The 57671-nt window shown below is 45.7% G+C and carries 42 protein-coding genes, 1 tRNA gene and 2 pseudogenes (1 of these 45 running past the window's edge); 19 read left to right on the top strand and 26 right to left on the bottom strand.

Annotated elements, in window-relative coordinates; all coding sequences use genetic code 11:
• Positions 1-450 carry the beginning of a RagB/SusD family nutrient uptake outer membrane protein gene (locus tag B5F25_RS10280; protein ID WP_087249404.1) on the bottom strand. 1170 nt of this gene lie to the left of the window's left edge, so the window shows 450 of its 1620 coding nt (coding positions 1-450); the start codon lies at positions 448-450; its stop codon lies off the left edge, out of view.
• A gap of 19 nt (positions 451-469) precedes the next feature.
• Positions 470-3430, bottom strand: a pseudogene (locus B5F25_RS10275) (TonB-dependent receptor); the annotation flags it as partial.
• Between the two features lie 192 nt (positions 3431-3622).
• Here B5F25_RS10275 and B5F25_RS10270 point away from each other — a divergent pair.
• The 4 genes from B5F25_RS10270 to B5F25_RS21700 all read left to right on the top strand — a co-directional run bounded on the left by B5F25_RS10270 (position 3623) and on the right by B5F25_RS21700 (position 4797).
• Positions 3623-3841 (top strand): DUF3791 domain-containing protein, encoded by a 219-nt coding sequence (locus B5F25_RS10270; protein ID WP_022039204.1) that lies wholly within the window; start codon positions 3623-3625, stop codon positions 3839-3841.
• Complete coding sequence (locus B5F25_RS10265; protein ID WP_022039203.1) at positions 3838-4311, top strand: DUF3990 domain-containing protein; 474 nt, start codon at positions 3838-3840, stop codon at positions 4309-4311. The genes B5F25_RS10270 and B5F25_RS10265 overlap by 4 nt, the downstream gene beginning before the upstream one ends.
• On the top strand, positions 4308-4553 hold the full coding sequence (locus B5F25_RS10260) for a hypothetical protein (protein ID WP_022039202.1): 246 nt from the start codon (positions 4308-4310) through the stop codon (positions 4551-4553). The genes B5F25_RS10265 and B5F25_RS10260 overlap by 4 nt, the downstream gene beginning before the upstream one ends.
• A gap of 103 nt (positions 4554-4656) precedes the next feature.
• A complete protein-coding gene (locus tag B5F25_RS21700) occupies positions 4657-4797 on the top strand; it encodes a hypothetical protein (RefSeq protein ID WP_158098052.1) in 141 nt (46 codons plus the stop codon).
• A 36-nt stretch (positions 4798-4833) separates the two neighbouring features.
• Here the strand turns inward: B5F25_RS21700 and B5F25_RS10255 are convergent, their stop codons facing one another.
• Together B5F25_RS10255 and B5F25_RS10250 are read right to left on the bottom strand one after the other, a co-directional pair.
• On the bottom strand, positions 4834-6420 hold the full coding sequence (locus B5F25_RS10255) for a RagB/SusD family nutrient uptake outer membrane protein (RefSeq protein ID WP_087249400.1): 1587 nt from the start codon (positions 6418-6420) through the stop codon (positions 4834-4836).
• A 21-nt stretch (positions 6421-6441) separates the two neighbouring features.
• Positions 6442-9441 (bottom strand): TonB-dependent receptor, encoded by a 3000-nt coding sequence (locus B5F25_RS10250; RefSeq protein WP_262483269.1) that lies wholly within the window; start codon positions 9439-9441, stop codon positions 6442-6444.
• 171 nt (positions 9442-9612) lie between these two features.
• Here B5F25_RS10250 and B5F25_RS10245 point away from each other — a divergent pair, with 171 nt between their 5' ends.
• Positions 9613-10686, top strand: coding sequence for an ATP-binding protein (locus B5F25_RS10245; protein ID WP_087249396.1), 1074 nt, complete (start codon positions 9613-9615; stop codon positions 10684-10686).
• Positions 10687-10745: 59 nt separating this feature from the next.
• On the opposite strand, the gene B5F25_RS10240 is transcribed toward B5F25_RS10245, so the two are convergent.
• The 3 genes from B5F25_RS10240 to B5F25_RS10230 form a co-directional block, all read right to left on the bottom strand.
• Positions 10746-12362 carry a RagB/SusD family nutrient uptake outer membrane protein gene (locus B5F25_RS10240; protein WP_164496642.1) on the bottom strand — a complete coding sequence of 539 codons (1617 nt, stop codon included), beginning with the start codon at positions 12360-12362 and terminating at the stop codon, positions 10746-10748.
• A gap of 31 nt (positions 12363-12393) precedes the next feature.
• Complete coding sequence (locus B5F25_RS10235) at positions 12394-15399, bottom strand: TonB-dependent receptor (protein ID WP_206423542.1); 3006 nt, start codon at positions 15397-15399, stop codon at positions 12394-12396.
• A gap of 670 nt (positions 15400-16069) precedes the next feature.
• Complete coding sequence (locus B5F25_RS10230) at positions 16070-17227, bottom strand: site-specific integrase (RefSeq protein WP_087249392.1); 1158 nt, start codon at positions 17225-17227, stop codon at positions 16070-16072.
• 283 nt (positions 17228-17510) lie between these two features.
• On the opposite strand from B5F25_RS10230, the gene B5F25_RS10225 reads away from it, so the two are divergent.
• Genes B5F25_RS10225 through B5F25_RS10215 form a run of 3 tightly spaced genes read left to right on the top strand, consistent with a single transcriptional unit; the run spans position 17511 to position 23039 of the window.
• A complete protein-coding gene (locus tag B5F25_RS10225) occupies positions 17511-20669 on the top strand; it encodes a TonB-dependent receptor (RefSeq protein ID WP_241148394.1) in 3159 nt (1052 codons plus the stop codon).
• Between the two features lie 27 nt (positions 20670-20696).
• Positions 20697-22250: a RagB/SusD family nutrient uptake outer membrane protein gene (locus B5F25_RS10220; protein WP_087249390.1), complete on the top strand. Its 1554-nt coding sequence runs from the start codon at positions 20697-20699 to the stop codon at positions 22248-22250.
• Positions 22251-22268: 18 nt separating this feature from the next.
• Positions 22269-23039 carry a hypothetical protein gene (locus B5F25_RS10215; RefSeq protein WP_087249388.1) on the top strand — a complete coding sequence of 257 codons (771 nt, stop codon included), beginning with the start codon at positions 22269-22271 and terminating at the stop codon, positions 23037-23039.
• Between the two features lie 133 nt (positions 23040-23172).
• Here B5F25_RS10215 and B5F25_RS10210 read toward each other — a convergent pair whose 3' ends face one another.
• From B5F25_RS10210 to B5F25_RS10180, 7 genes are all read right to left on the bottom strand, one after another.
• Positions 23173-24915 (bottom strand): M64 family metallopeptidase, encoded by a 1743-nt coding sequence (locus B5F25_RS10210; protein ID WP_140406914.1) that lies wholly within the window; start codon positions 24913-24915, stop codon positions 23173-23175.
• A 57-nt stretch (positions 24916-24972) separates the two neighbouring features.
• Positions 24973-26241 (bottom strand): BACON domain-containing protein, encoded by a 1269-nt coding sequence (locus tag B5F25_RS10205; protein ID WP_087249384.1) that lies wholly within the window; start codon positions 26239-26241, stop codon positions 24973-24975.
• Positions 26242-26473: 232 nt separating this feature from the next.
• Positions 26474-26815, bottom strand: a complete 342-nt coding sequence (locus B5F25_RS10200; protein ID WP_087249382.1) for a hypothetical protein — start codon at positions 26813-26815, stop codon at positions 26474-26476.
• 18 nt (positions 26816-26833) lie between these two features.
• Positions 26834-27520 (bottom strand): hypothetical protein, encoded by a 687-nt coding sequence (locus B5F25_RS10195; RefSeq protein ID WP_087249380.1) that lies wholly within the window; start codon positions 27518-27520, stop codon positions 26834-26836.
• 659 nt (positions 27521-28179) lie between these two features.
• Positions 28180-28563, bottom strand: coding sequence for a hypothetical protein (locus B5F25_RS10190; RefSeq protein ID WP_140406913.1), 384 nt, complete (start codon positions 28561-28563; stop codon positions 28180-28182).
• A gap of 45 nt (positions 28564-28608) precedes the next feature.
• Positions 28609-28908 carry a hypothetical protein gene (locus tag B5F25_RS10185; protein ID WP_087249376.1) on the bottom strand — a complete coding sequence of 100 codons (300 nt, stop codon included), beginning with the start codon at positions 28906-28908 and terminating at the stop codon, positions 28609-28611.
• A gap of 1237 nt (positions 28909-30145) precedes the next feature.
• A complete protein-coding gene (locus tag B5F25_RS10180) occupies positions 30146-31270 on the bottom strand; it encodes an ATP-binding protein (protein ID WP_087249374.1) in 1125 nt (374 codons plus the stop codon).
• A 252-nt stretch (positions 31271-31522) separates the two neighbouring features.
• Here B5F25_RS10180 and B5F25_RS10175 point away from each other — a divergent pair, with 252 nt between their 5' ends.
• The 4 genes from B5F25_RS10175 (at position 31523) to pyrH (ending at position 37947) form a co-directional block, all read left to right on the top strand.
• Positions 31523-34537 carry a SusC/RagA family TonB-linked outer membrane protein gene (locus B5F25_RS10175; protein WP_343206230.1) on the top strand — a complete coding sequence of 1005 codons (3015 nt, stop codon included), beginning with the start codon at positions 31523-31525 and terminating at the stop codon, positions 34535-34537.
• 33 nt (positions 34538-34570) lie between these two features.
• Positions 34571-36202, top strand: coding sequence for a RagB/SusD family nutrient uptake outer membrane protein (locus B5F25_RS10170; protein WP_087249370.1), 1632 nt, complete (start codon positions 34571-34573; stop codon positions 36200-36202).
• Positions 36203-36461: 259 nt separating this feature from the next.
• The gene (locus B5F25_RS10165) at positions 36462-37109 is read left to right on the top strand and encodes a hypothetical protein (protein WP_087208737.1); all 648 of its coding nucleotides are present in this window, start codon (positions 36462-36464) and stop codon (positions 37107-37109) included.
• Between the two features lie 127 nt (positions 37110-37236).
• Complete coding sequence (gene pyrH, locus B5F25_RS10160; RefSeq protein WP_013617405.1) at positions 37237-37947, top strand: UMP kinase; 711 nt, start codon at positions 37237-37239, stop codon at positions 37945-37947.
• Positions 37948-38096: 149 nt separating this feature from the next.
• On the opposite strand, the gene B5F25_RS10155 is transcribed toward pyrH, so the two are convergent.
• The 5 genes from B5F25_RS10155 to B5F25_RS10135 all read right to left on the bottom strand — a co-directional run bounded on the left by B5F25_RS10155 (position 38097) and on the right by B5F25_RS10135 (position 43433).
• Entirely contained in the window at positions 38097-38618 is a 522-nt protein-coding gene (locus B5F25_RS10155) for a histidine phosphatase family protein (RefSeq protein ID WP_087249368.1), read from the bottom strand.
• Positions 38619-38854: 236 nt separating this feature from the next.
• Positions 38855-40543, bottom strand: a complete 1689-nt coding sequence (ettA, locus tag B5F25_RS10150; protein ID WP_087208733.1) for an energy-dependent translational throttle protein EttA — start codon at positions 40541-40543, stop codon at positions 38855-38857.
• A 13-nt stretch (positions 40544-40556) separates the two neighbouring features.
• Positions 40557-41681 (bottom strand): MFS transporter, encoded by a 1125-nt coding sequence (locus tag B5F25_RS10145; protein ID WP_087208731.1) that lies wholly within the window; start codon positions 41679-41681, stop codon positions 40557-40559.
• A gap of 78 nt (positions 41682-41759) precedes the next feature.
• Entirely contained in the window at positions 41760-42581 is an 822-nt protein-coding gene (gene panB / locus B5F25_RS10140) for a 3-methyl-2-oxobutanoate hydroxymethyltransferase (RefSeq protein ID WP_013617409.1), read from the bottom strand.
• Positions 42582-42773: 192 nt separating this feature from the next.
• Positions 42774-43433, bottom strand: coding sequence for an HAD family phosphatase (locus B5F25_RS10135; protein ID WP_022039833.1), 660 nt, complete (start codon positions 43431-43433; stop codon positions 42774-42776).
• 100 nt (positions 43434-43533) lie between these two features.
• Here B5F25_RS10135 and B5F25_RS10130 point away from each other — a divergent pair, with 100 nt between their 5' ends.
• Positions 43534-44883 carry an MATE family efflux transporter gene (locus tag B5F25_RS10130; RefSeq protein ID WP_013617412.1) on the top strand — a complete coding sequence of 450 codons (1350 nt, stop codon included), beginning with the start codon at positions 43534-43536 and terminating at the stop codon, positions 44881-44883.
• A gap of 82 nt (positions 44884-44965) precedes the next feature.
• The gene (locus tag B5F25_RS10125) at positions 44966-45175 is read left to right on the top strand and encodes a hypothetical protein (protein WP_158098051.1); all 210 of its coding nucleotides are present in this window, start codon (positions 44966-44968) and stop codon (positions 45173-45175) included.
• 83 nt (positions 45176-45258) lie between these two features.
• On the opposite strand, the gene B5F25_RS10120 is transcribed toward B5F25_RS10125, so the two are convergent.
• Together B5F25_RS10120 and B5F25_RS10115 are read right to left on the bottom strand one after the other, a co-directional pair.
• Positions 45259-46512 carry an Nramp family divalent metal transporter gene (locus B5F25_RS10120; protein WP_087249410.1) on the bottom strand — a complete coding sequence of 418 codons (1254 nt, stop codon included), beginning with the start codon at positions 46510-46512 and terminating at the stop codon, positions 45259-45261.
• Positions 46513-46638: 126 nt separating this feature from the next.
• Positions 46639-47901: a putative DNA modification/repair radical SAM protein gene (locus B5F25_RS10115; protein ID WP_087249366.1), complete on the bottom strand. Its 1263-nt coding sequence runs from the start codon at positions 47899-47901 to the stop codon at positions 46639-46641.
• A 227-nt stretch (positions 47902-48128) separates the two neighbouring features.
• Between B5F25_RS10115 and B5F25_RS21695 the strand changes: the two genes are divergently transcribed.
• Positions 48129-48308 (top strand): hypothetical protein, encoded by a 180-nt coding sequence (locus B5F25_RS21695; protein WP_162614394.1) that lies wholly within the window; start codon positions 48129-48131, stop codon positions 48306-48308.
• A gap of 68 nt (positions 48309-48376) precedes the next feature.
• On the opposite strand, the gene B5F25_RS10110 is transcribed toward B5F25_RS21695, so the two are convergent.
• Positions 48377-49774, bottom strand: coding sequence for an rRNA cytosine-C5-methyltransferase (locus tag B5F25_RS10110; RefSeq protein WP_087249408.1), 1398 nt, complete (start codon positions 49772-49774; stop codon positions 48377-48379).
• Between the two features lie 265 nt (positions 49775-50039).
• Between B5F25_RS10110 and B5F25_RS10105 the strand changes: the two genes are divergently transcribed.
• From B5F25_RS10105 to B5F25_RS10095, 3 genes and pseudogenes are all read left to right on the top strand, one after another.
• A complete protein-coding gene (locus B5F25_RS10105) occupies positions 50040-50834 on the top strand; it encodes a thymidylate synthase (RefSeq protein ID WP_013617267.1) in 795 nt (264 codons plus the stop codon).
• Positions 50835-50845: 11 nt separating this feature from the next.
• The gene (locus B5F25_RS10100; protein ID WP_087249364.1) at positions 50846-51331 is read left to right on the top strand and encodes a dihydrofolate reductase; all 486 of its coding nucleotides are present in this window, start codon (positions 50846-50848) and stop codon (positions 51329-51331) included.
• A 98-nt stretch (positions 51332-51429) separates the two neighbouring features.
• Positions 51430-52227 (top strand): annotated as a pseudogene (locus tag B5F25_RS10095) (mobilization protein); the annotation flags it as partial.
• A gap of 198 nt (positions 52228-52425) precedes the next feature.
• Here B5F25_RS10095 and B5F25_RS10090 read toward each other — a convergent pair.
• Positions 52426-53595, bottom strand: a complete 1170-nt coding sequence (locus B5F25_RS10090) for an iron-containing alcohol dehydrogenase (RefSeq protein ID WP_087249362.1) — start codon at positions 53593-53595, stop codon at positions 52426-52428.
• A gap of 274 nt (positions 53596-53869) precedes the next feature.
• Entirely contained in the window at positions 53870-54415 is a 546-nt protein-coding gene (locus tag B5F25_RS10085; RefSeq protein WP_087249360.1) for a DapH/DapD/GlmU-related protein, read from the bottom strand.
• A 203-nt stretch (positions 54416-54618) separates the two neighbouring features.
• Between B5F25_RS10085 and B5F25_RS10080 the strand changes: the two genes are divergently transcribed.
• Positions 54619-55524, top strand: coding sequence for a helix-turn-helix domain-containing protein (locus B5F25_RS10080; protein ID WP_087249358.1), 906 nt, complete (start codon positions 54619-54621; stop codon positions 55522-55524).
• A gap of 466 nt (positions 55525-55990) precedes the next feature.
• On the opposite strand, the gene B5F25_RS10075 is transcribed toward B5F25_RS10080, so the two are convergent.
• Both B5F25_RS10075 and B5F25_RS10070 read right to left on the bottom strand, forming a co-directional pair.
• On the bottom strand, positions 55991-57166 hold the full coding sequence (locus B5F25_RS10075; protein ID WP_087249356.1) for a site-specific integrase: 1176 nt from the start codon (positions 57164-57166) through the stop codon (positions 55991-55993).
• 214 nt (positions 57167-57380) lie between these two features.
• Positions 57381-57456: transfer RNA gene (locus tag B5F25_RS10070), tRNA-Lys, on the bottom strand.
• Positions 57457-57671: the final 215 nt, after the last annotated feature.

Raw genomic sequence — 57671 nt, 5'->3', positions numbered from 1 at the left:
AGCGATTTCCCCTACACGTTCCGATTCAGGATAAGCAGCATACAAGTTAGTCAGAATTGCATTGGCTGAACGGATGTGTTGATAGTGGAGTTTCCAAATCAGTTCATTGTCCGAAGAGGTCGGAATACGGTCACTGAAAGTCAACGCATTCTGAAACCAGTTGTATCCATGGCTTTCAGATACCATGTCTTGCCCGCCTTGGTCATAAATCAGGCAAATAGCCGGAAAGCCATAGTCTGTGTGGTAAGTCGAGGTAGAGGTGGAAATAGTTCCGTATTGGATTAGATTGTCCTTTAATGCATTCATGTCTCCTTTGAGTTTTTCTGCATCATCGGCAATCACCTCGTTTTTCTGTTCATCGGTCAGCATTCCTCCTTCGGGTAACTGATCCATTTCGCACGCTGTTAATAGGGCAGCCGAAGCGAAGACTGTAATATAGAATTTTTTCATATACAATTATCTCTTAAAATTAGAACGACAATGAGATACCGCCCGAAATAGAACGGATCGGTGAATAATTTGAGTTTTCAGAAGTCGAATAACTTTGTCTCGGGTCTAAACCCTTACGTGCGGAAATAACAGCCACATTGTCTACTGCCATGTACAGACGCAAGCCAGAAACTCCAAACTTCGTGGTCAGGCTCTTCGGCAGAGTATATCCGAACGTAATGTTATTGATGCTCAAATAGTCCGAACTGGTCAGGAAGCGGTCTGACAAATAGTTCGTATATTGGTCATTATAATTTAAACGTGGAATATCCGTGTTCTTGTTTTCCGGAGTCCATGCATTCAGGATGTCTTTGTGCCAGTTGTGTCCAGCATCGTTGCTTGTACCGCCGTGCATTAATGATGCATACGTATTGTCATAGATGCGTCCACCTAATTGGTAAGACAAGGCGATAGACAAATCAAAACCGTATGCGTTCAGTGTTGTGCCGAAACCACCGTATACTTTCGGCAAGATGTCACCTGTCGCATAACGGGTAGCGTTAGGAGCGTTGGTTGTCTTTTCCTGACCAGTGACATTACCCTTGTCATCTGTAACGTCCATCCAATAAAGTGCCTCACCGGTTTCAGGGTCTACACCGGCATATTTACGCAGATACATTTGGTAGCTTGATTCGCCTTCGCGGTAAATGTATGAACCGGAAATCATTTCTCCGTTCAAATCGGGATGTAGTTTCAATATCTTGTTCTTGAAATAAGTCAAGTTGAAGTTTGCACTCCAAGTTACATGTTTTGTGCGGATTATATCACCGTAAATATCCATTTCAAAGCCTCGGTTCATCATTGAGCCTACGTTCATCGGGATAGATGAATAACCGATAGAAGTAGCTACCGGACGGTTATACAGCATATCTGTAGTTTTGCGTTGGAAGTATTCTACCGTACCACCCAAACGCCCAGTAAAGAACTCAAAGTCAAAACCGGTGTTGAAACTGTGTGAAGTTTCCCATGTAATGTCGCGGTTTCCTTTGTAGCTCATAGATAAGGCGAAGTCACCTCCGGCATCAGCAATGTTGTAGTGGTCTGAATAATAATTGTAGTTGTGCGAACCTGACAAGTTCAGGTTATCATTACCTTGTACACCATAGCTGATCTTATATTTCAGTATGTCAATCCAATGGGCATCTTGTAAGAATGACTCTTTGTTCATCAGCCAGCCACCGCCTACCGACCAGAAGTTACCCCAACGATTTTCCGGTGCGAAACGTGAAGAAGCGTCACGACGGTAAGAAGCCGACAAGAAATACTTGTTTGCATAGTTGTATTGCAAACGGGCAAGGATACCTTGTGTCGCATAATTGTCTGTATACGAATTGACTTGGGGATTTGCAATCGCATTGTCTATTTCTGTCACATTGGGATTGTATAGATTTTCCTTGTTTCCACGCAAGTAATTGTATTTATACTTATAAGATTCAAAACCGGCTAAAACATCAATGTTATGCTCACCAAACGTATTTGCATACGTCAACAAATACTGTTGGTTGATACTGAATGTACGGGTAGCACCTACATAAATGATACCGCCTGTTGGAGCATACTGTCCGTAGTAGGCATTATACAGATTCGTAAAACGAGTATTATCCAAGTCCACGCCCCAGTTAGCCGTTGCTTTCAAACCTTTGTAAATGTCAATATTTACAAAAGCACGTCCGCTGAATACATCGTAATTGTATTCCTGCTTATCCAAAGCCAACATGGAAGCCGGATTCGAATTCCCCATAAACGGACGTCCTAAGCCCGGATATTCGCCTGCACCAAAATCGTAAACTGTAAATCCATGGCTGTCTGTCATGATGTTGCCCTGTGCGTCACGTACATAAAGTGGATAAATCGGAGCAATCATATTAGACACATAGAACATGTTTCCGACTGAAGCCCCTTCTTGGTCACGCGGAGTCTTGTTGACAGAATTGCTATAAGACAAGTTCGTACCCACTTTGATACGGTCGTTTACCTGATAGTCTGCATTAGTACGCAAAGTGAAACGTTGGAAACCTGAGTTCGGGATAATACCACTGTCGTCCAGATAACCGGCAGACAAGTAATAAGTAGATTTCTGCGAAGCGCCACTCACGCGCACATTGTATTCCTGACGCAAATTACCTTTGTCGAACAATTCATCATACCAATTGTCCGGTTTCAGATAATAATCATTATTATATACAGCACCCAATGTAGCATTCGGATTAATCTTTCCTTCTTCTGTAAACAGGTTTTGACCTTCAGGAACCGTATAAATCGGATAAGCAAGGAATTGCTGCACATAGTTTCCTACCGTAACAGCATCGCTTCCACCCAAAGCATTATTTACAGCCTGATAATATGTCTCATAATACATATTCGGATCAGTCATGACATTGTAATTCGGGATGGCACGACGGTTGGTACCCCATTTGGCATCCACGTCTACACGTGCTTTAGAGCCTACCTGCCCTTTTTTAGTAGTAATCAAGATAACGCCGTTTGCGCCACGTGCACCGTACAATGCGTTTGAAGCTGCATCTTTCAGTACGGTCATCGATTCAATATCTTGCGGATTAATGGTCTCGATACCACCGTCGAAAGGTACACCGTCTACTACATAAAGCGGTTCGTTGCTTGCCGACATAGACCCGATACCACGAATACGTACAGTAGCCTTCGAACCCGGTTCACCGTTTGAGCTAGTAATCTGAACACCGGCAACCTGACCTGACAAAGCATTTGTTACATTAGAAGTTTGTCTCGTGACAATCTTATCGGCCTTGATAGTAGATGCAGAACCCGTGAATTGAGATTTCTTTGCAGTACCGAAAGCAACCACCATTACCTCATCAAGTTCGTGTGCGTTAGACTGCATCATAATTTTCATAACAGGTTGAATCTTAACCTCTTGCGTCTGCAAGCCGATGAAAGAAACTACCAAAGTTCCCGCCGAACTTGATGATGCCTATAAATGACTGTTTATAAACGAATTACAGAATTTATAATTATGCTTTGTTCTTTCTCATGATTGGTTCATATAGAGTATAACAGGGTTTCGTCTGAAATTTTTCTACCCGAGATATATCTGAAAATGATGAGATAATAGAATTTTTGATTACCTTTGTGTGAAACTCAAACACCTTTAGTTATGGATGATAAGTATAAGATACCTTATATAAATGCATGCATACGTGCTTTTGCCAAGCGTTTCAGCCTTTCGGTCAAGAATGCTTTTTTATACCTATATCGGTTTAAAGGCGTGGATTTTCTGAATGACTTTTACGGCGTAGAGCATTTGCAATCCATTGATGATGCCGTGGATGACTTGATTGTCATCTGCAAAAAAAACGGAGGACAACTGATATGATACTTTATCATGGGACTAATGTTGATTTTCAGCAGATAGACATTCGAAAATCCAATCCGTACAAGGACTTTGGTCAAGGCTTTTATCTGACTGATATTCTTGTGCAGGCTGAAAATATGGCAGCCAAGAAAGCACGGATTCTTGGCGGAAGTCCGATTGTACAGAAATATCAATTTGATGAAACGTATCTCTCGGCTCCGTTTCTGAACGTCCTGCTTTTTGAAAAGCCAAGCAAAGAGTGGGCAGAATTCATTTACCGGAATAGAACAAGGAGTATCCCTGCCTTTTCACATCATTACGATATTGTGATGGGGCCGATAGCTGATGACGGGGTAGCTTACCTTTTAAGCCGTTACGAAGAAGGTTTCTGTACTCTGGAGGAATTGGCAAAGGAATTGGAATACAAACAATTGAACAGACAATTCTTTTTTGGAACTTTACGAAGTATTAATTTATTGAATAGAATATGATAAGACCAATTCAACAAGACTATTTGATTTCACACATAGTTGATAAAATAACAGGTTTTTTGATTGAGGATTTTCAATTAGACATACCTTCCGCATTGAATATAGTTTATACTTCTGATACGTTCAGAGCACTTTCTGACAAAGAAACAGACTTATATAGTCAAAGCCCTTCATATATATACGAATGGCTTAAAAGAGAATTTCTGACGGGTAAACTGGACGGTGCTGTCGACAAACACTGATAATTACCGAAGAGCAGGGGACCTATCAAGTGTATGACCGCTTTTTCAGTTTATGGTTAAAGGAACAAATGTAACGCTTCTTGCATTCAAACATTGTATATATGTGAAACATAATGAAGAGAGTGCACCCGAATACGAGATTGCCATAGACTACTACACCGATATAGCAGATGACCACCGTTTATATGGATTGGTTTATAACAGAATGTTCAGTCTGTACCATTTATATGTCATAATCAGTTAGGGGCACACCCTCTTCATTTCTATTTATACTAAAGATTTACAGCGTAGGACGCTCTGCTGCCGGGTTGTTATCTTCATCAGTGATTCCTTCGTTGGTTTCCATTTCACACTGCGGAATGCGATAAATCATAATTTGCGACTCCGGATCCAAATTGAATTGGACAGATGCCGGATAGTTTGTACCCTTTCTTACAATAGGTTTCTTCAATCGCAAAATGTCGAACAGGGCGAAACCTTCGCCCCATAGTTCCATTCTGCGCTGTAGCCAAACTTCATCCTGCAACTCTTCTGCAGAAGTGGCATGGCTTATAAATGAAGGATTACGGTAAGTTTGCACAAAACTTTCCAAAGTAGACTTTCCTGCTCCAAGATTTCCGGACATGGCTTCTGCTTCAGCTTTAATCAAATACATCTCTTCTACACGCATCAGAGGCCAGTCTGAAGAATTGGTTGTATTTCCAAACACACTCTGGTAAGCACCGAATTTGGTATTTACGTATGGAGTCAAACCAAAATATTCAATAACAGGAGTTCCGTTTACCGTTTCATTATCTACCAGCGTTGAAGTAGTGTCAGGAGAAATAAACCACTGCTTGCGGATGTCTGTATCAGGAATCTGTTCATAAAGAGACGAACTGACCGAACGGAATGTCCCGGTTAATGTCGTATAACCGTTTCCAGTAAAGGAGCATAGATGAGAAGGCCAATTGATGATGCCTGTGGTTACCACCTCATTATCCGGTGAAATCAATATCCCCCATAACCATGAACTGGCAGTAGCCGAATTAAAGGTCGGTGTGGAAACTTCCTGTAAAGATTGCGGAGTGCCACCTTGAATAGCTTTGTCTGCATCTTCTGCTGCGGCAGCCCAGTTTTGCATAAGCAGGTTGGCACGGGCACGCAAGCCATATACCACGGCTTCGTCTATTTGGTCTTTATTGCTACCTGCGTCAAAACCGGCTAATAGTTCTGCGGCTTGATTCAAATCGTTCATGATTTGTTCATAAACTTGTCCGACTGTAGCACGTGGATTATTTTGAAGTTCCTCGTCTGTTTTTGTTTCTGTGACAACAGGAACGGCCAATGCGCTTTCATGCCCTGCATAAGTAAACTGGAAACATTGTACCAAGTTTAAATAATCGTATGCACGTGCTGCCAAAGCCTGCCCCCGGTAGCGTTGCAAATCTGCATCTTCTGTATTCGCATTAATAAGTTTCAACAAATCATTGGCTGCCTTCATGTGATTATAGAAAATCTTCCAAATAAACTCAGCCCCGCTTGCATCGGCATAATCCCGGTCGGCATAATTCTGAGAACGACTAAACCAGTTATAGCCGCTTGTAGATGCCACAATGTCCTGACCTCCAGATTCCAGTTGTAAAGACACGGCAGGAACTCCATAGTCGCTATGGTATGTATTAAGGTCATCGGAAATCGTGCCAAAGAAATTCAGTCTGGCAGCCATGGCATTGGCTTCTGCCGTTATCAGATTCGGACGGCTTTCGATTATGTTTTCCTTTTGCTCGTCAGACACATACTGGCCTTCCGGGAACTTATCTAAGTCGCAAGACGCAAGTGCCAGTGTAATGCCTGCTATTATTATAAAATTGTTATTCAGTTTCATAATTTTCCTTTTATTTAAACGTTAGAAATCCAATGATATTCCGCCGGAAATAGTACGGATTGGAGAATATACATTATCAGTAGATACATATCCTTGCCGCGGGTCAAAACCTTTGCGTGCTGTCCACAAAGCCACGTTGTCTGCCACGAAGAAGAGGCGTACTCCTTCTATCTGTAACTTGCGCGTCCACTTCTTCGGCAAAGTATAACCGAAAGTGATGTTTTGCAGGCTCAGGTAGTTTGAGCTTGTCAACCATCTGTCTGATGTATAAGTAGTATACACGTTATTGGCGTTCATGCGTGGCACATCCGTGTTTCTGTTTTCCGGAGTCCAGGCATTCAGCATGTCTACGTGCAAGGCATGACCCATTGCTTCATCACTCATTAAATCAGCGTAAGTATTGTCTATCATGCGTCCGCCCAGTTGGTAGGCAAATGAAATGGAGAAGTCAAACCCGTAAACTTTAAGGCTGGTGCCGAAACCGCCATATACTTTCGGCAAGATATCGCCTGTAGCGAAACGGTTCTCCGAAGCCACGGCATAATCTGTTGTGACTGTATTTCCTTCCTCGTCTGGTTGAACCAACGCATATTGGGCTTCACCGGTATCCGGATTTACACCCAGATATCTAGGCAGGTATAGCTGGTACATAGACTCTCCTTCTCGATAGATACGTGAGCCGTCAATCATTTGTCCGTTCAGTTCGGGAGCCAGTTCCAGCACTTTGTTCTTAAAGTGGGTAAGGTTGAGATTGATGTCCCATGATATGTTTTTTGTATCGATTACAGTCGAGTACAAATCAAGTTCAATGCCACGGTTCACCATTGAACCCACGTTTTCCGGCATACGCGAATAACCCAATGACGAAGCCACTGGCTTGAAATAGAGCATGTCGGTGGTTTTGCGCGAGAAGTATTCCACACTACCGCTTAATTTCCCGTCCCAGAATGTGAAGTCAAATCCAGTATTGAAGCTGTGCGAAGTTTCCCATGTGATGTCTCTGTTTCCTTTATAATACAATGATGTAGAAAAATCACCATTGCTGTTTGCCAATGTGTATTGGTCCATATAGGGGTAATAGTTACGATAAAGCCCGCCTTCATACATCAGGTTATCATTACCTTGGGTACCGTAACTGATTTTAAACTTCAACATGTTAATCCAATGCTGGTTTTCCATGAATTTCTCGCGGTTGATAAGCCATCCTGCCCCTACCGACCAGAAATTACCCCAACGGTTTTCAGGAGCAAAGCAAGAAGAAGCGTCGTGACGGTAAGATACAGATGCGAAATATTTTCCGTCATAGTCATATTGTCCGCGGAATAGCCAACCTTCCGTTGCGTATTTTTGCGTATAGGATTCGTTGATTTGGTTGGAAATGGCATTATTCAGTTCGGGAATATTCGGATTGTATACTTTCTCCCGCTGGCCGTATAAATACTGGTATTTGTAGTTATAATTCTCATGTCCGGCAAGAATGTCTACATTATGTACATGATTGAACGTCCGGTTATAAGTCAGCAAATACTGTTGGTTCGTACTGAAAGTGCGCTGTGTGGCTACACTGACGATACCGCCTACACCGCTTGTTTCGGAATATTGTCCGTAAAACGGATTGACCATATTAGAATAATGCACATTGTTCGCATCCACGCCGATATTGATTCTTGCTTTGATGCCGCTCCAAATGTCGATGTCGGCACCCCATTTTCCACTGACAACATCACCGGAATATTCCATTTTGTCAAGCATATAGCTTGCCAATGGGTTAGCATTGGGAATTACGTTCGAGCGTGAGAAATTTGTGTCCGACCCATAGTCATAACGCTGGGAACCACGATTATCCACCATGATATTTCCCTCTGCATCACGTACATACATCGGATAAATAGCACCAATGATGTTCGCGGCATAAAAGGCATTGGCATTAGAAGTACCGCTTTCGGTATCCTGTTCCCGGCTGTCGTAATGGGTGAACGATACATTGCCGCTCATTTTCAGCCACGGTTTGACTTGATAATCCGCTTTCAAGCGGGCTGAATAACGCTGGAATCCGGAATTAGGGACAATTCCCTGATCGTCCAAATAACCGGCAGACATGTAATAGTTCAATTTTTCATTGGCACCACTGACACTCAAATTATATTCCTGACGCAAATTGTTTTGGAACAATTCGTCCGTCCAATCGTCAGGGAGATAAGTATATGTCCCGTCAGAATACCCTAGCTTCGCATTCGGATTCAGTTTTCCGTCCATTCCTATCAGCTGTTCACCATTCGGCACACTGAATACTTGGTATCCTAAATAAGCCGAAGACAACATAGCCTGATTGGCGTATGCATTAGCAGCAGCTAAGTCTCCGTTTGCCAGATAACCTTCCAAATCTGCATTGTAGATAGAAGCGTAATTCAATTCATAGAATTTGCCTGGATCTGTAATGCGTTCGTATGAAGCGATACCGCGCTTGTTCACACCCCATTTGGCATTAAAATTCACACGTGCTTCCCCATTAGCACCCCGCTTAGTAGTAATCAAAATGACACCGTTTGCACCGCGGGCACCATACAAAGCATTTGAAGCTGCGTCTTTCAATACGGTCATCGATTCGATATCAGTAGAGCTGATGGCAGACAATTCACCGTCATAAGGTACGCCGTCCACTACATAAAGAGGCCTGTTGCTGGCTGAGATAGATCCGATACCCCGAATGCGCACTTCCGCATCCTTTCCCGGTTGGCCAGTATTGCTTGTAGTTTGCACTCCGGCAACCTGTCCGGTCAAAGCATTCGTGATATTTGAAGTTTGCCGTGAAGCGATTTTGTCATTCTTGATTGTAGCTGCCGAACCGGTAAATGTCGACTTCTTTGCAGTACCATAAGCCACCACCATCACTTCGTCCAATACCTCAGCATCCGACTTCAGTACAACTTTCATAACCGGTCGGATGTCGAGCTCTTGCGTCTGCAAGCCGATGAAAGAAATCACCAAAGTTCCCGCCGAACTATCAGAAGCATGTAAAATGCTTAGTATTAACCGTTTATCAGATAAAGCTTAAAACCTTTGTCAAGAGATAATCAGCCAATAAAAGCCTGTAGAGGTGTTCTGGCAAGAACGGTTCTACCCAAAATGTAACCGATATACGAAATTTTTCTTTATCTTTGCGAAAAATGTCGCAACGAAAAAATTCGCAATATGAAGAATCCATTCAAATTCGGGACTATAGTAGACGGTGACTTCTTTACAGACAGGGAAAAGGAATTACAAGCTGTCGGACAGTTATTGGAAAGTGAAAACCATTTGGTGTTAATCAGTCCGCGAAGGTTTGGGAAAACCAGTCTGGTATGCAAGGCCTTGCAGCATACAGACAGGCCTGTCATTATGGTCAACCTGCAATCTGTCACTTCTGTAACCGAACTGGCTGCACTTTTATTAAAGCGTATTTTCAAGTTATACCCTTTTGAGAAAATCAAGCACGCCATGACTCACTTCCGGTTTATCCCTACTTTCTCGGTTAATCCGATGACCGATGGAGTGGACGTAGCTTTCCAACCCGGAAGCGACAACAATATCGTACTGGAAGATGTGCTGATGCTGATTGAGAAGTTAGGGGAAAAGAATAAGTTTGTCGTGGTGCTGGATGAATTTCAGGAAATAATCGATTTAGAGAAAGGGTTAGATAAATACCTCCGCTCCGTCATGCAGTTGCAACACCACGTGAACTATATCTTTTTAGGAAGTCAGGAATCCATGATGGAAGAGATATTCGAAAAGAAAAAGTCACCTTTCTACCATTTCGGCATCCTGATGCGTCTCTCTAAGATACCCTATGATGATTTTTCCCATTATCTTACAGAAAGGTTTATGCGCATAGACACCGCAAAAGCGGAACAAATGGCAGAGAGAATCCTTTCGTTCACCCAATGTCATCCGTATTACACCCAACAATTAGCCTTTCAAGTTTGGAATATACTGGAGCAAGAAAACAATGCCGGGAATATCGTAGACTGTGCCGTAGATGAATTGACCCAATTGCATGATTTCGACTATGAACGCATCTGGATGTCGATGAATAAAACCGACCGACATATATTGACGATTTTAGCACAAAACGCAACATCTCCGCTCGATTCGCGAAAAGGCATTCCTACTAGCACCGCATTCAGTGCATTAAAGCGTTTGTCCAAGCAGGGATATGTAATTAAGAACGGGAAATATGAAATAGATGACCCTTTCTTTGCACGTTGGATATTCAAACGGACGTTGTAAAAATTAAAGGGCTGCCCCATACGGAACAGCCCTCTATTTATCGGATTTCAATAAACGTTTTACTCAGTAATGTCCTGTACAGGAGTCGGAGCAGGAGCAGACGGATTATTATCATCCTCGGTCAAAGCCTGGTTCGAGTTGATTTCGTTTTGCGGAATGCGCCACAATAAAATAGCAGAACCCGGCTCGATGTTATAAACCGAAGCGGCTTGCGGGAAGCCTGCACCCCGGCGGTCTACACCTTTATTCAAGCGCATGATGTCAAACCAAATCAAGCCTTCACCCCAAAACTCAATACGGCGCTGGCGGTAGATTTCTTCCTGAATATCCGTTGCGGAAGCAGCGGTGCAGGTATATTCCGGATCACGGTAAGTCTGGATAAAACTTTCCAATGTAGCCCGACCTGTTCCGGCATTGCCTCCCATAGCCTGAGCTTCCGCCATAATCAAGTACATTTCCTCGATACGCATTAACGGTATGTCATTCGCATTGGTAGAAGTTTCCAATTCATTGTTATAAGGAGCGAACTTCACTTGCGTATAAGGACCGAAACCATATCCTTTCATCAAAGCTTGTTGGGCAGCCGTCAGATTAGCAGATACCGTATCAGCATTCAGCCACCAGCCTTTACGTGCATCGGTGTCCGGAATGGTATTGAACAGGGCACGGTTGATTTGCTTTCCGCCTGAATACCAAGCATAACCATAGTTAAACGAACCCATGTGTGAAGGCCAGTTTACGATACCAGAAGACACCACAGGGTCTGATTCTTCTACCAATACGCCCCACATCCAGTCTGGCTCGCTCACATCCCAGAAAGTCGGATGGTTCACCTCTTCTATTGTTGCCGGGCGAGCATCCGACAAAGAAATAGTGGTTTGTGCAGCTTCTTCGGCTGCAGCCCATTCCTGTTTGGTCAAAGCCACACGTGCACGGATACCGTATGCCACTGACTGGTCGATATAACGGCGGTCAGGACGGCTCTCACCTGCATCTTCCGCCGATTTCAAATAATTGATACCGGTTTCCAAATCGGCTTCAATCTGGTCATAAACAGCTTGGACTGTAGCACGGGGCGCACCGTTCGCGGCAGCATCTGCCGAGTTCTCGTTTGTAATCAAAGGCACACAAGGTTTATCCTGATTGCCTACATACGTAAACTGATACAGCTGAGCCAAGTTGAAATAACAAAAGGCGCGGGTAGCGTAAGCACGTCCCAAATACATTTGGAAAGTAGGGTTATCGGTTTCCGGATCGAAAGAAGAGATGGCGTTGTTGCATGAGAAAATGATGTTATACAAATCATTCCATACTATTTGAGCTTCGTATGAAGTATAATCTCTGTCATCAAAAGTCAAGCTGTTCCCTTGCCAGTTGTAACCGTTATTATCACTTACAACGTCCATACCGTTAGCATCCGTGCACAACATAATGGTCGGATATCCGATATCGTTATGGCGTTCTGTTCCCAACGCATTTGCATTCGGCGTACGTTGGTTAAACTGAGAATAAATAGCATTGATGGCAGCTTCTGCACGTTCCGGGTTCTGAATATAAACCTCCTCCTTTTGGTCGGTCGTAACAGTATCCCCTTCCGGTGCTGTATCCAAATCCTGACATCCCGTAAATGCCAGGGAAAGAAGCAGGCTCGAAGCGAAAATATATTTTGTTTTCATGTTCTTTCTCATTGTTTTTAAGTTATATTCATTAGAATGTCAAGTTGATACCTCCTGAGATGGTGCGGATCGGCGTATAAAGAGCAGTAGTAGCTGTTGTATAGCTTTGGCGCGGATCCAATCCCTTACGTGCCGAGATAAAGCCCAAGTTGTCTGCCGTGAAGTAGATACGCAATTTCTCAATCTGCATCTTCTGGGTCCAGCTCTTCGGCAAGGTATAACCTACGGTAATGTTGTTGATGTTCAGATAGTTCGAACTGGTCAGGAAACGGGTTGAAGCCGAATTAGTATAACGGTCTTCCGCATCCAGACGGGGCACATCGGTACGAGTATTGGTCGGAGTCCATGCATTCAAGATATCCTTGTTCCATGCTGTACCGCCACGTTGATAACCGCCGTGCATCGTAACTGCATAACCGGAGTCATAAATTTCTCCGCCCAACTGGTAAGAAAGCGAGATAGAAGCATCGAATCCGTATGCCGTTACACTGGTTCCGATACCGCCATATACCGTAGGCATCATGTCATCCGTTGCAATACGGTAATTTTGCGCATCCACATAATCAGTTGTTTTCTTACGTCCGATGATATTCCCCTTTTCGTCTTTATCAGCAGTCCAATATAATGCTTCACCGGTAGTTTCGTCTACACCTGCATATTCCACCAGATACATACGGTACATAGACTCGCCTTCTTCGTAAATACGAGTACCGTCAATCAGACGTCCGTTCAGGTTCTCATGCAATTCATTGATCTTGTTCTTGATGAAAGTCGCATTGAAGTTCACGTCCCAAGTCACATTCTTGTTCTGAATGATGTTGTAAGTGAAGTCCATTTCAAAACCTGAGTTAGTCATCGAACCTACATTCACCGGCATTGAAGTATAACCCAAGCTACCTGCGGTAGGCAAGTTATAAAGCATGTCAGAGGACTTACGTCCGAAATATTCCAATGTACCGGTCAGCTTGTTCTTGAACAACGAGAAGTCCACACCTATGTTATACGAAGTAGAAGTTTCCCAAGTCAGGTCCGGATTACCTTTATAATAAAGCACACCGTCCGAATAAACACCGTTCGCACCGCTGATGCTGTATTGGTCGATATACGGATAATAGTTCTTCGTTGTCAGGTCACCCATCAAGATGTCATCGTTACCTTGCTGACCGAACGAAGCTTTCAGCTTCAACTGGTTCACCCATTCCACGTCTTCCATGAAAGCTTCTTCCGAGATACGCCAAGCCACACTGGCTGCCCAGAAGTCACCCCAACGGTGATCGGGAGCAAAACGTGAAGAAGCGTCACGACGGTAAGACACATTACCGATGTATTTGTCATTGTACGAATAGTTGACACGGGCGAAAATACCGTGAGTGGCATACTCGTTCTTGACACCGCCCAACTGCCAATTATCAATCGTATTACCCAAATAATAGCTTTCCGGATTATACAAGTTTGTTCCGTATCCGTAGAAGTCAGTCATTTCCATGTTATAACCATCATAACCGGCAGTTAAGTCGATATGATGGACATCGTCAATAGAGAAGTTATAGTTGGCTACATACTGCTGATCGAATCCGAATGTACGCATGTGTTCCTGAGTTGCTGTACCGCCATAAGATGCAGTCTGGCCCATATATGCATTACCCAAGTCATTGTAACGGGTATTGTCAATATGCAGACCGTAACGTGCCGTCAAGGTCAATCCCTTAATCGGAGTGATTTGCGCATACCAGTTGGCATTGATAATATCCATCAGGTATTCGGTCTTATTGTAAATCAAGTCACCGGCAGGGTTTGAAATAGACATGAATGAACGGCTCTGGTTCGTACTCTGTCCGTCACCATAGTCATACACCTTGCGCCCGTTGTTAGTCATGATATTGCCATTGGCATCACGTACGTATAAGGGATAGATAGGTGCCGCAAAGTTTGCGATATAAAATGCATTACCTGAAGAAGCGGTATTTTGTTGTTCTCCCGGATAACGGCTATTAGTAAAGTTATAAGCCACATTAGCACCCACTTTCAACCAATCGTTTACCTTGTAATCACCATTCAAACGACCGCTGTAACGCTTGAATCCAGAACCGTCAATTACACCTTGGTCATCCAGATAACCCAAAGAGAAGTAGAACGTAGCACGGTCATTACCGCCTGATACGCTCAGGTTGTACTCCTGGCGCAGCTTGTTCTTGAACATTTCCTTTTCCCAGTCATCCGGCGTATAATAATAGGTACCGTCCGAATAACCCAACTTCGCATTCGGATTGACACGTCCGTCGGTAGTAAACATGCCTTCACCTTCAGGAAGCGTATAAACCTGATAACCTACACCACCCGATGCATTCTTGAAGATAGTAGAATTAGCGTATGCGTGAGCTGCAGCATCGTCATAACCCAAGTTATACAAACCTGCATTCTTCAACGACTGGTAAGCCAGTTCCATATATTGGTTCGGGCTATCAATTACATCGTAATTGGTCACGGCACGTGAGTTAGCACCCCATTTGGCATCAAAGTTCACACGAGCTTTACCCGAAGCACCCTTTTTCGTAGTAATCATGATGATACCGTTGGCACCACGCGCACCGTAAAGAGCGGTAGAAGCCGCATCTTTCAATACCGTCATACTTTCGATATCTTGTGTATTCAATGAAGAAAGGTCACCGTCGAAAGGCATGCCGTCTACAACGTACAACGGTTCTGTACCCGCATTGATAGACCCTACACCACGGATACGCACCTTCGCATCTTCACCCGGCTGACCGTTTGAACTTTGAATTTGCACACCTGCAACCGCGCCCGCCAATGCATTCGTAATATTAGACACCTGACGTTTTTCGATTTTATCGGCCTTCATCACCGAAGCTGAACCGGTAAATGTACCTTTGGTAGCTGTACCATAAGCTGTCACCACAACCTCGTCCAACACCTCAGCATCCGACTTCAGCACAACTTTCACAACCGGCTGAATCTTAACCTCTTGCGTCTGCAAGCCGATGAAAGAAACCACCAAAGTTCCCGCCGAACTAAAGATGACTATTAACGTATTGAGTATGAGGAAACTATAAGGACTTCTTTTAAAATGGTTTCTTTCAAAAAATGGTGTCGTGGTACGTATTAATGCGTTTCAACCGGAAGCTTTCTACCTGCTTTTTACTGAATAGCCATACCTTTTGATATAGAAGGAACGCTTAATACTCCAACTCGAATTGCCACAAAGGAACGACATGCATGTAGCCAGTTTCTAGATGCATATTGTGCTACGGGCCTCTTGCAGGAAAAGATTAAAGTGTTGTTGTAGTTTATCCATAAAGCATTCCTTTTCGGTAAAGATATGAATGTATGCAATAAATAAGCATGGATTAGGCGTATTTGCACTTTCGAAAGTGCAATTTAACGTACAAACTGCACTTCCCGATGAGCAAAATCATCCCCAGGCAAGTCTTCACGCATGGTTCGTCCTGCAGGCAGGGAGACATAGAGTTTTACGTTTCTACAACTTTTGCAATCCGATTCTGCCCGTGATAAGAATGACGTTTTGTCCATGCACTAGGCTTTTTCAAAACATGCATAAAGTCAGGTAAGCTTATGCAATGCAGTTTTACCGTAGTTTCAATGCACTGAAACTCTAGTTTCAGTGCATTGAAACTGCCGAAACAGTTAACTGCCTTGGCAAATCATTGCAGCTTTGTAGAAAAGCGACATTAGAACTTACATTTCTTCAGGTCATTTACTAACGTTTGCGAAAACACTTCACCGTAAATTTGCGTGGTTTTGATGCTGCGGTGCCCTAACAGTTTTTGCACCGTAGTCAGTTTTGCTCCATTATATATTAATAAGGTAGCATTGGTGTGCCGCGCCGAGTGGAAAGAGAAATGCTTGTCAATACCAGCCAGCTTGCCCAGCCTGACCAATTCCTTGTTAATGTCAGGGTTCGGGCGAAGACGGAAAAAGCACTTTTTGTCGGGGTATCGCTTTAATATCTTCAGAGCTTTCCCCTGAAACAAAAGATAAAGGGGAACTTGAGTTTCCGTTCCTGTCTTTTGCGACTTGAACGTCAGCCAGGCATGTTGCTTGTCTGGATAAACGATATTTTCCTCACGCAATTCTATAAAATCAGAATAACGGATGCCGGTGTAGCAACAAAACAGAAACGCATCCAGTGTGTGGCGCAATGCTTTTCCTGTCTGTCCGAGCGGCAGTTCTTCCAGTTTTCTCAGTTCTTCTGGAAGCAGGAATACATGTTTACTTTCAGTGGTCTTTATCCGGTATTTAATGAAAGGTGAAGCCGATGATAACATTACGCCTTGTCTGATGGCTTCATTGCAAAGCGTGCGTAAATGACGCATGTGTTTGGCAATTGTGTTTATCTTCAGTTTTTTCTTTTCCAGAAAATGTTCGAACTGGAGCAGCAGCGAATAATCCATCTCCGCAAAACATAGTGCCGGGCGGAATTCGTGTAAAAGAGCAAATGTAGTGCTCAAGTTGTTTTTTGTACTTTCTTTGCTTTTTGAGTGTTCTACCCATTTTCTACCGAATGCAAAAACATCTGTTCTTTCTTCTGCCTCATTGTCTGTTTTCAGCATTGACAAGGATATTTCTTTTCCTCGCTTCCACCCTTCCAATTCCGCATACTGGAGCTTTAGGAGAAACTCGTCAAGCATCCGGTTCAGCGCCTCTTCCTGCGGATGAAGTACAATCCTTGCTTTTTTGGCATCCCATTCTTCGGGACGTACATAAATGTGAGTGGAAAAATAGGCTTTCTGCTTTGTTAAATAAGCTTCCACTTGTATCAATGCCTTTCCGCTTGCATTGAGACGTTTTTTACGATTATAAACCAATCGGTAACTAATTTTTTTCATTTCACTACACTTTTTATCAGGAGTCTTAAAAACTATCACAAAGATGTCCTATACAAGGTTCTGAGCTTGTTTTTGGCTATTTTTTAAGCAAAGACAACACCGGAAATCCTGCATATTTGTTTGCTTTTTATACAGAATTTCAATCTTGAAGTGTTAAAAAGCGACGTATCTTTTGTATTTTGTTTCCAAAAGTATACAAGTTATTAGATTAATGATTACCTTTGCGCCTAAACTGGATTAGATAAAAGTGTTTATTTAAGGTTAAAATTAAGAGAGAATTTTTATGAAAAGAAAATTGATGCTGTTAATGACCTGCCTGATGATAGGCATTGGTCTGGTAAACGCGCAAGTAAAGAAAGTTACCGGTACGGTTACTTCTGAAGAAGACGGTTTACCTGTAGTGGGAGCATCTGTATTGGTAAAAGGTACCACAGTAGGTACGGTTACTGATATAGATGGTAATTTTACGATTAGTAACGTGCCAAGTTCGGCGGGAACTTTGGTGATTTCTTTCATCGGGCTGGAGACACAAGAACTTGAAATTAAGCCGGTTATGAAAGTGGTACTGCACTCGGATACCGAGGTGTTGGACGAAGTGATGGTGGTGGCTTACGGTACGGCAAAGAAGTCTTCGTTTACGGGTTCAGCTTCTAACATTGACGGGAAAAAACTGGAACTCCGGCCTATCACGAATGTATCTAAAGGCTTGGAAGGGCAAACGACTGGTTTGTTGACAACATCTGGTTCAGGACAGCCGGGCGAGGCTGCTAAGGTAGTAATCCGTGGTTATGGTTCAATCAATGCATCTCAGAATCCGTTGTATGTAGTCGACGGCATCCCGTTCGATGGCGATTTGTCTTCCATTAATCCCTCGGATATTGAATCTATGACCGTATTGAAGGATGCGTCTGCCGGTGCTCTGTATGGTGCGCGCGGTGCCAACGGTGTTGTTATGATTACCACCAAGCAAGGTAAAGAAGGCAAGACTAACGTGACTTGGCGTTCTACAGTAGGCTGGTCATCAAGAGCAATTCCTGAATATGAGATGGTTAACCAAAAAGATTTCGTTCAGTTGACTTACGAATCTTTGCGCAACAGCTATGTATATAATAATGGATACAATTGGTCGGAGGCTGAAGCTATGGCACGTGCCAATTTAGGCTCAACCTTAGGAGGCGAGTTATACAATCCGTTCAAAAATTATACATGGGACAATATTATTGATCCGACAACAGGAATGGTACGCCCGGATGCTCAATCGGCTTGGGACGAGCAATGGATGGACCAACTTTTGAGGAATAATGCTTTCCGTCATGAACACCAGTTGAGCGTAAGCGGCGGTAACGAAAAGACAAAATATATGTTCTCTTTGGGCTACATGAACGAAGACGGTATCTTGGTAACTACCGGTTTCCAGCGTTACAATGCCCGTGCTAATGTGAATTCAAAGATTACGGACTGGTTTAATGCCTCTTTGAATACTTCATTGTCACATTCTGTTCAGAATTACAGTGATTATGATGGTGCTGCTCAGTCTAATGTTTGGTACTCATCTCAATTCGCGTCTCCGTTACTCCCAATGTACATCAAAGACGAAAACGGTAACAATGTGTTGGATGCGAACGGCAATCCGCAATTGGACTATGGTGAAAACGGACGTCCGGGAAGTTATACCGACTATAACCCGTTAGGCGGTCTGTTGGATGATAAAGCAGACATCAAGAATGACGTTGCAAGCGTACGTACAGGCATCACTTTAGGTTCGGATAATGAAAACTTCGGGGTATTCCAAGGCATTAAGTTGAGCGTAAACTTCGGCGTGGATTATCGCAGCCAAAACAAAATGTCTTACATGAATATGTATCATGGCAATCAGGCCGCGGCAGGTGGTATGTTGGACAAGACCAACTCACGTATGCAAAGTTATACATTCAACCAGTTGCTGACTTGGAACCGTTCGTTCGGTTTGCATAACTTCGATGTAATGGCTGGTCACGAATTCTACGCTTACAAATATGAATATTTGGAAGCCGGAAAGACGAACTTAGTAGACGGTATCTTGGAATTGCGTCCGGGTACAACCATGTATGCCGCAGATTCTTACACCGATAATTATCGTATCGAATCGTGGCTGGGACGTATCAACTATAACTACGATGAAAAATACTACTTCTCTGCATCTATCCGTACAGATGGTTCTTCACGTTTCTATAAAGACAACCGTTGGGGTACATTCTGGTCAGTCGGTGGTAACTGGCGTGTATCAAAAGAAGCCTTTATGCAGGACATTAAGTGGATTAACAACTTATCAGTTAAGCTGAGCTACGGTCAGCAAGGTAACGATAATATCCTGAATTCATTAGGTGAGCCGAACTTCTATTTGTGGCAGAGCCTGTATGATTTGGGTTGGCCGAACCAGAACCAGATTGGAGGTATGGTAAGTTCGTTGGAAAACCGTGACGTAACTTGGGAAAAGAACGGTAACATGAACGTCGGAATCGAAGCTTTGTTGTTCGACCATCGCGTGAGCATCAATGCCGAATATTACAATAAGAAAACGGTAGACATGCTGCTTTCTTATCCGATGGCAACTTCTACAGGTTTCAACGGCTATAATGCCAATGTAGGTAATATGCGTAACAGCGGTTTCGAATTTGAATTGCGCGTAACTCCCATCAGAACAGAAGATTTCGAGTGGAATGTTACCTGGATGGGGTCTACGGTAAACAACAAGGTATTGAAACTGACCGGCGAATCGGATGAAATCATCAGCGGTGTATTCAGTATCAAGGAAGGCATGCCGTTGAATACTTTCTATATGTCGAAGACAGCAGGCGTTGACCCGGCAACCGGTGCACAGTTGTATTGGGTTTACGATACAGATGAAAACGGCAACATGATTAACGAACGTATCAGCAGCGATTATTCGAAAGCGGCCAACAGCAAGTATTACATGGGCAGTCGTATTCCGGATTTGTATGGTAGCTTGAGCACAGACTTCTCTTGGAAAGGCATTGACTTGGCCATCTTGACGACCTACTCAATCGGCGGTAAGATTTACGATGGTCTGTATCAAGGCTCCATGGAAAACATGTATTACAACAATGCTTGGAATGAGCACGCTTTACGCCGTTGGCAAAAGCCGGGCGACATTACTGACGTTCCACGTATTGAAGTTGCCAGTTCAAACGCTACAACAGACCGCTTTTTAGTCAACGCTTCTTACTTTACGATTAAGAACATTACATTGGGCTACACCTTGCCGAAAACTTGGATGACAAAAGCCGGCATGAACTCTGTACGCGTATTCGGTTCTGTGGACAACTTGGCTATCTTCAGCCATCTGAAAGGTATGGACCCGCAATACAACTTCGCAGGACAAACAAATTACAGTTATTCGCCGAACAGAACATTCTCATTCGGTGTAGAAGTTAATTTCTAATTCAATAAAACAATAGACAGAAAAGATATGAAAAAGATATTCAAATATGCATGTTTCGGATTGATTGGATGCATGGCTTTGAGCTCTTGCTTGGATAGTGCGTTAGAGACTTCTCCAACCGACTCTATGTCTGGAACAGGATTGTTGGCAAATGCCAATGCGGCATTGGTTCCGTTGAATGGTGTATACCGTTCTATGTATGCCACTTGGTCGCCTACAGCTAATGAACACCAAAGTTTCGGTATCAGTTCATACGTGATGATGGCGGAAGTAATGGGTGAAGACTTCATCCAGGCAGCTCAAGGTAGTGGTTGGTTCTGGTATGACTGCTTGTATCAGGTAAAAGACAGATATACTTCTACCGCATGGCGTTCATACGATGTGTGGAATGCGTACTATACATGGATTTCTAATGCCAACTATATATTGAATGCTGAAGAGACCATGGAAGGTGATGCTGCTGATGTGAACTATGTCATCGGACAAGCTTACGCTATCCGCGCTTATTCTTACTTTATGTTAGCTCAGACATTTGCCCGTACTTATAAAGGACACGAGTCTGAACCTTGCTGCCCGATTTATACCGAACCGACAGTAGCCGGTACACAAGGTAAGCCACGTGCTACGGTACAGGAAGTATATGACCAGATATTGGCCGACATCAACAAAGCGGTAGAATTGCTGGACGGTACGACTCGCCAGCACGTAAGTCATATTGATTATTCCGTTGCGCAAGGTATCCGTGCACGTATCGGTCTGGTAATGGAAGATTGGACAATGGCTAAGGAAGCCGCAAAAGAAGCTATTGCGACAGCAAACAACGCAAGCTCTGCTTCCCGCGTGGCAGCGGTGAGCGAATTTGAAGGTTTAAATAGCACTGCTACTCCTAACGTAATGTGGGGTGCAGCCATCAACTCCGACCAGTCTGGTATGTATGCCAGCTTCTTCTCGCACATGGACCAAGACGGAACCGGTTATGCAAATGGTGGTGCCTACAAGGAAATCAATAAAGTATTGTATGACGGAATGTCACAAAACGACACACGCCGTAAGTGGTGGCTTCCGGATGATTCGCGCAATGAAGATTTAGGCTATATGCAGAACAAGTTCCGCTTTGCCGACACGCAGACTTGGACCGGCGACTACATCTGGATGCGTGTAGAAGAAATGTACTTGACTGCAGCAGAAGCTGAATGCCGTTTGGGTGAAGAGGCTGCTGCTAAGGAAGATTTGTCTGCCGTAATGAGCCAGCGCGTAGAAGGTTATACATGTACGAAGACCGGAACGGCTCTTGGCAAACTGACCAGCGATGTAACGGGTTCGCTATTGGAAGAAATCATCACACAACGCCGTATCGAGCTTTGGGGCGAGTTCGGACGTATCTATGATATCCGACGCTTGAAACAAGGTTTTGTCCGTACTTCAGAAATGGGCTGGCCTTTGGATGCTCAGCTGACAAACCGTCCGTCAGACGATCCGGAAAGCTATATGTGGGTATTGACTATTCCGCAAACAGAATTTGACGGAAACGCAAGCATGAATCCGTCTACAGATCAGAATCCGATTGGAGACACCAAATAATTTAAAAATTAGAATAGAATGAAAATAAAAAAATATTTATTCGGATTAGGTATCGCAATGACGACGTTGTTTGCATCTTGCGAGACCGACAATGAGAAAGCAATATTTGAAGAAGCAAACATGGGTGTGGCTTTTGAATTCGCCGTGCAGGATGTTACTTTCCCGGCAAATGGTTACGAAGGATTCGATGTGGAAATCGTCCGTGCGCAGACTGCCGAGGCTGCAACTGTGCCATTGACCGCTACAATGGCTGATGGTTCGGCGGTTCCTGCAGAAATTCAAGTTCCATCCGAAGTTTCTTTCGAAGCTGGCGAAGGACGCAAGACTTTCCATGTTACCGTGGGTGACATCGAGTCTGGTATGGATTATAATTTGAATATTACCGTTGACCCGGCATATGCTTCTTCTTTTGAAGGTGCTGTTACGACAAAAACAATCACCATCTATCGCGATTATACGTACAGCCCTATCGGTACAGGGCACGTAGTATCTGCATTTGCCGGAGGAGAAGGCGACTGTGAGTTTGAGAAAGCCGACAATATCACCTGGTATAGAGCCATAGCTCCGTATGAAGAAGGTTATAATCTGGTATTCCAGGTTCAAGCCGACGGAAAAACGGTCGTAGTTACCAGCCAACCGGTAATCAGCGAATATGGTGATTATGGTGAAGTATCCGTTGCAGGTCAAGGCGAATTGGTTGACGGTGTAATTACAGTCAGTTTAGAGTTCACTGTAAGTGCAGGTAGCTTCGGCATATTCGAAGAGGTATTTACATTGCCAGCAGAATGATAAGAAATAACATTTGACAGACAAAACCAATAGCAGAAAGGGTATCAGAACAAAGATGCAGTATCTTTTGTTTTGATACCCTTTTTTAGGATATTTCTTTAAAGAATTATAACTATTCAATCTTATGCTACTATTATCTGTAAGGCACCACAATGTGATTCTTCTTAGCATCGCGCCAAGTACCTTTTACCCGTACAGGTGGGCGATGATTTTTCTTCCACTTCCCTATTTGTACAGCAGAAGGACGTTGGCGTAAACTACGTGAAGCCGCTGTATTCCGACTAACAGCATCGAATCGAACAAACTCTTCGTAGTCGTAGGTCCAGTTGCTGCCTTCAGACATCTGCATGACGGTCTTGTAGATTTGTTCGCGGCTGGGGGCGTTCAAATAACTCGTAACCTCTCCGCCTCCGTTCATATTACTATATTCAGAGGGACGGTAACACCCATATTCCCAAGTGTCTGCCCCTTCGAATACTCCTAAGTATTCGTCTTTATAACGTTCGTCTTTCAAAAAGCGAGCCCATTTCACGGTTTCAGGGTCACTACGCCAATCCACATTGGTCCACCATCCTTTGGTAGTCCAAGCGTAATCATATATTTCTTTGTTTTCTTCCGGCATGGTGCCACTCCCCTCTATAATATATTCGTCTGCTAATTTGGCAATTCCATGCCCTCCTGCTTCATGTAAGACATTATAAAATCCTATAGTTGAACTTAGAATGTAAGCAACGAATGACCCATCTTCATAGAGGCTTGCATAAGAAGTCGCAGCCAATTTTTTAGGATTAGCAGACATGATGATGTTCAACCTTTCTGTATTTATGCCGGGAACCTTCAGGGCATATTCAAAACAATCATCATCTCCTTCTATGGCGCGTTTTGCTCCGTCCGTATATTCACCATTGGGAGAAACGGCTTTGACCACATAAACATTGAACCGTTCCTTTAACGATTTATATGGTTCTACAGAAAAGAGTTCTTCCATAGCTGCTTTCATGGTACGTTCGTAAGGACCTCCCTCTTCCATGTCTTTATCCACAAATGCATCCCCCATCAGCACAAGGTCTATGCCTTTCCCTACTGTTGCTTTTTGCAGGACTGTCACTTCTCCGTCTTTACTGTAATCTGTAGAGGTGTACATGCCGGGAACATATTCCGGATGTTCTTCCGGTTCACCAAGATAGGTAGAAATAATTCTTTTAACTTCTCCAAAGAAGGCTTCTGAATCTGCTGGCGGAATGTAATTATCATAATTAACAAGATTTACAAGATTCCCTTCCTTGTCAAAAATGTAAGCCATTCTTGACTGGAGATAACCATTGTCCGTGTGTAAAAAATCATTGTCTGTTCCTATCACATAATCAAGATTTGTGGTTACTGTATTATCTATAATGTCTTCCCATTCATATTCTTTAAGTTCATCAGGCGTATTGCAATCCGTAAAACATAATAATGTTCCTAATCCTTTGTTTTGATAATCCAGTTGCAAATTAATCAGTAATTCCGTAATATCCGGAATCATGGTTTTTCTTTTCTCTGCTGTCAACACTACGTTGATGTCATTACTTCGACACCATTCCAAACTATTCAGGCGAGACCCATCCAACAAGGTAAGGTTTGCATCGGTAATTTTCAAGTTGATACCCGTAAAATCAAAGTTTATTGGCTTTGAATCACCATAATATGGTTTGCTTTGGATAATGATATCCCATGCAAATTCACTCCACCTGGGGTGCATTGTGATAGATGACGGAATGGTTCCATGCATATTGTTGCCATTTAGCATAATCCATTCGCAACGGTCAAGAAATATAGAAAATGATTCTGGCAAAGTTCCTGTTAATCCATTCCCTGTTAATGCAATTCCTCTCACTTCGCCGTTTTCGGTAACACTTATTCCAAGCCACTCGCCAACTGGCTTTTCACTACACTAATTGGTATTATTGCCCCAGTTGTCTCCGCCGGTTGCTTTATAAAACTCAATAAGTGCTTCACGTTCTACATCTTTTAAATCCACCTTTCCCGTTTGCTCTACGGTAATCTCCTGTTTGTTGTTGGCCGCAGTAATGGTAATGATACCGGTGCGAGAATTATCGTTTTCATTAGGGGTGATATTGAAGCTCAAAGGATATTCTACCAAGCCGCGGGTATTTGTTTGCGTAATCCAATCCACGTTGGTACTGACCGTAAAGTCCACATTAGTTTGGATAGAGAAGTTCAGCGTTTCTCCTGCGCCTGATACTTCATACTTGTTTTTTGCCAAGACAATGGCATCCTTCTGCACTTGCACAATGTTTACGCTGTCTTTCAACCCGTTCTCCTTGTCCACGAACCGAATTACCGCCTCGCGTGCGTCGTATGTTTCATTCGGGTCTACTATAAAATAATGTGTATAAGTGGAAAGGCTTCGGGATGAGTTTTCCCTTAACCAATCTACACCGGGCATTTCGATTTCGTATGCCGTATTGCTCCGCAACTCCACCTGAATGGTTTCTCCGGCACTGCTTACGATATATTCGGACTGACTTAACACCAAGGCAGGACCAATCCCTATCTGATAGACCGTGACTTCTTCGGTCAAGCCGTTTCCTCCAGCCAACTTGATAACAGCCTGACGGGCTTCAGACGCCTCATTCGCCTCTGCATGGAAAGCCAAAACAGAGGAAGTTAGTCCACGCGAACGGGAAACCGGAGTCAACCACGTTTGTGCACCGTCTTCAATCTCGTAAGTCACTTCGACATTCGCCTGTAGCTTTATCGAGAAATCGCCTCCCTCTGTGTCTACCTCTACTTTATTGGAAGTCAGAATCAACGCATCCTTTTGCTTTTGCGTCACGGTAAGGGTTTTCTTCGCATTACCCGACGTGATAGTGACCGAAGCATTACGCTCGTCGTAGCTCTCATTTGCCACAGTAACCAGGCTCAACGTATGAGTGCCCGCTTCGCCGCTTGCAGGCGAAACGCTAAGCCAACTGGAAGCAGCATCGTCTACAGAAACCGTCCAATCGGAAGTGGCTGTAAAAGTCAAAGATGCCGTGCTGCCAGCAGTTTCAAACACAGGAATATCTTCTCCCGATTCAACCGTTATAGACGGAGACTCAGGAGCCGGATTCTCTTCTTTGTCCTCCAAACATCCTTGGCAGAGTATGAAAAGCAAGCCAAGGACAGGCAAAACAAACACATTCCGTTTCATTTTCATACTATCTACAATATAATTAAAACCGTTAAAGAACTATCATTTATCTGTGGTATAATACGGACAAGAATAAGCCGCACCATCATATCGTTCTCTCTTTTCGCCAACGAGCGGGCAAAACTCCGAACTATGACCGTAATGGCTGCAAAGCGTACAAGCCTTTTCCTTGGAAACTAACTCCTCTGTTGTAGGGAATGCAGCACCGACTGCTATTCCTGCAGCTTCGGGTATAGATTTAAGCAGCGATTTGGCTAAAATGACTACTATCACGATAAAGAGATAAAAGCCCCACTACCCCAGCCATCAAATAGCTTACCGTGAAAATAATTCCTATGCCGGCTGCAGACAACAGCCCTTTAACGAATCCCTTGCCATGCTCTACATAGTCCCATACCTCAAACGCCATACCTATGAAAAGAAGGAGCCACAGCAGGAGATTCGGAATGACGCATAAATAAGGCTGAATACCATAAGAAGCCTCCGGAAACCACAAAGTCCCTACATTGCTCACCCAATTGGGATTATCATTGCAATAAGCTACAACAATCATCAACAAATTCCAGAATCCCAGCGTCATACCTAAGCGCATTGAAAATCATTGAGAGGAAAAACGCGTATAAAATACCCTCAGCATAATCATCGGAACAGACATGACAAGCGTCAGCACTAAAATTGCCAACAGCACTTTCCACCATTGAGAAGTAAAAAGCAACTTCAGCAAACCGCCCATTACATATTCGGAGAAAAACATTCCCGCATTGAAAAGACGCGGGATAAAAGATTCGTGTGCAGTAGTCTGGTAAACATGCCAACCGTAAGCCATTCCGCCTTTCACCAAAGGAATGATTCCGGCCTCCATGTCTCTACGAATCCTTTCCCCTTCATACCAGTTTTCCCAAGCCTTCTGAAAACATTCCGATGCCCTGATTGAGTCTTGAGGGTCATGGCTTTCATGATAAAGGACTGCATAATAGCTGCCCAAATCATGATAACTTTCAGCATCATTATATGCTATTCCGATACGAGCCCACTTTGCAGCTATGGCATGCCTCTTATCTATACTCTCCCCGGCATCCATATTGGGGTGCGACTTCTCATAAGCCTCCCATTCGTCAAGCCAAGCCTGCGTAATCACTTTGTGATTTCCAGACTCAATCAACTTACGCTGATAAAGCTTGAACGAATCTACGGAAGCGAGAGCATGAAATTCTTCATAGTGCATCACAACGGCATACATCGCGTTCTTATTACCCTTTTGTGCGGCTTGATATACCTTATCCAAATCTCTTTCTCAGGGCGAGCAAGAAGAAAGCCCCCAACACACAAGCATTCCCAATAAGACCAATCCGAAATGCATAAAAGATTTCCAAGTCATCATCGATTTTACAATCCTATCTATTAGTATTTTTTTCATAATATGCCATACAATTTACTAAACATATGTTTTTTGCAAATTACAGCATTTTTCTCCAGTCAGCTTATCACCTAAAACAGTGATATTTGGGTCTTCTGGAATTTGGAGTGATGGGTATTGCGAATGGTATATTGACAATCTATACGCCCTATGTGTAACAATCTGTATTTTAGCTTGTTCTTACGCTTCTACACATTTAAACACAATTGAGCCATTTGTAGGGGCGAATTATAGCTTTTAGATATCAGTCTTATTGATTATCAACAATATACAAAATTGTATATGTTCCATATACGCTGATATTCAGTCATATAGGGTTATCACTCCAAATGTCGGATGAACCTGATATTTGAAGATTATTGAATTTTTATGAGCACTCAACCTCACATTTTCCGCAAGCATTATCTTTGCTTTTATAAACGGTCGGGAATTCCTCCCGAACTCCCGACCGCAATAGCTATTCAACAAAATGTCGTTATTTTATCCTATAACAGATAAAGCCGACTAAGACAAATGAAATAAGGAAATCACTTATCATCCTCTTTTTTAATTCCATATTTAGCTTCTAATTCTTCATTCCATTTCTTTGCTTGTTTGCGCAATGCATCCCGTTGCGAATAATAGGTATATTCTGTTACAAACTTTAACATGTTACAAGCTTTTGCATATTTTGCGGGAACATCTGGAGCGACAATTTTATCCTTTACATGCACCGTATCGCCTACAGCATGTTTACCCAATCCCGAGCAAGAGCCATAACCGATAGGCGTATCATCATCCATTATCAAATAATACAGCCCAATATATGATTCCGGATTTTGAGTTATTACAATGTCGAATTCCACATGCAGCCGGGCAGTCTGCTCACCTCCCCCGAATAACGCATATTCAGGAAGAGAAACTTTTTTCACCTCAATGTCTGATACAAGCTGGTAAGACAAGCTATCCGACAACTCTTATGCCACTTTTTCCCCTACTAATTTGTCTGCCAACGGCTGAGCCTCTTTTCCCGCTTCTTCATACATCGCCTGCATCTTGGCGACAAAACCAAGAGCTTCGCTCATACTTGCTTCCTTTCCTTGCATGGATGCGACTTCTTTCAACAAGTCTACCGCCTTATTCTCATACAATTCCGGTATGTCACCGAACAAACTTTTCTTAGCCACACCCGAAGAGGATGTTCCATTGCCTCCACAAGAGACGAATGCCAATGCTGCTATCGCAACAAGGGCAAAAACTGAATGTTTTGTTTTCATAAAATATGTTTTATTAATTCTACAAGCCTAAAAGTATCTTACAAATTACAGCATTTTTCTCAAACCCATTTGTCACCTAAAACAGTGATTTTTCAAAGGGAGCCAACTTTTCGAAAGATACGCAACGATAAAAATGCATATCCGCATTTCACCCAATTATCTGTAGGGCAGGGTTTGCCTGCCCGAAAATATTCAGGCGGACGCATACAGGCGGACTAACCCCGTCCCTACATAGGATGTTTGCGGAACTTTTTTACACATTCACAATATGCACAAATAAAATGCCGTGAGAAGTGTACGATAAATTATTGCCGGAGCATGAATCAATGTCCAATTGAATGGTCATAACCTGTTTCAAGTCGTCTTCTTTTTACGTCCTTGGGACGGAAGATGTAAAAGGATGCTGCTTGCGTCGATAAAGTAACCCAAGCGAAACTGAAATGGTTGGAAGGTATCGAAGGATTGGTTTATATGCCCAACTGGAAATGAATGGCGGAAAAATACATCTGTCATTTTTCTTGTAGAGACGCAATTTTCACAACCCAATTTTGTTTTACTATACTCTGTGCAATATAAAATTGCGCATTTTAAATGAATATAGCTACCTCATTAATAAGGAGTTACTGCATGAAGTTAGAAGCCAATGCTTTTACTCATGAAAGCATAGCAAAATCATCGGCCTTTAACTTCTGCGAAGACATAACTTCTTCTAACTTCCTTTTATACTTCTTGGATAAATTAAATTCAATATTTGCAGAAGATATTAGAATCATCTATAAAAGAGAATCCGTCTGTACACAATTCTGAAATTTGCTATTTAGGCGATGTTAGAAAATGTATACAAAAAGTGCCTGATGGAGAAATAGACCTAAATATAAATGTGATAATTTTTAGCAAAATTATAAGTTATGCTCCAATTATTTCATTTTTAGTAAGAAGGGTTTTATTTATGAATAAAACAAAATCCACCTCAAGATATGCTGATGCATAAGAAACAAGTAAAAACCTTTCTTTGCCTTCTGGTTACAGAAATGTATTTAAAAAATTGCTTATTTTCAGATAGTTTTCATCATTCTTATCGCATCCATCGCATTGACATATTGGGGATAATGTTTAACAGCCCCTATCAATACGCCGAATTCACACGATACGCTCTGTTCATTATATAAACATATAAACCACTTAGGTAAATACTTTCATGTCATTGATATCAGTACGCTGGACTTTGCTGATAAAGTTACATTTGTTCCTTCAGCCAGAGACTAAAGAAACGGTCATACACTTGATAGGTTCCTTGCTCTTTGGTGACAAAGTCTTTTTCCAGTAAGCCCTTCAAGGCAGCCTGAACTGAACTGGCGGAAGGCAAGCGGTATTTCTTGATAAAGCTGCCGGAAGTGACATTCTGTGCTTTTCCCTCCTTACATATCGCAACCAATATCTCCTTTTGCTTTTCCGGTATTTGGTATAAAAGCTCTGAATACGTATAATGATAAGAATCCAAGATGAAACGTATGGCAACTTCCACCATATCCTTCGTGCATAACCCACCCTGCGGTGTGAAAGAATAAAGCACATTCAGTATTTTCTGTACATACCAGGTAACACCTTCGAAACGCGTGTAAACCGAACGGATTACCTCTTCTTCGATATGTTTGCCCGCTACGGTAAAATGGTGTCGGGCAAACGGAATATAGTGTTCTACATCAATGGCATCTAAATGCATAATAGTGACACTTTGATAAAAGGGACGAGAAGGATTCACAAACATATCCCCCATCAAATGGCGTTGCGAACCGGCAAATATGAAACAGGCATTATGGCAATGCTGGATATAGGTGCGTAACATGGCTTCCATGTTCTGCTCAGGATAGTTAATAACTTGCTGGAACTCATCGATAGCGACAATACAGGGCTTGTCCGCTTCATCCAGATACTTGAAGATTTCATCCAAAGTGACTGCAGGTGCATGAATGTCCCCTAACTCCAAGTTCCACGAAGGTATTCCGGAACTATCGAATGAAATACTGGAACGCAATGAACTTAAACAGGTGATAAATTTTTCCCAAACTTGTCTCTTTTGTGGCTTTAAGGCGTCCAATATGCTCTTTCCAAGCTGGAAGACAAAATCGCGCAATGTCTTGGTGGCATAGATATCTACCAAAAATGTATAATACTTGCCGCTGATTTCACTTTGCTTGAAACAATGCTCTATCAGTCCGGTTTTTCCCATACGGCGGGTAGACATGATGGCTACATGATTGCCGTTGGTCAGCCAGCGCAACAAAGTTTCTGTCTCTTTCTCCCTGTCGCAGAAATATTCGGGAGCTACATATCCGCTTGTTATGAATGGATTTATAATCATACTGCTTTTTATGCAAAGATAATTATTATTTTATAATAAAGTCGTTTTACATAATGAAAATTTGCAATCCGAACTTGAATGGATTTTATGAAAGTTTCAGCTCTGATTGAAACCTTAGTAGACTATTTTGAGTCACATTTTGGGTAGAAATATTCCAATAAAACCATATCTGTAAGCCTTTATAGGCCGATTGAGTCCAAACAAAGCCGATAGGCCATCTTCCGTAAATTAATAATAATCAACTACTTATAAATTTCAATCAGTTCGGCGGGAACTTTGGTAGTTTCTTTCATCGGCTTGCAGACGCAAGAGGTTAAGATTCAGCCTGTTATAAAAGTAGTGCTGAAGTCGGATGAAGAGGTATTGGATGAAGTTGTTGTCGTTGCTTACGGTACCCAGAAACGTGCCTCCATTACGGGTGCGGTATCATCTGTAAGTGCAGGTCAGATTGAAAAACGACCGGTAACAAATGTGACCAGCGCATTGGAAGGTACTACTACCGGTGTGCAGGTAAACAGTACATACGGTGAACCGGGTAATGGTAGTAATAGCATCCGTATCCGCGGTTTTGGTTCTATTAATGGAACAAACGAACCCTTGATTGTAGTAGATGGTGTACCCTATGAAGGCAGCCTGAACGAAATCAATACCAATGATATTGAATCAATGTCTGTCTTGAAGGATGCTTCTTCGGCTGCTCTTTATGGTAATAAAGCCGCTAATGGTGTTATTTTGATTACGACACGTAATGGAAAAGGAAGCAAACCGAGCCTGAATCTGGATATACGCCAAGGTATGTATACCCGTGGTATTCCCGAATACGACCGTCTGGGCATCAACGACTGGATGGAAACAATGTGGAAAGGATACCAACGCTATTATATGATAGACGAAGGTATGGATGCTGCTTCAGCCGCCGCAGCCGTTAACCAGACTTTGATGAGCAATGTTATCAAATCGAATATTTTCGATAAGGGAAACACTGAACTTTTCACAGAAGATGGAAAGTTCTTAGGAAATGTTTTGCCAGGATATAATGACTTGGATTGGAATGATGCTTTGGAGCGTACAGGCTACCGCCAAGAATATAATTTGAGCGGTGCAGCTGCGGGTGAAAAATATGATTTGTTTGCATCTGGTTCTTATTTGAACGAAAAAGGATATGTTATCAGTTCTGATTTTGAACGTTTCTCCGGTCGCTTGAAAGCCAACTTTACTCCGAACAAATGGTTTAAGAGCGGTATTAATTTATCAGCAAGTTCTTCGGAAGGCAATTATGCCAATGAAGCCAATGGCACCTATTATATCAACCCATTCTATTCCGCACGTATGATGGCTCCGGTTTATCCGTATTATGCACATGATGCAGAAGGCAATGTGGTGATGGACGAGAATGGAAATCCTACCTACAACCTAGGGCAACAATATCTGTCAAACCGCCATGTAGTATATGAATTGGAAAACGACATCAACCGTATGTACACCAACACGATGCAAGGACAGATTTATGCCACGATTTCGTTCTTGAATGATTTCCAGTTTACGGCAAAGGGAAATCTGTTCAATTCGAATATGAAACAGAAAAATTACAATAACCCTGTCTGTGGTGACGGTGCAGGCAACAATGGCCGTCTGACCCAATATTATCAACGTGTGAAAGATTACACGCTTTCACAAGAATTATTTTGGGCTCACCACTTCAACAAGCATACGGTAGATGTGCTGTTGGCTCATGAAGCGCGCAGTTATTATGAGTCATTAGATTATACGGCAAAGGCTAATATGAAAATGACAGGTGACAACACTGAGTTGTCAAACTTCTCAGAAACTACTTATAGCGAGGGTTCTACGATTGAGTATAACACGGAAAGTTATCTGGCGCGTGCCCGTTACAACTACGATGACAAGTATTATTTCGATGCTTCTTTCCGTCGGGACGGCTCTTCCCGCTTCCATCCAGACCATCGTTGGGGTAACTTCTGGTCAGTTGGCGGAAGCTGGATGATTTCGAAAGAAAAGTTCATGGAAGATGTGACTTGGGTAGATGATTTGAAATTGCGCGCTTCGTACGGCGAAGTAGGTAATGATGCCGGCGTGGATTATTATGCCTACATGGCTTTGTATAATTCGGACACCAATGCCGGATTGGGTGCTTATTATAAGAACCAGCTGATGAACGAGGACTTGAAATGGGAAACTACCACTTCGTTTGACATCGCTGTAGAAGCACGCCTGTTCGACCGGTGGAACATTTCATTCGATTATTTCGATAAACGTTCGCGCGACCTGCTGTTCAATGTGTATAATCCGTTGTCGGCTGGTGCTACAGACTTGTGGGGAATCGGTAGTGCTGACGCAACAGCTATGTCAAGTATGGCAAAAAACATCGGTTCTGTATCTAATAGAGGTATCGAAATCGCTACTGATGTGGATGTTATCCGTACCAAAGACTGGAACTGGAATATCGGCATGAACCTGACATGGCTGAAAAACGAGATTATCGAATTGCCTGACGGAGAAGATATCCTAAACGGTGTACAGATGTTCTCGGAAGGACATAGTATTTACGAGTTCTATATGTACCAGTATGCCGGTGTAGACCAGATGAACGGTCGTGCTCTTTATGAAATTGACCCGACAAAAGTTGAATCGGCAAAAGCAGCTGGTTATCATGTGAATATCAACGGTACAGACTATACGTATAACACCACGTATGCTAGAAAGGACTGGAGCGGCACTGCATTGCCTACTGTTTATGGAAGCATCTCGACTTCGGTAAGTTATAAGGATTTAACTCTTTCTATCTTAGGGACTTACTCATTGGGTGGAAAGACATACGATACCACCTATGCTTCTTTGATGAGTTCGAGCGTAGCCAGTCCGAATGCACTGCATACAGATGTGTTGAATGCCTGGCAGAGTGTACCTGCTGGAATGACAGAGGATTCGCCCAATCGTGTAGATCCGAACGGAATTCCCCGTTTTGACTTGTCATCACAAGATGCTTATTCGCAAGGTTCATGTGACCGTTGGCTGCAAAATTCTTCTTATTTCATCTTGAAGAATATCAACTTGAACTATAATTTGCCTAAGAGATGGGTAACCAAACTCGGACTTGGCGGTATAAGCGTATATGGTAGTATTGAAAACGCATTTACCATTACCTCGCTGAAAGGTATGAACCCGCAGTACAGTTTCAACGGTACGATGGACAACACATTCGTCACTGCCCGCGTTTATACTTTAGGCGTAAACTTGAAATTCTAAATCAATACATAAATTAATAGAGCATATAAATATATGAGACATTCTATCACAAAATACATGACAATGGGATTGCTGGGTGCTGCCTTGGCGTTCAGCTCCTGTAGTGACAGCTGGCTGGACACGGTGCCTACTGGTTCAGCTTCTGCTGGGGAAGTGAACGGTAATGCAGACAATATGAAGCAAGCCATCAACGGTATCTGCAAACTGATGACCATGCAGCATGCATATTATGGCCAGGGTTTTAATGGCGAAGGTACCATCATGATGATGTACGCCGAATATATGGGTGAGGATTTCTATTTCCCTGTATTTGCTCCGGGATGGGCTCCGATGATGAATGGAACGATGAATGACAGCAATACATCCATTTATGATTCGTACCCTTGGTATTATTACTATACCATAGTAGGAAACGCTAATACGATTCTTGCCAATGTAGATATCGCCGAAGGAGATGAGGCAGAGCTTCAGTTTCTGAAAGCTTCAGCATTGACATTCCGCGCATTTGCCTTTTCACAAGTAGTACAGTTCTATTGCAACAGTTGGGCGAATAGCAACAACGGTGCTACAGACGGTATAGTTTTACGTTTGGATGAATCTACAGGTGACATGCCGTTGTCTACCTTAGCTCAGACCTATGAACAGATTTACAAGGATCTTGACGAAGCCATCTCACTGTTTCAGGCATCCGGTTTAGACCGTAGCACTGTATACAGCAGCAGTGCCGTATGTTTTCCGAATCTGAATGTGGCTTATGGCGTATACGCTCGTGCTGCCCTGAATCGGGAGGATTATAGCAAGGCAAGTGAAATGGCCCAATTGGCCCGGAATGGTTATGCATTAATGTCGAATGCCGATTACCGAACCGGCTTCTGCAATCCGACGTCCGAATGGATTTGGGGTTCTTACAACGATGCAGCCGAGACATTATACTATTGGAGTTTCCAAACAACAATGGCATACAATGGATATTATGCATCAGTTGGCTATAATATTGCGGCAAGCCGTGAGTTGATTGATGCCATTCCTGATTCGGATATACGTAAAGGATTGTTCTTGCATTCAGGCACTTTCCTGTCGGAAGGGCAAAAAGTAGAAGATGTCATAGAAACGACTTATGGCAGTTTCAATGTAGAAACGGAAGCAGGAGTGGCTGCTGCAGAAAAAGCGAATAACTATGCAGCCAGTGTTTGCACTTACACTCCGGCACAAACCATTGAACCATACGGTGCTTTGAAATTTGCCGCACTTGGTATGCCGGGTATTGGATGCATTCCATTTATCCGTTCTTCTGAAATGTTGTTGATTGAGGCAGAAGCTGCCTATCAGACAGGGGATATTACAAGTGCACAAAACGATTTGATTGAATTGAATCAAACCAGTGGCCGTGACCCTGAATATACCTGCACGAAAACAGGAGAAGATTTGTGGAACGAAATCATCCTGTACCGCCGTCTCGAACTTTGGGGGGAAGGTCACAGCTGGTTCGACTGCAAGCGTTGGGGACGCCCCGTTGAGCGCAAAGGCATTACCGAAGGAGGTAATTTCCATGCATCTATCGCCGGTACTTATGGAGCAGACCCCAACTCTTCATTCTGGAAATGGGTTCTTCCGTCAAGAGAAACCGATTACAACAGTGGATTAGACATGCCAGCCGTAGAATAACGGACAAATACACGACAACAAGTAAAGCGACCCTTCTGCACGAAAACATCTGCAGGAGGGTCGTATTTTATATCATAAGGACGTATTTAAAACTTATCCCCAATCAGCCTACGATAAAATTCAAAACAGTTTCTTCTAAGCAAGACACCGCAAAGCAGCGCTACAAGTAAAGCATTTAACAAGATTATCACAATGTAGAAACAAGGATGTAACACGACCACCCTATTTTTGCAATGTCAAATAAAAAAGGAAGAAAGAAATGAAAACAACTCTGATTAAAAACATCATTTTAGGCTTGGCTGCCATGACTTTCATTACAACTGCAAATGCAGAAGACAGCAACAAAGAAAACAAGACCAAAGACATGCAAGTAAAAGTACTGGTAGTTGGACTAGACAATGTGGGTTCTAACTATTTTCCAGCTCCTATGATAACAGAAGAAACCGGCATTCCTCAAGACAGCATCGGTGACACTTACAACCGTATTATTACCAATAACATCATTCAGGCAAACAAAGACAAAAAATATACGTTCGTCTCATCAGAAAATCTTCCTGATGTGAATACTCTTGTGACCGAAGTTAAAGTCAACGGAGAAAATGAAGACACCTATGCTGACTTAAGTAATGTAAACAAAGAAGAATTCAGCAAAATACTTAACGAAGCGGATGCCGACTATGTGCTTTTCCTTAATAAACATTACTTGAAATGGCAAGACACCCCCCTGCGCACCCTGTTCCACTTTGTAAGTTATTCACTTTACGACCGCAATCAGCATGAAGTGACCAAAGGGAACAACTATTTCACATGCATGAATTTGGAAAAGGGAGCCAAACTCAGCAAAGCCAGCCGTAAAAGTTCCTCCAAAATAGCTTCGGAAGTCATCAAAAGCATCAACAAAGACTAACTAGACATAAACAAACAGATTCTCTCTCTCTTTCTGACGTCGCCGCATGCTGAAAATGCCGCGACGTTTTTTGTGTATTCCCGTAAATTCTTGTTACCTTTGCCTGCAAACAAAAAAGATTCTGAATATGGCAAAATTTAAACGTATCTTGTTAAAGTTAAGCGGCGAAAGCCTGATGGGAGAAAAGAAATACGGCATAGACGAGAAACGCCTGGGAGAATATGCCTTGCAGATTAAGGAAATACACGACATGGGCGTGCAGATAGGCATCGTTATCGGCGGAGGGAACATTTTCCGCGGGCTGAGCGGTGCCGGAAAGGGATTCGACCGCGTGAAAGGCGACCAGATGGGGATGCTCGCCACGGTAATCAACAGCTTGGGGCTAAGCTCGGCATTGACGGCAAACGGGGTGAAGGCACGGGTGCTGACGGCTATCCGCATGGAGCCGATAGGCGAGTTTTACACCAAATGGAAAGCCATCGAAGCCATGGAGAACGGTGAAGTGGCCATCATGTCCGCCGGCACGGGAAACCCGTTCTTTACCACCGACACGGGTTCATCGCTGAGAGGCATCGAAATAGAAGCCGACGTGATGCTGAAAGGCACGCGCGTAGACGGCATCTATACCGCCGACCCCGAAAAAGACCCGACCGCCAAGAAGTTTGACGATATCACGTACGACGAAGTGCTGGCACGCGGGCTGAAGGTGATGGACCTCACCGCCACCTGCATGTGCAAGGAAAACAACCTGCCCATCATCGTCTTCGACATGGATACCGTGGGCAACCTGAAGAAGGTCGTTGCCGGTGAAAATATCGGCACGCTGGTACATAATTAATAATTAACAATATGAATATCCGCAAACATCCCATGTAGGGGCGTATCGCATACGCCCTGAAGGCATCCGCGTGGATAAGTGGACGCATTCGGGCGTATGCGATACGCCCCTACAGTCAATTGAGTGAAATGCGGATATTCAATTAATTATTAATTGTTAATTATTAATTGAATTGTTGTCCCGTTCTTCATCAGCGGTATTTCCTTCAGGCGGCCGAGGGGAATCCCCCGAGCCTGCGCAATGATGTTCCGGTTTATCTGCCCGTGGGCAACCACCAGCACCGACTTGCCCTCGCAATGCTGCTTCAGATAGTCGATGCACTTGCCTGCGCGTGCGTAAAGCATGGCGGGGGTTTCGGCGTCTTTCGGGAAACAGGAACGGTCGACACTGTTTATCGACATCCCCGTCCAGCTCCCCCAGTCCACTTCGCGGAACAGGGCATTCTTTTCCCAGGGCAAATCCCGGCTGCCTACCGCAAGGCGTACCGTATCTGCCACCCGTTGCAGGTCGCTGCTGACAATGGCATCCAACGGAATGTTTTCCAAGGCCTTTCCCAAGGCTATGGCCTGCCGCTTCCCTTCTTCGGTGAGGTGTCCGGGCAAATGCCCTTGGAATATCCGGCTCAGGTTTTCTTCTGTCTGCCCGTGGCGGGCGAGGTATATAGTCAACATCTTATTAAATGAAGAATTAAGAATTTGAATATCCGCAAACATCCCATGTAGGGGCGTATCGCATACGCCCGAATGCGTCCACTTATCCACGCGGATGCCTTCAGGGCGTATGCGATACGCCCCTACAGTCAATTAGGTAAAATGCGGATATTCATTATTAAGAATGAGAAATGAAGAATCTTTTTTGAATGAAGAATGCTGTTTCTTCATTCTTAATTCTTCATTCTTCATTTAAATCAGTCTTCCATCAGTTTCCGGTAACGCACGCGCTTCGGCTCTACATTGCCCATGCGCTTCATCTTGTTTTCCTCGTATTCGGTGTACGAGCCTTCGAAGAAGAACACCTCGCTGTTTCCTTCAAACGCCAGAATGTGGGTGCAGATACGGTCGAGGAACCAGCGGTCGTGGCTGATTACTACGGCACATCCGGCAAAGTCTTCCAAACCTTCTTCCAGCGCACGCAGGGTGTTGACGTCGATGTCGTTGGTAGGCTCGTCCAGGAGCAATACGTTGCCTTCTTCCTTCAGCGCCATGGCGAGGTGCAGGCGGTTGCGCTCGCCTCCCGAAAGCATGCCGCAGAGCTTTTCCTGGTCGGCACCCGAGAAATTGAACCGGCTCAGGTAGGCACGGGCGTTCACGTCGCGGTTGCCCATGCGGAGCAAGTCGTTGCCTCCGCTGATAACCTGGTATACGGTCTTGTTCGGGTCGATGTCTTTGTGCTGCTGGTCCACGTAGGCAACCTTTACGGTTTCGCCCACTTCGAAGTCGCCTTTGTCGGGCTTCTCAATGCCCATAATCAGGCGGAACAGGGTGGTTTTTCCGGCACCGTTGGGACCGATGACGCCCACAATGCCGTTGGGGGGAAGCATGAAGTTGAGGTCGTCGAAGAGCAGCTTGTCGCCGTAAGCTTTTGCCACGTGTTTCGCCTCGATTACCTTATTTCCCAGACGGGGACCGTTCGGGATGAAGATTTCGAGCTTTTCTTCTTTCTCCTTCACGTCTTCGTTCAATAACTTGTCGTACGAGTTGAGACGTGCCTTGCCTTTCGCCTGACGTGCCTTGGGCGCCATGCGCACCCATTCCAACTCGCGTTCCAGGGTCTTGCGGCGCTTGCTTGCCACTTTCTCTTCCATCTCCATGCGCTTGGTCTTCTGCTCCAGCCAGCTGGAATAGTTTCCTTTCCAGGGGATACCTTCGCCACGGTCCAGCTCCAGAATCCAGCCTGCCACGTGGTCGAGGAAATAGCGGTCGTGCGTCACGGCAATCACCGTTCCTTCGTATTGCTGGAGGTGTTGTTCCAGCCAGTCGATGCTTTCGGCATCCAGGTGGTTGGTAGGTTCGTCCAGCAAGAGGATGTCGGGCTTCTGGAGCAGCAGGCGGCACAGCGCCACCCGGCGGCGTTCGCCTCCCGAAAGGTTCTTCACCGGCTGGTCTTCGGGCGGGCAGCGCAAGGCGTCCATCGCGCGCTCCAGCTTGGAGTCGAGGTTCCACGCGTCGGTAGAGTCGATGATGTCCTGCAGTTCCGCCTGACGGGCAAAGAGGGCATCCATTTTCTCGGGGTCCTCGTAATACTCGGGCAAGCCGAACTTCTGGTTGATTTCCTCGTATTCGGCAAGCGCGTCTACGGTTGCCTGCACGCCTTCCATCACGACTTCCTTCACCGTTTTCGTATCGTCCAAATAAGGTTCCTGCGCCAGATAGCCTACCGAGTAGCCCGGCGAGAACACCACTTCGCCCTGATAATTCTTGTCCAGTCCGGCGATAATCTTCAGCAACGTAGACTTACCGGCTCCGTTCAAACCGATGATGCCGATTTTCGCTCCATAGAAAAAGGATAGGTAGATGTCTTTCAATACCTGTTTGTTGTTCTGGAATGACTTGCTCACTCCGACCATCGAAAAGATAATTTTTTTATCGTCTGCCATATTCTTTATAGTTTTAATGTTTCTGATAATGTCTCTTGAAATAACGGTACGTGAATGCCTGATACAGCAAAAGCCCTGCCACGGCTATCAGTATTTCCGCCCCAAACAAGCCTTTGCCCTGGCTTTGCAGATACACGCCCAAGAAGATGCCGCACGCCCACGCCAATTCCCACGACAAGCGGTATGTGTGATAACCCGTCCCGCGCTCGCAATGCAAGGGGAGCAAAATCATCATCTGGAGGAACTGGCCGATGGAAAATCCCGTGCCTAAGCCTATCAGGCATCCGCCTATATAGAGGGGGTAAACGCCCTCAGGATGATGCAATGCCATCAGTCCGGCAATCATCAGCAATTGCCCCGCCCCGACTTGAATCCGCCCGTCGACCTGCCGCCTTACGCTCTCCCTCACCAACAGATAGAGCAGGAAGCCAAGCCCTGTGCAAAGATAAAAGGAAAAATCGGAAACCGAAACAAAAAGCATGCCTATCACCAACGGAACCGCCATCATATTGATGCCCGGAGGGACCGCACGGAAAAGCAAGAAACGGTCGGACGAGCACAGGGGCAAATCCAAAGGGGCGCGGAAACTGATTTTCACATACCCGATTAGCACCATAGCCACCGCCAGCAAGCACGCCGAAGCACTTACCAGCTGCGTGAAAGCCACATGCTGCATCCCCGCCAAGCCAATCACAACACCCGCCAACATGCCCGCGATGCCCGACCATGTAAAAGCCCGGTTCGCTCCGTCCCGCTGATGGCTGGGAGCCACATCTATCGCCAATGTGCTTCCGGTAGCCATCAAAGCGATTCCGAACGCACTCCCCTGCAAGACGCGCAAAGCGACAATCTGCCATGTTGCCGAGGTCCACGGATAAGCCAGCGTCGCCAGACCTAACACAATCATGCTCCGTATGCATACCTGTTTCCGGCTGAATGTATCGACCAGATAACTGTTGAACACTCCCGGAATGAACAGGGACAAGCCGAACACTACCGCCATGCACGCCGCTTCCACTCCTGTATATCCCCAGACATCCGTCATCCACCGGTGCAGGACAGGAAACTGCATGTACACGGCGGCATGAAAAAACACATTTGCCGCTGCAAGCAAAGTAAAGTTTTTATTCCACAGCATATACCTTTATTATAATTGACAAATGACAATTGACAATTCTTTCACATCGCCGCAGGGCAATTGTCAATTGTCCATTGTTTAATATTGTTCCGACTCGTTCGGGAAACCGCCCGACTTCACATCCGTCACATATTGTCCGATGGCATCGGTCATCACCGCATTCAGGTCGGCATACCGGCGCAGGAACTTCGGGCTGAAGCCTTTGGTCATGCCCAACATATCAGCCACCACCAGCACCTGACCGTCTGTAGCTCCTCCGGCACCTATGCCGATGACGGGGATATGCAAGGATTCGGTCACCTGCTGTGCCAATGCAGCCGGAATCTTTTCCAATACCAGCCCGAAGCAGCCGGCTTCTTCCAACAATTTCGCGTCGCGCAACAGCTTATCGGCTTCGGCATCGCCCTTGGCACGCACACCATACGTACCATACTTGTTGATGGATTGCGGCATCAGGCCCAGATGACCCATCACCGGGACACCCGCCCCGATTATCTTGCGGATAGCCTCTATCACTTCTTCTCCGCCTTCCAGCTTCAGCGCATCGGCACCCGTCTCCTTCATCATCCGCATGGCGTTGCGCACCCCGTCGAACGGGTCTGCCTGATACGAACCGAACGGCATATCCACCACCACCAGCGCACGCTTCACGCCCCGGACGACCGAACGGGCATGGTAAATCATCTGGTCGACCGTAATGGGCAACGTCGTCACATTGCCTGCCATTACGTTCGATGCCGAGTCGCCAACCAATATCGCATCCACCCCGGCTTCGTCCACGATGCGTGCCGTGGTATAGTCGTACGAAGTCAGCATTGAAATTTTCTCACCTCTTTCTTTCATTTCCATCAAGCGGTGGGTGGTCACCTTCCGAGTGTCACTGACTAAATATCCAGCCATAATCTTTCTCCTTTCTATAATAACAAAATCGGTTCGTGAAAAACAGGATGGAACGCAGAGGCGCAAAAGCGCAAAGTTTTTATTTTTGAGAGAGCAAAGTGCACAGAGATTGGCATTTTGCCTTCTCTGACATATTCCTCTGCGTCCTTGCGTCTCTGCGTTCGATAATACAAAAATCCGGGCAAAAGTAAATCATTTCAACGAGTTAAGCAAGCTTTTCATCTTTTCGTAGCTGAACGAGGTGAAATCGGGGATAACCACCCGGCATTTATCACGGATTGCCTCGGCGGGATTCGTCGTGCTCAGCCCTACCACCGCCATTCCGGCGGCATTTCCCGCTTCCAGCCCATGAAACGAGTCTTCGAACACCACACAGTTCTCCGGTACCGTCCCCAGCACCTGCGCCCCCAGCAGGAAGCAGTCGGGGGCTGGTTTCGAGCGGGTGAACATCTCCGCCGTCAGGATTCGCCCGACCAGTTCCTTCAGTTCCGGATGCACGGCATACACGCTCCGCATCTTCTGTCCGTTCGAGCTGGTCACAATCGCCGTCTTCACTCCCTGCTCACGCAGCTCACGCATGAAACCGGTCACTCCCGGCACGTATTCATACTTCATCTCTGCCTCATAGCGGTTCAAATCCTCCGTAATTTCCGCCTGCTCTTTCTCCATCCCGGCAAAATAACGGCTGAAAATCTGGCTCAAGGTCTGCCCCTTGATTATCTTGCCGAAAGCCTCGTACTCCGGATGATACTTCTTCCCCACCGCATCCCAGAAGACGGTATATTGCGGCTCGGTGTCCATCACCACCCCGTCGAAATCGAAAAGAGCGGCTATACATTTGGTTTTATCCATATCCAGTTTTACATTTAGTTTGATTTAACAGCACAAATTTCCGAAATATTCGTCCATCTTCCTAACTTTGCACCGCAATTTTAACGAAAGAATACACAAAATGAACGCAAACAATCCGCACGTGCTGGGAGAAGCACCTATAGGGAAACTGCTGTGGCAATACTCCATCCCCGCCATCATCGGCATGACACTGACCTCATTGTACAACATCATCGACAGTATTTTCATCGGCCACGGCGTGGGTGCCCTTGCCATCACCGCCCTTGCCATCAACTTTCCGCTGATGAACCTGCTGATAGCCTTCAGCACACTGGTAGGCGTGGGAGGCGCCACGCTCTCATCCATCCGTCTGGGGCAAAAAGACGTGCAGGGAGCCGAAGACATCCTGGGCAATGTCACCATCCTGTGCGTGGTCAATGCCGTCGTGTTCGGAAGCATCTCGCTCATCTTCCTCGACCCCATCCTATACTTCTTCGGTGCCACCGAAGCCACCATCGGCTACGCACGCCAGTTTATGCAAGTCATCCTGATAGGCACGCCCGTATCGTACGTGATGATCGGACTGAACAACATCATGCGCGCCACGGGCTATCCGCGGAAAGCGATGCTCTCGTCGATGCTCACCGTAGGGTGTAACGTCGTCTTCGCGCCGCTCTTCATCTTCTGGCTCGAATGGGGGATGCGGGGTGCCGCACTGGCGACCATCCTCTCGCAGTTCGTCGGCATGATATGGGTGCTTCACCACTTCTGCAGCCGGTCCAGCTACATCCGGTTCCAGAAACGGCGCCTGCGGCTGAAGAAGAAAATCATCCTCAACGTGTTCAGCATCGGCATGTCGCCCTTCGTAATGAACGTGTGCGCCTGCTGCATCACCATCTTCATCAACAGCAGCCTGCTGAAATACGGAGGCGACCTCTCCATCGGCGCATTCGGCATCCTGAACCGCATCCAGATGCTCTTTGTGATGATTGTAATGGGTATCACGATGGGGATGCAGCCCATCACCGGATACAATTACGGGGCAGGACATTACCAGCGCGTGCGGCAGACACTAAGGCTGGGAATGACCGCCGCCGTTATCATCACCACCTGCGGCTTTGCCATCGGCGAACTGTTTCCGCGTGTGTTCGTAGGAATGTTCACCACCAATGACGAGCTGACCCGCCAAGCCACCGTAGCGGTACGCTTCGGAGTAGCCGCCTTTGCCGTGGTGGGTGCGCAGATTGTCATCACCCAGTTCTTCCAGTCTATCGGGAAAGCCAAAATCTCCATCTTCCTCTCCCTCTCGCGCCAGCTGCTGTTCCTTCTTCCGGGACTTGCCCTGCTGCCTCTTGCCTACGGATTGGACGGCGTATGGCTCAGCATGCCCGTGTCCGACTTTCTTGCCTTCATCGTGGCAGTACTGATGCTCGGACACCATTACCGCACGAAAATGAGCGTAGGCAACTGAACCGAGGCATCCGAAGTGCTCCCAACGATTTTGGGAAACGCAGATTAACGCGGATTAGAAGCTGTTTTGAATTTATCGTGCGATGATTTGGGATGAGTTTTTGAGGCATTTTTGCTTCTGTGATGAGGAAGATAGCGGGCTATCTGACGAAGAACAGGAGCGGAAAGGACCAAAAAATCGCCCAAAGCACACACGAAAACGGATACATCAAGCCAAGAAAAACTTTTTGGAGAAATTCAAAACAGCTTCTTATTTTGATTTACTATTTTTCGATTTACGAGGTACGATTTAATGCTCAAATAGTAGATAGTAAATTGTCAAATCGTAAATTAAAATAATCTGCGTTTCAAAAAACACTGTGGTGAAATCCGCCTGTCAACTGAACAACAACATCAGATTAAGCACCGAAACCACCGCGGCGATGGTGTAGAGCACGAAGGTGCTCCAGCGCGAATTGGCGTACTCGCCCATCACACGCCGCGATGAGGTAAGCCCCACCTGCAGGAAGACGGTGAACGGAAGCTGCACGCTCAGCACCATCTGCGAAATAATCAGTCCCTGAAACGGGTCATTGATGAAAAAGATGACCAGCAACGCCACACCTAATGAGAGGAGCACACCCAAGCGCGAATGGATATCCTTAATGTGATACGGCTCGCCGAACATCCCGGCAAAGATAGAGCCTGCCGCCATCCCGCTTGTTACCGTTGATGAAAGCCCCGCCATCAGCAATGCCAAAGCGAAAATCGTACCCGCCTGATTGCCCAGCAAAGGGTCGAGCAACGATTTTGCCTGCTGCAACTCTTCCACCTGCACGCCCTGGGCAAAAAAGGTGGATGCCGCCAGCAGAATCATCGCACTGTTGATAGCCCAGCCCACGCCCATCGAGAAGAGCGTGTCGTAGAACTCGTACTTCAGCAACCGCCGGATGGAGCGGTCGTCTCCTTTATTATACTCACGGCTCTGCACCACCTCCGAGTGGAGGAAGAGGTTATGGGGCATCACCACCGCACCCAGCACGCTCATGATGATAAGCAGGCTGCCCTGAGGGATGCTGGGCACCACCCACGAACGGGCGGCAAGAGGCCAGTCGATGTCCACCAGAAACAACTCGTAGAGGAAAGAAAGCCCGATGACCGACACAAAACCGATGATGCCACGCTCGATGCGCCGGTATGAGTTGGTGAAAAGCAACACCACCACCAGCACCGTAGTGAGCAACGCGCCCCATACAATGGGCATCCCCACCAGCATCTGCAGGGCTATCGCTCCGCCCAATATCTCGGCAAGCGAGGTAGAGATAGAGGCAAGCACCGCACTGCCCAATATGGGGCGGGCAATCCAGCGGGGCGCATAACGGTGTGCCGCCTCGCTCAAGCACAAGCCGGTCACGATGCCGAGGTGTGCCACGTTGTGCTGCAACACTATCAGCATCACCGTAGACAGGGTAACCACCCACAACAGGGTATATCCGAAATCAGAACCCGCGGCAAAGTTCGAAGCCCAGTTTCCCGGATCGATAAATCCTACGGTCACCAGCAGTCCGGGACCGATATACTTGAAGAAATCCAACCCGCCCAAATAGCGCTGGTGGTCTTTTCGTTTCAGTTCATTCAGTAGTTTTTTCAGCATAATAAAAAAGCATTTATAAGTTGACTAGTTGACTAGGTACCAGGCGACTAGGTTATAGATAGTTTTGCTTGCGTCAACAAGACTATTCAGAACCTAGTACCTAGTCAACTGGTACCTAGTCACCTAATCCCTGAAATCCAGCGTCAATTGCCTCTCGTCCTCTTTCCGCTTCGGCTTGGGAAGCAAGAGCCTGCGCACGCCCGCCGGTCCCAACTCGTGGATGGTCTTGTCAGGAAGCTCACGGCACGTAATGAAAAAACGCGCTTTCTTCATCACCGCCCCCATCTGTTTCAACTCGTAGAAGCCGATGCGCGAAAAACGGCGCGACATCACAATCATCTTTGCCGACTTCACCCCGATGCCCGGCACGCGGAGCAACATCTCGTAGTCGGCACTCTGGATATCGACCGGAAACAGTTCGGGATGCTTCAACGCCCACGCCAGCTTGGGGTCAATCTCCATATCCAGGTGGGGCGAAGCGTCGTCCACCAGTTCGTCTACCCTGAACTGGTAATACCGCAAGAGCCAGTCTGCCTGATACAAGCGGTTCTCGCGCACCAGCGGAGGCTGTTTCAGCAAGGGCAGGCGTTTGTCGTACGTGTTCACCGCCACATAACCCGAATAGTAAACCCGCTTCATCGTAGGCTGGCGGTAGAGCGCCGACGATACGCTGAGGATGTCCTTGTCGGTCTCGTCGGTGGCACCCACAATCATCTGCGTGCTCTGCCCTGCCGGCACGAAACGCGGGGCATGGCGGTGCAGCTTGCGCTCTTCCGCACTTTCCAGCACGCCCTGCTGAATGTACTTCATCGGCAAGTACACGCTACGATGGTCTTTCTCCGGAGCCAGCAGCTTCAGATTCCGCTCGGTAGGGATTTCCAGGTTCACGCTCATACGGTCGGCATACAGCCCCGCCTCGTGCACCAGTTCCTGACTGGCACAGGGAATACTCTTCAAGTGGATATAGCCGTTGAAACGGTGCTTCACCCGCAGGTCTTTCGCCACCCGCACCAGCCGCTCCATCGTATAATCGGGATTGCGCACCACGCCTGAGCTAAGAAACAACCCCTCGATATAATTGCGACGGTAAAACTCCATGGTCAATTCCACCAGTTCCGTCACCGAGAGCGTGGCACGCGGGATGTCGTTGCTCACCCGGTTGATGCAATAGGCACAATCGTAGATGCAATAGTTGGTCAGCATAATCTTCAGCAGGGAGATGCACCTCCCGTCCTCGGCAAAGCTATGGCAGATACCCACACCGCCCACGGTATTGCCCACACCGCCCTTCGTATTGCGGCGCACCGTCCCGCTCGACGCGCACGACACGTCATACTTAGCCGACTCGGCAAGCACCTTCAGTTTATGCAACACCTGTTCGTTCATCTCTTCCGTTATTTAGAATCATTTCAAATTCAAAGATAACAAGAGTTTCCCAGTTATGCAAACTTTTGCCAAGTTACTGTTCTTTATCCTGCTTTTTATCCTACAACACTGTCCACGTCCACATAGTAGTCTGAAGGATTGTTCCTATCCATGTAGACACGCACTTTCTTCTTGGGATTGATTTCATAACTTTCATACCAAAACGAAGCGCTGCGAAATAAATGTATATGGCACTACCCCAAAAGATAAATTTCACTCATCTGAGTCATTATTCGGAAGTCCTCTGCGATGAAACACAACATCAGAGTCGTGTTCATTATCCTGAATCAAGAGGGCACAAGATTTATTTCCCTACCGACCTTGACATATCAGCTAAAAACATCATCGCCGATATGTTGATTTTTTAACGGACTATTGTAAAAATATTTGGCAAATAAATCAGTATCACAATATATAATCTGTGGTAAAAAAACAATCACAAAACACAGACAACCTGTTCAGGCAAATAGCCGCTCCGTATACGCCACTCCTGCGGATAAAGGTTATTTGCCCGATTGCCTATATTCTTGACTAATCCCAAAACCATTCCTTTATACCTTATTAATATATAGCCCTTAGGCATATCCGAAGGCAAAACTACCGATTCTTTCCGCAAATAAGCGATTGCCTGTTCATAGTTTACTTCTACAGAAGAAAATACGTCTTCATGACAAACAGACATTGCCAAAGAATGAGACGGTATCAAATCTTTTCCCTTGACTTCTGCTACCTGAATACCTCCATAAACCACATGCATTGTATCACGAAGCCGTTCATATATTTCCTGATAAGCCACCGGGAAAGCTGTTATTTTGTTTTGACCGGCCACAAACGAATAGTCATCCGCCTGTTTCACCCATGCCTTGGCCTCTTTAGGTACAACCGACGGCTTACTTTTACCTCCCTTGCCCCGTCTTTCTCTATAAAGCTTGCCGCATGGGGCTGCATCCGTTTCTCCCGACTTGCGCAAGACCGCCATAAACAATCCCTCGCCTTCGGTGCGGTGAGGCAGGAAACGATAGACAGGGAAATCTTTTCCAACCAAATTGCCGGAAATGTTCCATCCGGGCTGCACTTCTACCGGAAGAACTTCCGCCCCCAGTTCCTCGGCGATCCATGCCACATTGTCCTCGTTTTCCTCCCGATTGTACGTACACGTGCTGTACACCAACAACCCACCAGGCTTCAGGCAATGCCAGATATCACGCACAATGCGGCGCTGGCGTTGCCAACATAGCGTCACATTCTCCACACTCCACTCTTCTACCGCCACGGGGTCTTTCCGGAACATGCCTTCGCCCGAACAGGGCACATCGGTCAGGATAACGTCGAACAACTCGCCCAACGGCACAAAATCCGCCGGATCATTATTCAAGACCACCGTACCGGGATGCCCCCACTTCGTCACATTTTCCGCCAGCACCTGCACCCGGTTGCGCATCACTTCATTCGCCACCAGCAGGCTTCCTTCGGGCAAGACCGAACGTGCCAGCGTAGACTTTCCTCCCGGAGCGGCGCAAAGGTCGAGCATCACCACCGGCTCGTGTACATATTGCGTCAAGACCTGCTCGAGAAACATCGAGGAAGCTTCTTGCACGTAATAGCATCCGGCATGAAACAAAGGGTCGAACGTGAATGTAGGACGGGAAGCCAGGTAATAACCCGACCCGCACCACGGCACCTGACGCCCGCCGGCAGGCACGGCATCCGTCTTCAAACGGTTCATACGAATACTGACCGGAGGTTCCTTGGCAAGCGTTTCACGAAAAGCGGCAAACTGCCCTTCACCCAGCAAGCCGCCCGTCCGGGTTATAAAATCGACAGGAAGATTCATAAGCATCTATTATAATAATGAACGGCAAATTTAAATAAAAATCGCGAGATTATCCTCAATACCGGAGAGGATTCAAGCATGCGTTTTGACGAACATAAGTGAGTCGGCCGTTTCACATAAGTAACTCGCGCATTTCACCTAAGTGAGTCAGCCCTCTCACTTATGTTCGTTTGCGAGAGCTTTTGGGCAATCTTTGAAAAAGAATGTTTGCGCATTCGGCCGAATCTGATTACCTTTGCCCAAATTTCAAGCAAACACGACAAGAATGAAACAATACTTAGACCTACTCAGACGCATCCGCACCGAAGGCGTGCAAAAGCATGACCGTACGGGAACGGGCACCATCAGCATATTCGGACACCAAATGCGCTTCAACCTTGCGGACGGATTCCCGCTGGTGACTACCAAGAAACTGCATCTCAAGTCCATCATCCACGAACTGCTTTGGATGTTGAGCGGAGACACCAACGTGCATTACCTGCAAGAAAACGGCGTGCGCATCTGGAACGAATGGGCGGACGCGGACGGAAACTTAGGACACATCTACGGATACCAATGGCGCTCATGGCCCGATTACGAAGGAGGGGTTATCGACCAGATAGCGGAAGCCGTAGAGACCATCAGACACAATCCCGACTCGCGGAGGATTATCGTCAACGCATGGAACGTGGCGGACCTGAAAAACATGAACCTGCCGCCTTGCCACATGTTCTTCCAATTTTACGTGGCGGACGGAAAGCTGAGCCTGCAAATGTACCAGCGCAGTGCCGATTGTTTCCTGGGCGTACCGTTCAACATCGCCTCGTATGCCCTCCTGCTCCAAATGATGGCGCAAGTGACAGGGCTGGAAGCCGGTGAGTTCATCCATACGTTAGGCGACGCGCACATCTACCTGAACCACTTGGAACAAGTAGACCTGCAACTGACCCGTGAGCCTCGCCCGCTCCCGAAAATGAGATTGAACCCGGACGTAAAGGACATCTTCGGCTTCAAATATGAAGACTTCGAACTGACCGATTACAATCCGTGGCCACATATCGCAGGAAAAGTATCTGTATAATAGAACTCACCATGATTACCATCATCGCAGCTATCAACAAAAACCGGGGACTCGGTTTCGAGAACAAATTGCTTTATTGGTTGCCCAATGACCTGAAACGCTTCAAGGCATTGACCACGGGACACACCATCATTATGGGACGAAAGACTTTCGAATCGTTTCCGAAAGGGGCATTGCCCAACCGGAGAAACATCGTACTAAGCAAAGGTGACCACAACTTTCCGGGTGCCGAATGCTTTCACTCGCTGGAAGAAGCCCTGATGCATTGCTGCAAAGAAGAAGACATATATATTATAGGTGGAGCCGGCTTGTATGCCGAAGCCTTGGTCATCGCCGACCGGCTTTGCCTAACCGAAATAGAAGATGACAAGAAAGAAGCGGACGTATTCTTTCCGGAAATCGACACGACCCACTGGAAAGTGGTGAACCGGGAAACGCATTCCGTTGACGAAAAACATGCCTACGCATACAGTTTCGTAGATTATGAGAGAGGTTAACTAGGTCCATCCGCTGTAAGATTAATAATCTTCAGGCTGCAAGATTATTAATCTTACAAGCGGAAGATTATTAATCTTACACCAGACGAAGTTATCCGGAACGGCAGTTCATTGAGGGTGAGAACAAGGCGAAAGAGAAATACCGCCAATCCCTTGACAAAGACATTGCCGAAAAGGAACGTCAGTTAAAAGACGAGCGCAAGGCGAAAATGGACAGCATATTGGACAGTGTAAGTAGCCTTGTCGGGGTGGGCAAATTCGCAGCAATCGAAAAGGAAAACGCCAAGCTGAAAGCCGAGAACGAGCGCATCAGAAAAGCCTTTCCCGATGCCGTCAACAAGGAAGTTGAGAAGAGGACAAAAGTACTTGCAACGGAGAAACAGAATGCAGAAACCGAACGGGACAGGGCTTTGATGCAGAGCCGTTCACTTGCCATTGAAAGGGACAAGGCGGTACGGCAGCTTCAGGAGCAAAAGGACGGCGAGCGGCAGCGCATTGACTTTACCGTAAGCCGTGCCACGGCGGAGAAAGACAAGACAATCCGCCTGTTACAGGATGCGCTGAAAGCGAGTCGGGATATTCTTAATTTGCTTGCCGGCATTCTCTACAAGGCAAGCGAAGTCTTTAAGCAAGCCATTGATGCGATTATCCATTTCGGCACGGAGTGCCACAAGTCTTTCTTTGCCCCGTCCGAAGCAGCCGACATCAAAAGCGTGATGCAGGAGTACGGAGAAACAACCGAACAGCAAAATGCGGTCGGAGCATGGCTTTGTGGTTATGCGGAGAGCCGACAGCCTTTTGACGAAATTAAACATCGCCATACACTCAAAGAGGTTGGCGATGTGGCGAAGGGGAAGTATGATTGGAAAATAGAACGAAAACAATTAAGACTGTGAAGTACAACAGTCTTATTATGTGGTTACTTTGCGGAGGCTGTGTCTTGTCGCTTAAAGAAATAGGGCAAAATGGAAATGGCAATCCTTTCCCATTTTACCCAAACTGTTATTTTGCGCCTTAGCTGTGGGAAAAGAAAGTATGTGCCACAGCGTAAGCATTACGATGGATAATGCTTTTGATTTCTGTCTGAAGACGGTTTATCTATAAGACTTACGGTATATTTCCACACAGTCCTCGTGCGACATTTCCACTGGGTCTGCCATGAAGAGTCCGGCGGTAGTTTCACGGGCGTTCTTGGCAAACTGTTCAAATTCATCTGGACGTATGCCATAGTCTGACATCTTCAGTCCGTCCACATCGCAGGCACGTTGCAAATCGACGAGTGCCTTCACGAAGTCCATAGGTTCTCCGGCGTCCTCTTTACCAAGCATCTTCGCCATGTCAATGAACCGTTCGCCACGGACGTTGTGGTTGATGAAATAGGTATAATATTCGCGCGAAATCATAATCAGTCCGGCGCCATGCGGCAGAGCCGGATGATAGGCGCTCATCGCATGTTCCATGGCATGCTCGCTGGTGCATGAGCCAGTCATCATGGCATACCCTGACATGGTGTTGGCAAAAGCCACGTGTTCACGGGCTTCCATGTCGTGCCCGTCTTTTACGGCACGGGCGAGGTATTTGCCTACGTTTTCAATGGTTGCACGGGCCACCATGTCGCACATCAGGTTGGACGCGCGGCTAATGTAGCATTCAGTGGCTTGCAGCAATGTGTCAAAGCCCTGGTAAGCCGTGAATGTCGGCGGAACAGTTGCCATCAGTTCCGGGTCGACGATGGACAATGTCGGGAAGAGAACAGGGTACACAATGCCCATTTTCTCGTTGGTGTCGGGATTGTTGACCACACCGCCGCAATCCACTTCCGAACCCGTACCGGCTGTCGTGGTAATGGCAACGATGGGCAGAGGATGGTTTTCAATAGGTTTCCCTTTACCCGTACCGCCTTGCACATAGTCCCACAGGTCTCCGTCGTTGGTTGCCATCAAGGCTATGGCCTTTGACGCATCCATCACGCTGCCTCCGCCCAACGCTACCACGAAATCACACTGTGCCTCACGCGCCGTTGCTGCACCCTCCATGATTACGGGCTTCAGCGGGTTGGCGCCGATTTTGTCGAACACCACATAATCAGCACCTGCCGATTTCAGTTGGTTTTCCGTGCGCTCCAGATAACCGTTGGCACGCATTGACTTTCCGTTTGATATGACCAGCAGTGCTTTCTTTCCGGGCAGCTGCTGTTTGCCCAATTCATTCAATGCCCCTTGTCCGAAGTACCACAAGGTGGGCATAAAAACCTTAAAACTCATACAAGATCCTTTCTTTATTTTAATATTACTTCATCAGTTGGCGATATTATTGTCAGCTGCACGCCGACGGTTACGGTTTCAAAAGGTGGTCTTTCTGTCTTCGAGACATGGTCTTTTACCTTTTAATAGACGGTCTTTTGCAGTTTAAAAGGTCGTCTCTTGCAAGCCTGCCGGAAGCAAGTGAAAACCGTAAGTATAAGCCGTCTTAATGTAACAAACCGGAAGTGTCTGCCGCAACGGGCACAAATAATCACGCCAACGATTTATTACTGTTTTATTTCTCAAACTTTTCCTTGTCCAAATACTTGACCACTTTGGCCGGGTTTCCTACCACAACGGCGTAAGGCGGCACGTCCTTTGTTACGACGCTGGCTGCACCTACTATGGCATATTCGCCCACCGTAATGCCCGGCAAAATGGTACTGCCTGCCCCAATCCATGCGCCGCGGCAGATATGAATGGGCTTGCAGAGCAACAGTGGACGGTCGTAAGGGTCGTGATTGTTGGTGATGAGCTGTGCGTTGGCGGCTATCATGGCGTCATCGTCGATAGTGATGCCTCCGGCGGACATCATCAGGCAGTTGCTCATTACCATTACGCCTTTGCCTATCTTCACGGGGCACGCAAGCACGAGTGTGAGCGGTGCCGTCACCATGCTGCCTTCGCCAATGTTGTCCTGAAACAGTTCGTGAAGCACGGCATTGTACTCGTCGGTGCCGGGCATCGTATGGTTCAGTTTGAATACCAGGCGGGCGGTGCGCTGACCGTCGTCATCACGTTCCTTATCGGGAATTCTGATGTCAATTACTTTTTCTTCCATTTTATCTGCGTTTATTTAAAATATAATTTCTTTATTCTATTGCTGGTGCAAAGGTACGCCAAACACAGAAATTCATCCTTATACGGATTACAGAAAGGAATAGATGTTTTACAGAAATGCTTCTTTTACCGCATAATAATCAATTATTCGGCAGTAATAATCAATATTTTCAGTATCTTTGCGTTCCTTGAAAGGAAAGAATCATGAGTGACATTTTAGACTTGAGAACAATAGACGATTACAACCAGTTTCATGGACTTGAAACGCAGCATTCGCTGGTAAGTTTAGCCGATTTCTCAAAAATGGAGAAGTGCCCCCACCGCCGAATGCGTTTAGGCTTTTATGCCATTCTGCTGAAAGACGAAATATACGGACCGCTGACTTACGGACGCAACAAGTATGACTATGAGGCAGGCACGCTGGTCTTTATTGCACCCGGTCAGGTGATAGGAATTGATGACGGCGGATATACGCCGCACCCGCAGGGCTATGGTTTGTTTTTCCATCCTGATCTGACACGTGGCACATCGCTCGCCCACAAGATGAAGGACTATACATTCTTCTCATACGAAGTGAATGAGGCTCTGCACATGTCAGAACGCGAACGGCAGACCGTATTCAACTGTTTCGGTGAGATAGAAGAGGAACTCAGGCACGACATTGACAAGCACAGCAGGAGTATCATCGTTTCCAATATTGAGGTGCTGCTCAACAACTGCCTCCGTTTCTACGACCGCCAGTTCGCCACCCGTTCCGTCATTAACAGTGATGTGCTGACCCGCTTCCGTACGCTGCTGAACGATTATTTCAATTCCGACAGACCTGAGGAGCAGGGATTGCCTTCGGTGGCATGGTGTGCCGACCAGCTACATTTCTCCGCCAACTATTTCGGAGACATGGTAAAGATGCAGACTGGGAAATCCGCCATTGAATGCATCCATCAAGCAGTCATTGACAAAGTAAAAGACCTTCTTCTTGAAACAGACAAGACAATCAGCGAGATAGCCTACGAAACCGGCTTCAAATATCCCCAGCACCTGACCAGGCTGTTCAAGAGTACAGCCGGATGCGCCCCGAAAGAATATCGGGAAAATGCCGGAACCCTATAAACAAAATCTTTTTTCAGTAACGCTTGACCGTACGGCTATATAGCCATGGTCAGGCGTTTCTTTCAATAATAATTCTTCTTCGTGTTTGGCTGGCTAACTCAAACATTAACAAATTCAATTCATCAGCCATACTACCTTTGTCTGCTATTACTTATAATTGCGGTATTTAAGACTTGAACAACACCACAGACTTCCATATCGGGGCGAGATGTTTCCTTGCTTGCATAAAGTGATTGACTTTTGCCAATCAAGACTCTACTTTGAATGTCAAGGCAAGCAGACATTCGCGAAATGCCGGGGAGTATAGCAAAGTTCTCACAAAGAACTGATGATATACTTGATTTATAGTTTATTTGTACCATTTTTGGCCCACTATCCATATAACATTTAGAGTGTATAGAGGGGGTCGTCATTTTAACGACCCCCTCTCGATATAAGCACCTTAGCTCTTACTTGCGGTAATTTTTTATTTCCAAACCCTGAACATCCTATCTCCAATGTTCTGCGACACATATTGCATGGGCAGTTTCGCATAGATTTCGGTTGTCCTTATAGAGGTATGCCCCATCATAATTTGCAGCACCTCTTTGGATATTCCTTGCCCAAGAGCCACCGTACAGGCGAATGTATGGCGGGCAATATGTGTGGTTAAAGGAAAAGGACAGCCGAGAGCCAAGCCTATGCCTTTAAGGAATTGATTGTACTTCTGATTGGAGGTTATCTCCATATTGAAGTTGTTACGCTCCAAGATTTTCCGTGTGATGGGCAGGATAGGTGTGACAAACTCATTTCCTGTCTTTATGCGGTGACCGTCAATGTAGTCCTTACCGTCAATGGAAACAACGTGCTGCTCGTAGTCAAATGATTTGGCATCGCTGTATGCCATGCCTGTAAAAGTCTGGAAGAGGAAGAAATCAAGATACTTGTTCATTACTGCATCCGTGCTCTCCTCTCGCATACGGATTAGCTTTTTCAGTTGAGCTTCGGTAAGGTGAGGACGGTCACTTTTCTCCCCACGCTTGTCTTGGAACCGCTCGTATGGGTTCTCTTTGATGAGCCCAAGGCGGAAAGCTTCGGACACATACGACTTGAACCGCTTGTGGTAGTTGTGGATGGCTGCCTGACTTCTGACGATTGGTTTGCCTTTGGTGGTATAGGTCTGTTCTTCCCTGATGAAAAGATCAAACTGATAGATATGTTGCAGGGTTACATCATCAAAAGTCTTGAACTTGCCGAAACGTTCAAGTGCTTTGTAGGTGGTCAGATGTCCCTTTCGAGTACCTTCACGGAGCGGACGATTATTAATACGCTCCCTAAGCCACGCCATAAAGTTACGGCGGTTGCCGCCGTCCGCACTCAAGTAGGTCTTGAATTGAGCGATAGTCATATCGTCCTTGTTCACCTGCATGGCGATAAGGATATGCTCGAATTCGGTTACTTTTTTCTGGATTTCCTCGTTGATGACAACGGCACGCGGATGATTCACCACCACCCCATTCTCCCATTGGTCAAGGGTAACGCTATGCCCTGAATGGAAATAACAGCGTTCACGCTGGAGACAGACCACAATTTCGATAGCTCCCGCCACTGTTGCCGTGGCTTTCTTCTTCCGGTTGAAGAACAATCTTACGTACTTACTCATAATGGTAACACATTTGTGAGATTGGTAACACAGCTATGGTAACACAAAACCCGTCCAAAAGGGGCTTTTTACGTCCAAGTGTGTCGCTTTTTCTCGTTTTTTTTGATGGTGTCACCACCTTTTATGCTGCCTCAAAAGAAGATGTAACTAATTGAACGCCAGCAGTATTATACGAATTAAAAAGAAAAGGTCTTCACCTCTGAAGACCTCTCTTTGGTGATCCGCTTGGGGCTCGAACCCAAGACCCCAACATTAAAAGTGTTGTGCTCTACCTGCTGAGCTAGCGAATCAAACCTGTTTGCCATCATTCCTGATTGCGTGTGCAAAGGTATAACTTTTTTCCGAATCTGCAAAGGATTCTTCAAAAAAAGTACAAATATATTGCCGGCAGAGTCAACCAGCGAGTGCAACATTACGAAATATTTTTGAAAAAGACCTCAGCCGGAGTCAAGAAATTGAGTTTTTCTCTCGGTCTGGCATTAATTTTCTTCCTGATCTTGGTTAT

The sequence above is a fragment of the Bacteroides sp. An19 genome (assembly GCF_002160215.1).
GTDB lineage: Bacteria > Bacteroidota > Bacteroidia > Bacteroidales > Bacteroidaceae > Phocaeicola > Phocaeicola intestinalis.
This window is presented reverse-complemented; position numbering and strand designations above follow the sequence as displayed.

What these genes read in the sequence shown, in the direction of transcription:
- B5F25_RS10270 (WP_022039204.1), top strand. Translation starts at nt 3,623, where the DNA reads ATGGATGATAAGTATAAGATACCTTATATAAATGCATGCATACGTGCT.
- B5F25_RS10265 (WP_022039203.1), top strand. Translation starts at nt 3,838, where the DNA reads ATGATACTTTATCATGGGACTAATGTTGATTTTCAGCAGATAGACATT.
- B5F25_RS10260 (WP_022039202.1), top strand. Translation starts at nt 4,308, where the DNA reads ATGATAAGACCAATTCAACAAGACTATTTGATTTCACACATAGTTGAT.
- B5F25_RS10255 (WP_087249400.1), bottom strand. Translation starts at nt 6,420, where the DNA reads ATGAAACTGAATAACAATTTTATAATAATAGCAGGCATTACACTGGCA.
- B5F25_RS10245 (WP_087249396.1), top strand. Translation starts at nt 9,613, where the DNA reads ATGAAGAATCCATTCAAATTCGGGACTATAGTAGACGGTGACTTCTTT.
- B5F25_RS10240 (WP_164496642.1), bottom strand. Translation starts at nt 12,362, where the DNA reads ATGAAAACAAAATATATTTTCGCTTCGAGCCTGCTTCTTTCCCTGGCA.
- B5F25_RS10230 (WP_087249392.1), bottom strand. Translation starts at nt 17,227, where the DNA reads ATGAAAAAAATTAGTTACCGATTGGTTTATAATCGTAAAAAACGTCTC.
- B5F25_RS10225 (WP_241148394.1), top strand. Translation starts at nt 17,511, where the DNA reads ATGAAAAGAAAATTGATGCTGTTAATGACCTGCCTGATGATAGGCATT.
- B5F25_RS10220 (WP_087249390.1), top strand. Translation starts at nt 20,697, where the DNA reads ATGAAAAAGATATTCAAATATGCATGTTTCGGATTGATTGGATGCATG.
- B5F25_RS10215 (WP_087249388.1), top strand. Translation starts at nt 22,269, where the DNA reads ATGAAAATAAAAAAATATTTATTCGGATTAGGTATCGCAATGACGACG.
- B5F25_RS10205 (WP_087249384.1), bottom strand. Translation starts at nt 26,241, where the DNA reads ATGAAAATGAAACGGAATGTGTTTGTTTTGCCTGTCCTTGGCTTGCTT.
- B5F25_RS10200 (WP_087249382.1), bottom strand. Translation starts at nt 26,815, where the DNA reads ATGACGCTGGGATTCTGGAATTTGTTGATGATTGTTGTAGCTTATTGC.
- B5F25_RS10185 (WP_087249376.1), bottom strand. Translation starts at nt 28,908, where the DNA reads ATGAAAACAAAACATTCAGTTTTTGCCCTTGTTGCGATAGCAGCATTG.
- B5F25_RS10180 (WP_087249374.1), bottom strand. Translation starts at nt 31,270, where the DNA reads ATGATTATAAATCCATTCATAACAAGCGGATATGTAGCTCCCGAATAT.
- B5F25_RS10170 (WP_087249370.1), top strand. Translation starts at nt 34,571, where the DNA reads ATGAGACATTCTATCACAAAATACATGACAATGGGATTGCTGGGTGCT.
- B5F25_RS10165 (WP_087208737.1), top strand. Translation starts at nt 36,462, where the DNA reads ATGAAAACAACTCTGATTAAAAACATCATTTTAGGCTTGGCTGCCATG.
- pyrH (WP_013617405.1), top strand. Translation starts at nt 37,237, where the DNA reads ATGGCAAAATTTAAACGTATCTTGTTAAAGTTAAGCGGCGAAAGCCTG.
- B5F25_RS10155 (WP_087249368.1), bottom strand. Translation starts at nt 38,618, where the DNA reads ATGTTGACTATATACCTCGCCCGCCACGGGCAGACAGAAGAAAACCTG.
- ettA (WP_087208733.1), bottom strand. Translation starts at nt 40,543, where the DNA reads ATGGCAGACGATAAAAAAATTATCTTTTCGATGGTCGGAGTGAGCAAG.
- B5F25_RS10145 (WP_087208731.1), bottom strand. Translation starts at nt 41,681, where the DNA reads ATGCTGTGGAATAAAAACTTTACTTTGCTTGCAGCGGCAAATGTGTTT.
- panB (WP_013617409.1), bottom strand. Translation starts at nt 42,581, where the DNA reads ATGGCTGGATATTTAGTCAGTGACACTCGGAAGGTGACCACCCACCGC.
- B5F25_RS10135 (WP_022039833.1), bottom strand. Translation starts at nt 43,433, where the DNA reads ATGGATAAAACCAAATGTATAGCCGCTCTTTTCGATTTCGACGGGGTG.
- B5F25_RS10130 (WP_013617412.1), top strand. Translation starts at nt 43,534, where the DNA reads ATGAACGCAAACAATCCGCACGTGCTGGGAGAAGCACCTATAGGGAAA.
- B5F25_RS10125 (WP_158098051.1), top strand. Translation starts at nt 44,966, where the DNA reads ATGATTTGGGATGAGTTTTTGAGGCATTTTTGCTTCTGTGATGAGGAA.
- B5F25_RS10115 (WP_087249366.1), bottom strand. Translation starts at nt 47,901, where the DNA reads ATGAACGAACAGGTGTTGCATAAACTGAAGGTGCTTGCCGAGTCGGCT.
- B5F25_RS21695 (WP_162614394.1), top strand. Translation starts at nt 48,129, where the DNA reads ATGGCACTACCCCAAAAGATAAATTTCACTCATCTGAGTCATTATTCG.
- B5F25_RS10110 (WP_087249408.1), bottom strand. Translation starts at nt 49,774, where the DNA reads ATGAATCTTCCTGTCGATTTTATAACCCGGACGGGCGGCTTGCTGGGT.
- B5F25_RS10105 (WP_013617267.1), top strand. Translation starts at nt 50,040, where the DNA reads ATGAAACAATACTTAGACCTACTCAGACGCATCCGCACCGAAGGCGTG.
- B5F25_RS10100 (WP_087249364.1), top strand. Translation starts at nt 50,846, where the DNA reads ATGATTACCATCATCGCAGCTATCAACAAAAACCGGGGACTCGGTTTC.
- B5F25_RS10090 (WP_087249362.1), bottom strand. Translation starts at nt 53,595, where the DNA reads ATGAGTTTTAAGGTTTTTATGCCCACCTTGTGGTACTTCGGACAAGGG.
- B5F25_RS10085 (WP_087249360.1), bottom strand. Translation starts at nt 54,415, where the DNA reads ATGGAAGAAAAAGTAATTGACATCAGAATTCCCGATAAGGAACGTGAT.
- B5F25_RS10080 (WP_087249358.1), top strand. Translation starts at nt 54,619, where the DNA reads ATGAGTGACATTTTAGACTTGAGAACAATAGACGATTACAACCAGTTT.
- B5F25_RS10075 (WP_087249356.1), bottom strand. Translation starts at nt 57,166, where the DNA reads ATGAGTAAGTACGTAAGATTGTTCTTCAACCGGAAGAAGAAAGCCACG.